This window comes from Clostridium aquiflavi (assembly GCF_031344075.1).
Taxonomy (GTDB): Bacteria; Bacillota; Clostridia; order Clostridiales; family Clostridiaceae; genus Clostridium; species Clostridium aquiflavi.
Map to the genome: position 1 here is coordinate 1 of NZ_JAVJAN010000020.1, position 57,671 is coordinate 57,671.

At 26.8% G+C, this 57,671-nt stretch carries 46 protein-coding genes, 2 tRNA genes, 1 other RNA gene, 2 pseudogenes and 1 riboswitch; of the genes and pseudogenes, 42 read left to right on the forward strand and 9 right to left on the reverse strand.

Features of this window, described 5'->3' with window-relative positions; translation table 11 throughout:
• The first annotated feature begins 232 nt into the window (after positions 1-232).
• Both RGC78_RS08530 and RGC78_RS08535 read left to right on the forward strand, forming a co-directional pair.
• Entirely contained in the window at positions 233-913 is a 681-nt protein-coding gene (locus RGC78_RS08530) for a TIGR01906 family membrane protein (RefSeq protein WP_309556465.1), read from the forward strand.
• An 81-nt stretch (positions 914-994) separates the two neighbouring features.
• The gene (locus RGC78_RS08535; protein WP_252216201.1) at positions 995-1,744 is read left to right on the forward strand and encodes a sulfite exporter TauE/SafE family protein; all 750 of its coding nucleotides are present in this window, start codon (positions 995-997) and stop codon (positions 1,742-1,744) included.
• A 136-nt stretch (positions 1,745-1,880) separates the two neighbouring features.
• Here the strand turns inward: RGC78_RS08535 and RGC78_RS08540 are convergent, their stop codons facing one another.
• Entirely contained in the window at positions 1,881-2,684 is an 804-nt protein-coding gene (locus tag RGC78_RS08540; protein ID WP_252216196.1) for an MBL fold metallo-hydrolase, read from the reverse strand.
• 381 nt (positions 2,685-3,065) lie between these two features.
• A riboswitch (Lysine riboswitch) is annotated at positions 3,066-3,233 on the forward strand.
• A 130-nt stretch (positions 3,234-3,363) separates the two neighbouring features.
• Here RGC78_RS08540 and dapA point away from each other — a divergent pair.
• A complete protein-coding gene (gene dapA / locus RGC78_RS08545) occupies positions 3,364-4,236 on the forward strand; it encodes a 4-hydroxy-tetrahydrodipicolinate synthase (protein WP_252216190.1) in 873 nt (290 codons plus the stop codon).
• A 315-nt stretch (positions 4,237-4,551) separates the two neighbouring features.
• Positions 4,552-6,213: a SulP family inorganic anion transporter gene (locus RGC78_RS08550; RefSeq protein ID WP_252216187.1), complete on the forward strand. Its 1,662-nt coding sequence runs from the start codon at positions 4,552-4,554 to the stop codon at positions 6,211-6,213.
• A gap of 517 nt (positions 6,214-6,730) precedes the next feature.
• Here RGC78_RS08550 and RGC78_RS08555 read toward each other — a convergent pair.
• Positions 6,731-7,468 carry a helix-turn-helix transcriptional regulator gene (locus tag RGC78_RS08555; RefSeq protein ID WP_309556467.1) on the reverse strand — a complete coding sequence of 246 codons (738 nt, stop codon included), beginning with the start codon at positions 7,466-7,468 and terminating at the stop codon, positions 6,731-6,733.
• Positions 7,469-7,677: 209 nt separating this feature from the next.
• Between RGC78_RS08555 and RGC78_RS08560 the strand changes: the two genes are divergently transcribed.
• The 4 genes from RGC78_RS08560 (at position 7,678) to RGC78_RS08575 (ending at position 11,572) form a co-directional block, all read left to right on the forward strand.
• Positions 7,678-8,631 carry an ABC transporter permease gene (locus tag RGC78_RS08560; protein ID WP_252216179.1) on the forward strand — a complete coding sequence of 318 codons (954 nt, stop codon included), beginning with the start codon at positions 7,678-7,680 and terminating at the stop codon, positions 8,629-8,631.
• Positions 8,621-9,571: an iron chelate uptake ABC transporter family permease subunit gene (locus RGC78_RS08565; RefSeq protein WP_252216177.1), complete on the forward strand. Its 951-nt coding sequence runs from the start codon at positions 8,621-8,623 to the stop codon at positions 9,569-9,571. Before RGC78_RS08560 ends, RGC78_RS08565 begins: the two co-directional genes overlap by 11 nt.
• Complete coding sequence (locus tag RGC78_RS08570; RefSeq protein WP_252216175.1) at positions 9,568-10,323, forward strand: iron ABC transporter ATP-binding protein; 756 nt, start codon at positions 9,568-9,570, stop codon at positions 10,321-10,323. Before RGC78_RS08565 ends, RGC78_RS08570 begins: the two co-directional genes overlap by 4 nt.
• A gap of 301 nt (positions 10,324-10,624) precedes the next feature.
• Complete coding sequence (locus RGC78_RS08575) at positions 10,625-11,572, forward strand: siderophore ABC transporter substrate-binding protein (protein ID WP_252216172.1); 948 nt, start codon at positions 10,625-10,627, stop codon at positions 11,570-11,572.
• 273 nt (positions 11,573-11,845) lie between these two features.
• Here the strand turns inward: RGC78_RS08575 and RGC78_RS08580 are convergent, their stop codons facing one another.
• Positions 11,846-12,934, reverse strand: a complete 1,089-nt coding sequence (locus RGC78_RS08580) for a PRK06851 family protein (protein WP_309556469.1) — start codon at positions 12,932-12,934, stop codon at positions 11,846-11,848.
• A 212-nt stretch (positions 12,935-13,146) separates the two neighbouring features.
• Between RGC78_RS08580 and RGC78_RS08585 the strand changes: the two genes are divergently transcribed.
• The 4 genes from RGC78_RS08585 to RGC78_RS08600 all read left to right on the forward strand — a co-directional run bounded on the left by RGC78_RS08585 (position 13,147) and on the right by RGC78_RS08600 (position 15,861).
• Complete coding sequence (locus RGC78_RS08585; RefSeq protein WP_252216166.1) at positions 13,147-13,305, forward strand: DUF1540 domain-containing protein; 159 nt, start codon at positions 13,147-13,149, stop codon at positions 13,303-13,305.
• 195 nt (positions 13,306-13,500) lie between these two features.
• Positions 13,501-14,448 carry a phosphotransferase family protein gene (locus RGC78_RS08590; protein ID WP_252226183.1) on the forward strand — a complete coding sequence of 316 codons (948 nt, stop codon included), beginning with the start codon at positions 13,501-13,503 and terminating at the stop codon, positions 14,446-14,448.
• A gap of 217 nt (positions 14,449-14,665) precedes the next feature.
• Positions 14,666-15,286 carry an HDIG domain-containing metalloprotein gene (locus RGC78_RS08595; protein WP_252216161.1) on the forward strand — a complete coding sequence of 207 codons (621 nt, stop codon included), beginning with the start codon at positions 14,666-14,668 and terminating at the stop codon, positions 15,284-15,286.
• Positions 15,287-15,348: 62 nt separating this feature from the next.
• The gene (locus RGC78_RS08600; protein ID WP_309556472.1) at positions 15,349-15,861 is read left to right on the forward strand and encodes an Hsp20/alpha crystallin family protein; all 513 of its coding nucleotides are present in this window, start codon (positions 15,349-15,351) and stop codon (positions 15,859-15,861) included.
• Positions 15,862-15,908: 47 nt separating this feature from the next.
• Here the strand turns inward: RGC78_RS08600 and RGC78_RS08605 are convergent, their stop codons facing one another.
• On the reverse strand, positions 15,909-17,489 hold the full coding sequence (locus tag RGC78_RS08605) for a DEAD/DEAH box helicase (protein WP_252216154.1): 1,581 nt from the start codon (positions 17,487-17,489) through the stop codon (positions 15,909-15,911).
• A gap of 147 nt (positions 17,490-17,636) precedes the next feature.
• Positions 17,637-18,356 carry a lysophospholipid acyltransferase family protein gene (locus RGC78_RS08610; RefSeq protein WP_309556474.1) on the reverse strand — a complete coding sequence of 240 codons (720 nt, stop codon included), beginning with the start codon at positions 18,354-18,356 and terminating at the stop codon, positions 17,637-17,639.
• 288 nt (positions 18,357-18,644) lie between these two features.
• Between RGC78_RS08610 and RGC78_RS08615 the strand changes: the two genes are divergently transcribed.
• From RGC78_RS08615 to RGC78_RS08625, 3 genes are all read left to right on the forward strand, one after another.
• Positions 18,645-21,017, forward strand: a complete 2,373-nt coding sequence (locus RGC78_RS08615; protein WP_252216148.1) for an HAD-IC family P-type ATPase — start codon at positions 18,645-18,647, stop codon at positions 21,015-21,017.
• 21 nt (positions 21,018-21,038) lie between these two features.
• Positions 21,039-21,695 carry a DUF6483 family protein gene (locus RGC78_RS08620; RefSeq protein ID WP_252226180.1) on the forward strand — a complete coding sequence of 219 codons (657 nt, stop codon included), beginning with the start codon at positions 21,039-21,041 and terminating at the stop codon, positions 21,693-21,695.
• Between the two features lie 866 nt (positions 21,696-22,561).
• Positions 22,562-22,636, forward strand: a tRNA-Arg gene (locus tag RGC78_RS08625).
• Between the two features lie 100 nt (positions 22,637-22,736).
• On the opposite strand, the pseudogene RGC78_RS08630 reads toward RGC78_RS08625, so the two are convergent.
• A pseudogene (locus RGC78_RS08630) lies at positions 22,737-22,907 on the reverse strand (site-specific integrase); the annotation flags it as partial.
• Positions 22,908-23,178: 271 nt separating this feature from the next.
• Here RGC78_RS08630 and RGC78_RS08635 point away from each other — a divergent pair.
• The 9 genes from RGC78_RS08635 to ffs all read left to right on the forward strand — a co-directional run bounded on the left by RGC78_RS08635 (position 23,179) and on the right by ffs (position 30,704).
• Complete coding sequence (locus RGC78_RS08635; RefSeq protein WP_252226178.1) at positions 23,179-24,408, forward strand: right-handed parallel beta-helix repeat-containing protein; 1,230 nt, start codon at positions 23,179-23,181, stop codon at positions 24,406-24,408.
• 35 nt (positions 24,409-24,443) lie between these two features.
• The gene (locus RGC78_RS08640) at positions 24,444-25,142 is read left to right on the forward strand and encodes a leucine-rich repeat domain-containing protein (protein WP_252226176.1); all 699 of its coding nucleotides are present in this window, start codon (positions 24,444-24,446) and stop codon (positions 25,140-25,142) included.
• A gap of 575 nt (positions 25,143-25,717) precedes the next feature.
• Complete coding sequence (locus RGC78_RS08645) at positions 25,718-26,185, forward strand: DUF6106 family protein (protein ID WP_252216117.1); 468 nt, start codon at positions 25,718-25,720, stop codon at positions 26,183-26,185.
• 204 nt (positions 26,186-26,389) lie between these two features.
• Positions 26,390-27,643 (forward strand): HlyC/CorC family transporter, encoded by a 1,254-nt coding sequence (locus tag RGC78_RS08650; protein WP_252216114.1) that lies wholly within the window; start codon positions 26,390-26,392, stop codon positions 27,641-27,643.
• 144 nt (positions 27,644-27,787) lie between these two features.
• Positions 27,788-28,246, forward strand: a complete 459-nt coding sequence (locus RGC78_RS08655) for a nucleoside deaminase (protein WP_252216111.1) — start codon at positions 27,788-27,790, stop codon at positions 28,244-28,246.
• Positions 28,247-28,321: 75 nt separating this feature from the next.
• On the forward strand, positions 28,322-28,861 hold the full coding sequence (locus RGC78_RS08660; RefSeq protein ID WP_309556476.1) for a phosphatase PAP2 family protein: 540 nt from the start codon (positions 28,322-28,324) through the stop codon (positions 28,859-28,861).
• Positions 28,862-29,006: 145 nt separating this feature from the next.
• Positions 29,007-29,795 carry a prolipoprotein diacylglyceryl transferase gene (gene lgt, locus RGC78_RS08665; RefSeq protein ID WP_252216105.1) on the forward strand — a complete coding sequence of 263 codons (789 nt, stop codon included), beginning with the start codon at positions 29,007-29,009 and terminating at the stop codon, positions 29,793-29,795.
• Between the two features lie 39 nt (positions 29,796-29,834).
• Positions 29,835-29,926: transfer RNA gene (locus RGC78_RS08670), tRNA-Ser, on the forward strand.
• Positions 29,927-30,438: 512 nt separating this feature from the next.
• Positions 30,439-30,704: signal recognition particle sRNA large type (gene ffs / locus RGC78_RS08675), an RNA gene on the forward strand.
• Between the two features lie 180 nt (positions 30,705-30,884).
• On the opposite strand, the gene RGC78_RS08680 is transcribed toward ffs, so the two are convergent.
• Together RGC78_RS08680 and RGC78_RS08685 are read right to left on the reverse strand one after the other, a co-directional pair.
• Positions 30,885-31,379: a dihydrofolate reductase gene (locus tag RGC78_RS08680; protein WP_252216103.1), complete on the reverse strand. Its 495-nt coding sequence runs from the start codon at positions 31,377-31,379 to the stop codon at positions 30,885-30,887.
• A gap of 111 nt (positions 31,380-31,490) precedes the next feature.
• Positions 31,491-32,282 (reverse strand): thymidylate synthase, encoded by a 792-nt coding sequence (locus tag RGC78_RS08685; protein ID WP_309556477.1) that lies wholly within the window; start codon positions 32,280-32,282, stop codon positions 31,491-31,493.
• A gap of 904 nt (positions 32,283-33,186) precedes the next feature.
• On the opposite strand from RGC78_RS08685, the pseudogene RGC78_RS08690 reads away from it, so the two are divergent.
• The 17 genes and pseudogenes from RGC78_RS08690 to RGC78_RS08770 all read left to right on the forward strand — a co-directional run.
• Positions 33,187-33,270 (forward strand): annotated as a pseudogene (locus tag RGC78_RS08690) (IS607 family transposase); the annotation flags it as partial.
• 5 nt (positions 33,271-33,275) lie between these two features.
• Positions 33,276-34,436, forward strand: a complete 1,161-nt coding sequence (locus tag RGC78_RS08695) for an RNA-guided endonuclease InsQ/TnpB family protein (RefSeq protein ID WP_309556478.1) — start codon at positions 33,276-33,278, stop codon at positions 34,434-34,436.
• A 203-nt stretch (positions 34,437-34,639) separates the two neighbouring features.
• Positions 34,640-36,280, forward strand: a complete 1,641-nt coding sequence (dnaX, locus tag RGC78_RS08700; protein WP_309556493.1) for a DNA polymerase III subunit gamma/tau — start codon at positions 34,640-34,642, stop codon at positions 36,278-36,280.
• 78 nt (positions 36,281-36,358) lie between these two features.
• Complete coding sequence (locus tag RGC78_RS08705) at positions 36,359-36,700, forward strand: YbaB/EbfC family nucleoid-associated protein (protein WP_004443240.1); 342 nt, start codon at positions 36,359-36,361, stop codon at positions 36,698-36,700.
• Positions 36,701-36,891: 191 nt separating this feature from the next.
• The gene (gene recR, locus RGC78_RS08710) at positions 36,892-37,488 is read left to right on the forward strand and encodes a recombination mediator RecR (protein ID WP_252216095.1); all 597 of its coding nucleotides are present in this window, start codon (positions 36,892-36,894) and stop codon (positions 37,486-37,488) included.
• Between the two features lie 461 nt (positions 37,489-37,949).
• Positions 37,950-38,225 carry a YaaL family protein gene (locus tag RGC78_RS08715; protein WP_309556484.1) on the forward strand — a complete coding sequence of 92 codons (276 nt, stop codon included), beginning with the start codon at positions 37,950-37,952 and terminating at the stop codon, positions 38,223-38,225.
• A gap of 17 nt (positions 38,226-38,242) precedes the next feature.
• Complete coding sequence (locus RGC78_RS08720; RefSeq protein ID WP_252216089.1) at positions 38,243-38,491, forward strand: pro-sigmaK processing inhibitor BofA family protein; 249 nt, start codon at positions 38,243-38,245, stop codon at positions 38,489-38,491.
• Positions 38,492-38,910: 419 nt separating this feature from the next.
• Complete coding sequence (locus tag RGC78_RS08725; protein WP_252216086.1) at positions 38,911-39,825, forward strand: ABC transporter ATP-binding protein; 915 nt, start codon at positions 38,911-38,913, stop codon at positions 39,823-39,825.
• A complete protein-coding gene (locus RGC78_RS08730; protein WP_309556485.1) occupies positions 39,826-41,040 on the forward strand; it encodes a DUF2705 family protein in 1,215 nt (404 codons plus the stop codon).
• 248 nt (positions 41,041-41,288) lie between these two features.
• Complete coding sequence (locus RGC78_RS08735) at positions 41,289-41,474, forward strand: hypothetical protein (RefSeq protein WP_252216207.1); 186 nt, start codon at positions 41,289-41,291, stop codon at positions 41,472-41,474.
• A gap of 720 nt (positions 41,475-42,194) precedes the next feature.
• The gene (locus RGC78_RS08740; RefSeq protein ID WP_309556486.1) at positions 42,195-43,268 is read left to right on the forward strand and encodes a pyridoxal-phosphate-dependent aminotransferase family protein; all 1,074 of its coding nucleotides are present in this window, start codon (positions 42,195-42,197) and stop codon (positions 43,266-43,268) included.
• 464 nt (positions 43,269-43,732) lie between these two features.
• Positions 43,733-44,641, forward strand: a complete 909-nt coding sequence (locus RGC78_RS08745; protein ID WP_309556487.1) for a D-2-hydroxyacid dehydrogenase — start codon at positions 43,733-43,735, stop codon at positions 44,639-44,641.
• 299 nt (positions 44,642-44,940) lie between these two features.
• Positions 44,941-46,197: a DUF1015 domain-containing protein gene (locus RGC78_RS08750; RefSeq protein ID WP_309556488.1), complete on the forward strand. Its 1,257-nt coding sequence runs from the start codon at positions 44,941-44,943 to the stop codon at positions 46,195-46,197.
• Positions 46,198-46,633: 436 nt separating this feature from the next.
• Complete coding sequence (locus RGC78_RS08755; protein WP_252231208.1) at positions 46,634-47,953, forward strand: hemolysin family protein; 1,320 nt, start codon at positions 46,634-46,636, stop codon at positions 47,951-47,953.
• Between the two features lie 393 nt (positions 47,954-48,346).
• On the forward strand, positions 48,347-52,756 hold the full coding sequence (locus RGC78_RS08760; RefSeq protein ID WP_309556489.1) for a CehA/McbA family metallohydrolase: 4,410 nt from the start codon (positions 48,347-48,349) through the stop codon (positions 52,754-52,756).
• A gap of 198 nt (positions 52,757-52,954) precedes the next feature.
• The gene (locus RGC78_RS08765; RefSeq protein WP_252216071.1) at positions 52,955-54,106 is read left to right on the forward strand and encodes a YibE/F family protein; all 1,152 of its coding nucleotides are present in this window, start codon (positions 52,955-52,957) and stop codon (positions 54,104-54,106) included.
• A gap of 176 nt (positions 54,107-54,282) precedes the next feature.
• Positions 54,283-55,635 carry a cell wall-binding repeat-containing protein gene (locus RGC78_RS08770; protein ID WP_309556490.1) on the forward strand — a complete coding sequence of 451 codons (1,353 nt, stop codon included), beginning with the start codon at positions 54,283-54,285 and terminating at the stop codon, positions 55,633-55,635.
• Positions 55,636-55,696: 61 nt separating this feature from the next.
• Here RGC78_RS08770 and RGC78_RS08775 read toward each other — a convergent pair whose 3' ends face one another.
• On the reverse strand, positions 55,697-56,389 hold the full coding sequence (locus RGC78_RS08775; protein WP_252216067.1) for a 5'-methylthioadenosine/adenosylhomocysteine nucleosidase: 693 nt from the start codon (positions 56,387-56,389) through the stop codon (positions 55,697-55,699).
• 290 nt (positions 56,390-56,679) lie between these two features.
• Between RGC78_RS08775 and RGC78_RS08780 the strand changes: the two genes are divergently transcribed.
• Complete coding sequence (locus tag RGC78_RS08780) at positions 56,680-57,441, forward strand: tRNA threonylcarbamoyladenosine dehydratase (protein ID WP_252216063.1); 762 nt, start codon at positions 56,680-56,682, stop codon at positions 57,439-57,441.
• The last annotated feature ends 230 nt before the right edge of the window (positions 57,442-57,671 follow it).

Consider the following 57,671-nt stretch of genomic DNA (forward strand, 5'->3'; position numbering starts at 1 on the left):
ACTGCACGGGAGACTGTGTGGGAGATTAGGACGTTGCCAGGTAAGTTTAAAGAGATAGTTATAACAACTATCTCTTTTTTAGTTTCTTTTTTCAGTTTATCCACAAGTTTATAAACATTATCTTATGTACTTATTTAAAAGTTTAAATCAGATTACATAACTTGTATTATTTTACATTTAATTAGAGTATAATTATAATGTATAACATAAATAAAGATTATGGGGGTAATTTATGAGTAATAATTTACAGACATCATATAAAGGTTATAAAACTAAACAATTTATAAATTCTGTATTAGGTATATTTAATGCTTTATTTACAATTTCAATTTCTGTAATTATTACATTAAATTTAACTTTTATATACAAGTTAACTATATATAAATACAATTTATCAAAAGTCAGTGGATTAACTGTGGAAGAATTAATGATTAACTATAAAAAAATAATAGTTTATTTACAAAATCCATTTATTGAAAAGTTATATTTTCCTAATTTTTCTATGAGTATTCAGGGAGAAATTCATTTTCAAGATGTAAAAAGAATATTTATCTATATTGATATATATATTTTTTTAGTCATGATATTAATGGGAGTATACTTTCTTATAAGAGATAAAATAAGGTATGATAATTATATAGAGCTGAAATATATATTAAATAGTAGTGCTAATTATATACTTGTATTTGTTACATTTTTAATGTTATGTATTTTAATTAATTTTTCAGAAATATTTATCACATTTCATAAAATATTTTTTAGAAATAATTATTGGGCGTTTGACTCTAATTTAGATCCAATAATTGATGTATTACCTGAAGAATTCTTTATGATAATGAGTGTGATTATACTGATATTTATATTAGTATATGCCTTAATTTCAAAAATATATTATTATAAAAACTGTAAATAGTTAAATATCAAGTATTAATAGTTTGACACTTATTTGTATACCCCTTAAAATTATAAGATAGTAAATAATTAGGGGGATTATATGGAAGTATTATTAATAATATGTCCACTTGTATTTTTAGCGGGAATTATTGATGCTGTAGCAGGTGGTGGAGGTATAATATCTTTGCCTGCATATATTTTTGCTGGAATACCAATTCATATTGCATATGGAACTAATAAATTTGCAAGTTGTATTGGTACTTCTGTTTCATCAATAAAATTTTTTAGAAGTGGAAACATAAAAATAAAGCCAGCATTATTATCTGCAGCAGGAGCATTAATAGGATCGTGGTTTGGGGCACAAATAGTATTATTGCTAAATGAAAAATATTTAAATTATTGTTTAATAATAATTTTACCTATTGTTTCATTATTTTTATTGTTTAATAGAAATTTTGGGATTAAGAATAAAAAAGAAATATCTAATAAAAAATTGTACATGTTATCTTTTATTATTGGGTTGTTTTTAGGTGCATATGATGGATTTTTTGGGCCAGGAACAGGAACTTTTTTAGTTATATGTTTTACAGGAATATTGGGATTTAATCTTATAACTGCATCTGGAAATGCTAAAATTGTAAATTTAGCCTCTAACTTTTCGGCATTAATAGCATATATATTAGGTGGGAAAGTTATGTTCTCTATTGGAGTACCAGCAGCTGTATGTGCAATAGTTGGTAATTATTTAGGTGCCCATTTAGCTATTAAAAATGGCGACAAAATAATAAAGCCAATAATATTTGTAGCTATTGGTTTATTATTTATAAAAGTTATACTTGATTTAATATAAAAGTTATTATGTTTTTAAACAGTGTTAAGTTTTAATATAAGAATATTAAAAATAGAATTACATAATAGAAATGTTAAACGATATTAATTATAAGTTATATTGAAAATAGAGCTTATAATTAATATCGTTTATATTTTTACAAATATATTATTTCTAAGTCATCTGGAACATATATATATCCATTAAACTCTTCTTTACCTTCATTAAGATATGATTCTTTTCTATGTGATAAATCTTTATCTTCAGTATGATACAGTATAACATTTTTTACAGCTAAGATTTTAGCATTATTACAAGCATCTTTTACAGTTGCATGATGTTTTTCATATGGTTTAAAGATTTCTTTTTGAGAATATAAACAAAATGCTTCATGAAATAAATAATCTACATTTTCACAAAAATCTCTCACCACTTCTCTATATGGTTCATCTCCTAGAAAAGTTAAAGTTTTACCATTTGATAAAAAAGTTTTGAATCCAAACTGCAATTCTTTAGTGCTATGTATATCAAAAAATATTGTTCTTCGTCCTAATATATTAACTTCAGTATTATTTTCAATTTCATTAAATATTATTTTATCATCAAATAGTTTTAAAAATTTATTTTGAAGTACATAAGAACAAATCGTTTTAATAGCCTCAATAGATTTTTTAGTACAATAAATATTAAAAATCCCATCATATTTATCATTTAACATTCCATTTGCTACTGAACGAATTACCCACACACTTCCTAGCACATGATCATTGTGATTATGAGATATAAACATATTATGTATTTGATTTATATTTATGTTTGCTTTTTCAAGATTTGACAATATGGTATTTCCACCACCTGCATCTATAAGAAAATGCTCATTATCTTTTGATAAAGTGAAACAAGTATTATAGCATTTGGTTACCATAGCAGATCCAGTACCAAGCATAGTTATAGATTCCATAAGATTTCATCCCCTTATAATTCATTATTTAAGACAATATAATTATAAAGTTTATATGTATTTATAACAATAAGGCACATGAAAATAAATAATAAGTCTAAAGTTGCAATGGATATTTGTCATCAGGCAAGAAGGTGAATTGTTCATTAAATATATTAATAAAAGAAAAAAATGTATTCCTGAAATAGTTCAAGCTACGAGGGATAAAGATAGTGTGTCCTTCCATTTAATAATAAGGGGAACTTAAATATAAAACCTCTAAGAAAGCACTGCTAGTTCACAAAACAAAAACAATAAATGTAATTATTATATTAAATATATCTTGTAAGTACTTTACAGTAATGTTTAAAAATGATATAATGGTCAAAATGAATACGGAAAACCTAAGGTAGAGGAGCTGTTTATAAATAGTACTTATTTAGAAGTTGGCAAACGTTGACTAATAAGGAAAGGTATAATGGCCGAAGAAATAAATCAAGCAAAAATTTATTTCTGGGTATGTATATAATATATGCATAACTGTCACGCAAGTGGAGAGCTACAAGGATTTACTAAGATGTTATTGTTAAATTTTAATTTAAAGAAATAATATCTTTATAAGCTTTAGCAATGAAACTCTACCCGTTATAGTATTACTATAACGGGTTTTCTTATAGCAATATTTTTAGGGGGAATAATTATGAAAATTAAAGGAATAATAATACCACTTGTAACACCATTTAAAGATAATTGTGTTGATTTTGTTTGCTATAAAAAATTGGTAGATTATTATATAGAACAAGGTGTAGATGGAATAATACCATTGGGAACTACTGGGGAAAGCTCGACAATATCATCTTTTGAGTATAATGAAATACTATCAAAAACAATGGAATATAATAATGGTAGAACAAAAGTTTATGTAGGACTTGGAGGAAATAACACATCTGAAGTAATAAAAAGATTAAAAATAGCTAAAGATAATAATGTTGATGGAATATTATCAGTAGCACCGTATTATTCTAGACCAAATCAAAGAGGAATTTATGAACATTTTAAGAGTATATCTGAATCTACAGATAGAAATATACTAATATATAATATTCCTTATAGAACTGGAGTTAATATAGAAAATGAAACTATATATAAGTTGGCAGAGCTAGAAAATATAGTTGGAATAAAAGATTGCTCGGGAAATATAAGCCAAACTTCAGAGTTATTATTAAACAGACCAAGTGATGATTTTTCAATATTAACAGGAGAAGATGCTCTTTTTTATACTACATTGGCGCTTGGCGGTGATGGTGGAATTTTAGCATCTGCAAGCTTAAACACAAAAAGTTTTATAAAAGTATATAATGATATGAAATCAAATGATTATAAAGAAGCATTAAAAACATGGAGAGAGATTTCCAAGGTTATACCATTATTATTTAATGAACCTAATCCAACTCCATTAAAATATTGTTTAAAAAACATGGGATTAATTGATTCTGATGAAGTTAGATTACCATTAATTAATATAACAGATGAACTTAAGAATAAATTAGATAATATGTTATTTTCTAAATAACTATTTATATAAGGGGCTAGGACAATTAGCAATAAGTAATAAGTAATAAGTAAAAAATATGGGGATATTTTTTAAATAAATAAAATTAAGGAGATAAAATCTCTTTAGTTTTATTTTTTTTGTTAAGTGGCATTTAATTAGAAGCTTCTTCTTTATATTCTCAAATATTTTTGACTATTCAAATATTTAGGAGTAATATAAAAGGGTTGCGTTCAATTTTAAAATAAGTTGAGTTTTTTTATTGATACGTACAATTTAATTAAAAATACTACTAAAATGTAGTTTCAAATAATATGATAGGGGGAGATATAAATAATGTTACCTAAACTACTTACAATGATAAAACAAAAGGATATTACTAAGAATCAGATAGCAAAAGATATTATATCAGGAATTATTGTTGCTATAATAGCCTTACCTTTATCAATAGCGTTAGCGATATCATCAGGAGTATCACCTGAAAAGGGACTTATTACTGCAATTTTTGCAGGCTTTGTAATTTCACTTTTGGGTGGAAGTAAAGTTCAAATCGGAGGACCAACTGGAGCTTTCGTAATTATAATTTATTCTATTATTCAACAGTACGGATTAGATGGATTAATTACAGCTACAATAATGGCAGGAATCATTCTAGTTATAATGGGATTATTAAAATTTGGAACAGTAATTAAATACATACCTCAAACAATAACTGTAGGTTTTACTAGTGGTATAGCAGTAACCTTATTATCCACTCAAATAAAAGACTTTTTTGGATTAACAATAGATAATGTTCCAGCAGAATTTATTCCAAAATGGCAAAGTTATTTTTCACATATGAATACATTAAGTACTTCAACATTATTAATAGGTATATTATGCGTACTTATTATTGCTTTATGGCCAAAAGTTAATAAAACAATACCAGGTTCATTGGTGGCGTTAATTGTATCTACTGTACTAGTAATGGCTTTTAAATTACCAGTAGAAACTATAGGTGATAGATTTAGTACATTATCATCTTCAATACCGATGCCAATGTTACCTAAATTAAGTATAAGCACAATAAATCAATTATTTGCACCAGCGATGACAATTGCTATATTAGCTGGATTAGAATCGTTATTATCAGCAGTAGTAGCTGATGGCATGATAGGAGATACTCATGATTCTAATATGGAGCTTGTTGCACAAGGTATAGGTAATATTGTATCAGGATTATTTGGTGGAATACCAGCAACAGGAGCTATAGCAAGAACAGCAGCAAATGTTAAAAATGGAGGAAGAAGTCCAATTTCAGGTATTGTACATGCTGTAACATTACTAGCTATTATGCTAATTTTAATGCCAATTGCTAAATTAATACCTATGACATCTCTTGCAGCAATATTAGCTGTTGTATCTTATAATATGAGTGAATGGAGAACATTTAAGTCATTATTAAAAGCACCTAAGAGTGATGTTATTGTATTAGTTATAACGTTCTTCTTCACTATAGTGTTTGACTTAGTAGTAGCTATTGGATTTGGAATGCTTATGGCTATGTTCTTATTTATGAAGAGAGTATCTGAAACAACTGCTATTAGAGATTTAGTAGATGAAGAGGTATTTGATGAAGAAGTTTTAGATATGTTAAAAGAAGCTGATGGAAAGATACTTGTTTATCAAGTTGATGGACCATTGTTCTTTGGAATTGTACAAGATTTCTTAATTAAAGTTAATGCTGTTAAATCAACGGCAGAAGTTCTTATATTAGATATGAGACATAGTTATGCAATAGATGCTTCAGCAATAGAGGCATTAGGTAAACTACTTAAACATTGCAGAAAAAATAAAATAAAACTTTTAATAACACATGTTCAAGAACAACCAAGAAATGTTTTAGGAAATATGGGAATTTCAGATGCAATTGGTGAAGAAAATATATACAACACTAAAAGAGAAGCTATAACTGTAGCAAGTGGATATATAAAAAATATATCTAGTTTTGTAAGTTAAATTTTTAAAATAGATCTATATTATACATAATTAGATTAAATGAGATTTAAAAAGTAAAGTATAACATAATGATATACTAAAATAGCAATCTTTAATTTCAACAAATATATTAGATTATAGTATATAAAAACCGTCATAGAAAATAATTATAAAATTATTATCTATGACGGTTTTTAATTTAAATGATTATTTTGTATATATTGAAATATATTTTGATATACATAGTAATCAAAATATAAAAGACATTAGTTCATTTAAAGTCAATTGTAAGTATCTAGTATTGTTATTACTTCATTCAAATGTAAAAGGCATTAGCTTACTTAGAACAGACTATCCATTGCAATCAAATGAAGTAATCTAAAAATATAAAAGACATTAGCTAATTTACAGATAATTAATGAAATGTATTGATATATTAAACAAGATAATATTGGAATTAAATTTTTAGAATTACTAAGTTCAAATACTTAACCCACTTACTTACGAATATAAGAATAACTTTATAAAAGATAGATTATTAGCTAAAATATTTATTCTTAAATTGAAGAGGAGAAATGCGATGTTCTTTTTTAAATAAATTATTATAGTAGTTTTGATTATTAAAACCTACAGTTAGAGATATATCTAGTAATGACATTTCTGTATTAAGCAATAACTCTTCACTTTCTTTTATTCTTAAAGAATTTATATATTGTGTACAAGTTTTACCGATTTCTTTTTTAAATAAACTACAAAAATAGCTTTTATTTATATTTACATGAGAGACTATGTCATCTAAAGTAATATTTTTTTTATAGTTTTCATGTATATATTCTAAGGCTCTTTTTATATGAAAACTATATATTTTATTTATTATATACTCATGTTTATAGATATGCTTATTATTATCAAAATTATATAGTAACTGTATGAGATGAGGTATACAGTGTAATGGTCTATAGATAAACTTTGAATTCTCAATTTTTTCTTTATTAAAAGGTCCTAAAATAAAAAAGAAATTATCATCATTAAATAAATATGGACAAATAGCAAAATTCAAATCAATATATTCTACTATCTGAAAATTGTTTTTTAGATTTTGTTTTTCATATATTAAATTTATTATATGTTTACATATAAAATCTTCATTAGAATCTTCAACATTACCTTTTGATAAAATGATTTTTCCAATAGAATCTACAACTTTTATTGGCATCGATGTACATAAATAAAAGTTTTCAATGATAAACAATAAGTTTTTTTCTTTAGTTTCCAAATGATCCTCCTTTATTATACAAATATAGTTTAAAAAAAATATATATACTTTAAGACATGAACTAAATAAAAATGTATACTAATTGAGAATGATTATTAATTTTAAAAAGATAACCATATTTAAAATTAAAACATTAAAAATATAAATTATACAAAAGAAAACATTAAATTATAAAAATATAATTTAATTATATTACATATGGAGGAAAAATGAAAAAAATATACTTGTTAATATTGTTGGTAATACTGTCAATAGCTTCATTATTTATTGGAGTAAGTGACATATCATTATCAGATATTATTAGTTTAGATAGTGAAAAAATAAACCTTATGTTAATTGGTAGATTACCAAGGCTTATAAGTATAATCTTTGCTGGAATTGGAATGAGTATAAGTGGACTTATAATGCAGCAGATAAGTAGGAATAAATTTGTTTCACCTACAACTGCTGGAACAATAGATTTTGCTAAATTAGGAATATTAGTATGTATGCTTATATTTCCACAGGCAACTATGATGAATAAAATGCTTTTATCATTTACATTTTCAATACTTGGAACACTTTTATTTATGCAAATACAAAAGAAAATAAAGATTAAAAATATAGTTTTTATACCTCTTATAGGTATGATGCTTGGAAAAATAGTTGGTTCAATAACTATGTTTTTCTCTTATAGGTATGATCTTGTTCAAAATATAAATTCATGGATGGAAGGCGATTTCTCATTAATCATGAAAGGGAAATATGAACTATTATATATAAGTATACCTCTTGTAATAATAGCAGCTATATATGCTAATAAGTTTACTATCGCTGGAATGGGAGAGGACTTTTGTACAAATTTAGGAATAAAGTATAATCGTGTTGTTAATTTAGGACTGGTAATAGTGGCCTTAATCTCATCAGTGGTAGTTATAACAATAGGAGCAATACCATTCTTAGGTATTATAGTGCCTAATATAGTGACTATGTATTATGGAGATAATTTAAAAAATGTATTAGGATTTACAGCCTTAATAGGACCTATCTTTTTATTAATATGTGATATTTTAGGAAGACTGATTATCTATCCATATGAAATATCAATAAGCTTAACAGTAGGGGTAATAGGTAGTATAGCATTCCTTTACTTAATATTTAGGAGGTCTGGTTATGAGGCATAATAAGAAATTATTAATACTTAGTTTTTCAGCAATAATACTTTGTGTATTGTTTGTAGTAATAGGATTAAATTCAAATAATCTTTCATATGCACTGTCAAGAAGGATTCCTAAAGTTATAGCAATAGTTTTAACAGGAGCATCTATAGCATTTTCTTCTGTGATATTTCAAACTATAAGTCAGAATCATATATTAACACCTAGTGTTATTGGACTTGATTCATTATATATGTTAATTCAAACAATAATAGTGTTTTTATTTGGATCTAGCAATTTATTTTTGACTGATAAAAAATTGAACTTCTTCTTATCACTTATAACAATGCTCTGTTTTACAGGAATTTTGTATAAGTTCTTATTTAAGAAGGGAAGTAAAAATATATTCTTTTTACTTCTTGTAGGGCTTGTATTTGGAACATTATTTGAGAGTTTAACATCTTTTATGCAGGTAGTTATTGATCCTAATGAGTTTCAAACTTTACAAAATAAAATGTTTGCAAGTTTTAATAATGTAAATACAAATGTACTTTTTATATCTCTTATAATAGTAATTCTTGTATTTGCATATGTTTATGAACATTTAGATACTTTAGATGTAATGCTATTAGGAAGAGAACATTCTATTAATTTAGGTGTAGATTACGATAATATTGTAAAAAAGATGCTTATTTGTGTAGCAATACTTGTATCAGTAGCTACAGCATTAGTTGGGCCAATAACATTTTTAGGACTTTTAGTAGTAAATATAGCGAGGCAGATGTTACCTACTTATAAGCATAAACACTTATTTAGTGCATCAATTCTTATAAGTATAGTTGCTTTAATTGGAGGACAATTAATAGTTGAGAGATATATGAATTTTGGAACAACAGTAAGTGTAATTATAAATTTTGTTGGAGGAATTTATTTCATATACCTTTTACTAAAGGAGAGAAGTGTATGATAACAGTAAAAAATATAACTAAAAAATATGGTGAAAAAAAAGTAGTAGATAATGTCTCTTTAGATTTACATGAAAATCAGATAATATCATTTATTGGGCCTAATGGAGCAGGTAAGAGTACATTACTATCAATGATAAGTAGACTTGCTAAAAAAGACAGTGGCGATGTCGTAATTGATGCTAAAGAATTATCTACATGGCAAGATAAAGATTTATCAAAAACAATATCTATATTGAAACAAAACAATAATATAAACATAAGAATTACAGTTAGAGAGCTAGTTACATTTGGAAGATTTCCTTATTGTGGTGGAAATTTAACGAGTGAAGATAAAGCTTTTGTTGATGAAGCTATTAATTATATGGAACTTACTGATTTGCAAGATAGATATTTAGATGAATTAAGTGGAGGACAAAGGCAAAGAGCTTATATAGCTATGGTTATAGCTCAAGATACTAAATATATACTTTTAGATGAACCACTTAATAATTTAGATATGAAACATTCAGTTGAGATTATGAAAATTTTAAAGAGATTAGTCAATGAAAAGAGTAAAACTGTCATAATAGTTATTCATGATATAAACTTTGCATCATGTTACTCTGACTATATAGTGGCTTTAAAAGATGGAAAAGTAGTTAATCAAGGAAAAACAAGTGAAATAATAAATAAGGAGATTTTAGAAAGCATATATGAAATGAATTTTAATGTTACAAATATAGATAATAGACCAATATGTGTGTATTTTTAATCTACGTTTTAAGGCACTAGACAGGCTATTAAAGTGATCCATATTAATTAACGTATATTCTTTGATAATAATAGATTAAAGATCATTGCAGAGCTGTCTGAAGAGTATAAAGTGTATATCTAATTGAATAGAATCTATTTTTTAGTCACTAAGTAGACTATTAGACGCAAACTAGTATTAATTACTATTAGATTATCATTAAAGAATAGAATATTAATTATGGAGTCGTATAGCTTAGATATTAAATTTAGGAGGAAAAATAAGTAAAAACAATAATAAATGAAAAATATAGGAGGAAAAAATGAAAAATATAAGTAAAAAAACAATAATAATAGTGGTAGCAATAATAGTAGGACTTTTTGGAATAGTAGAAGCTACTAAGTTTGCAGGAAAAGGTAGTAATGATAATAATGAGAAAATAACAATTACACATAAATTAGGTGAAACTGAAGTAACTAAAAATCCAAAAAGAGTAGTAGTATTTGATTATGGTGTACTAGATTCTTTAGATGCATTAGGAATTAATGTGGTAGGAGTACCTAAAGATGGAATACCTTCTTATTTAGACAAATATAGTTCTGATCAGTATATAAGTGTTGGTGGAATAAAAGAGCCAAATTTTGAAAAAGTACATGAAGCAAAGCCTGATTTAATTATAATATCAGGTAGACAAGAAGAAAGTTATGATGAATTTAGTAAGATAGCTCCAACAATATACTTAGGAATAGAAAATGAAAGTTATATGGAGTCATTTACTAACAATATGAATACTTTAGGTCAAATATTTGATAAAGAAGGTGAAATTAATAAAAAACTTCAAGGAATAAATTCTAAAATTGCAGAATTAAATAAAAAGACAAGTGAAAGTCAAAAGAATGGATTAATAATATTAGCTAATGATGGAAGCTTTAGTGTATATGGTAAAGAATCAAGGTTTGGAATAATTCATCAAAACTTTGGTGTTGCGCCAGTAGATAGTGATATTGAATCATCTACTCATGGACAAAAGGCTTCATTTGAATATCTTGTTGAAAAGAATCCAGATTATCTTTTCGTAGTAGATAGAAGTGCAGTAACTGGAGGACAAATATCTGCTAAAGCCCTTTTAGATAATGAATTAGTAAAAAGTACGAATGCATACAAAAATAATAATATAGTATATTTAGATGCTAATGTATGGTATATAGCAACTGGTGGAATAAATACAACATTAACAATGATAGAAGAAATTGAACAAGCATTTAAGTAAATATTTATAGAATTTTCAATGTAAATTAAAAATCATGTGTAGAATAATGTCTACATATGATTTTTTTCTTTTAATAAGATAATAGAATAGGCATAGTTATAAAGAACTTTTTTGTTATCAAAAAATGTAGAGAATAATTTAAATCATAATTTTAGTATTCCACAAGGAAATTTTAAATATAACTGGAAAGTTAAATTCCAGTTATATTTAAAATCAAATACTTAATTTACATAAATTATTTGATATTTTTAATTGATTTGATAGATTTTGTGTTTATTCAAAAGTTTTTATTAAATCAACTAAACTTTGCTTTATATCATCAATTTTATTAAAATCAATTGTATTAATATATATCTTTTCTAAATCATCATGATAAGATTTAGCTTTTGCAAGATATAGGGTAGCTTTTGAAATTTCTTCTTTATATTTTGATTGAATAACAGATAAGTTATTAGCATATTTTTCATCAGTACCTGGAGTTATTAGTTCTGTATACATATCTATTACAAAATCATTTTCTTTAGTTGGAAAATATTCATGTGGAGCAGTTGAATCAAAGATGCATACGTCTAATTCTCTCATTATAACCATATCTAGGCTATCTGGATCAAATCCACAATGATATACTTCAGCATCAATTCCTCTTAACTTACATTCTTTTACTAATTTTTTTAATAGTGTAGATTTTCCAGACCCAGGTCTTCCTTTTACAAAATATCTATTAGAAACGTTCTCAGTTAAGTTTTCAACAAAATTAACGGGGCCTTTAGGTGTAGATCCACCTAAAAATCTATCTTTTATTACAGCAGTTTTGTTGAATTTAGTATTTCCTATAAGTTTTTTTATAACATCTGCTGTTAGTTCATTTGCTTTTTTAAAATCCATATTTTCAATGTATATTTTTTCCCAATCATCATGTATTACAAGGGCTTTTTCAAATAGTTTATAAGCATTATTATAACAAGATGAAATATGCTTTTTAATTTTTAGTATATCTTTTGTATGTTCTTTTAATTTATTAGTATCCCAAGCAACGCCTAAGTTAACATACTCTTCAATAGCACCAGGAGCAGTAGGTTCTATAACATGAGGAGCAGTTCCATCAACTATTGCTACTTTAATTTTTGGTATTATTACTCCATCAAGAGAATCATTATCAGAAGAACAGTGAATGAATTCTATATCATAACCTTTATTGCACCATTCATCTCCAATAGATTTTATAAGTGTAGATTTTCCACAGCCAGGTCCACCTTTTAGAATATATATTTTATCTAAGTTATCTAAATTAGATGAAAATAAGTTACAAAACCCTTTTGAAGTATTAGCAGAAGCAAAATAATTTAAAATTTTTCCAGCCAAGTTCATCAACTCCTAAATAAAAATAATTTTAACACTAAATATTATATGACTAGAATTTTTATATGTGTAAATTTGATAAAATATACATTAATTAAGTATTAAGATTTTTGTATGTCATTTAAAACAGAATCAAATTTTTGAATTTAATAAAAGTATAAAAAAACATATAAAGCACATAATATTCTTGTAACAAATTATAGGGAGTGAAGAATATGAATAAAAATCCAAGTATAAAATGTTCAGTTGCATCATGCAAATATCATAATGAGTCACAAAATTATTGTACGTTAGATCAAATTAATGTAGGTACACATGAATCACATCCAAAACAAGTAGAATGTACAGATTGTGAATCTTTTCAACTAAGATAATTTAGTTTATAATTAACCCAAGTAGTGAAAGAGATTTAAAGAAAATTTTTCTTTAAATCTCTTTTTCTATTATAATTAAATTTAGTACGGTGATTTTAAAATTTAATTTAAATAAAGGCTGTGTTTTAGCTGAGTATTAAAGGGATAAGTAAAGCTGGACTGAACAATTGAACTTAAGAATATGGAGGAAACTTTATGGAATATAATTGGGAGAGGTCGTTACCTTTTTTTTATATAGATTTAGATATAGCTAATAAGCTTTTTAAGAAAACTTTATTAAATGAAGAGGTAGAGAGTATAGATCCTATTAACGAAGGGTGTAGAAGCAGTAATTATGTATTAGAAACTAATAATAGAAATAAATATATACTTAAAATATTCCCTGAGTGTGATTGCTATTATGAAAGGGAAAATAATTTATTAAATCTACTTAAAAATGATATTTTAGTACAAAGAGTTTATTTAATATCTAGTAGTAATATTATAAAAAATAAGATTTTTGGTATTTATGAATATATAGAGGGGGTTAATTTAGGTAAGGCAATTAGAGGTGGATCTAAAATTGATAAAAATTTAATAGAAGAATTAGCTATGACATTAGCAAAGATACATAAATTTAAATATAAAGAATGTGGAAAACTAGATAAAAACTTAAATATAATCCACAAGTTATCCCCGCTATATACATGGTATGAAGAAAATATGGGGATAAATTTTAAAAATAGATTAGGTGATAATATAGTTAAGAAAATAAATTATATAGTAAATTATAATAAAGAAATGTTATTAGAATTAGATAAAAATATATCTTTAATTCATGGCGATTTTCAAGGAACTAATATACTTGTAAAAGATAATAAAATATCTGCAATAATAGATTGGGAATTTTCTATGGCAGGAAATCCATTGATAGATATAGGTGAATTATTTAGATATGAGGAGTATTTTGATAATGATTTAATTAAAATATTTGAAAAACAGTATAATAAATATTCAGATGATAAATTAATTGATGAATGGTATAAAATATCTAAGCTAGTTGATTTAATTAGTTTAATTAAATTAATTAATACTAAAGATGATATGCCTAATAAACATAAAGAAATAAAGAAACTTATAATAAATACATTAGAACTGTTTTAATAGAGTGTTGATATTATAGTATAAAGCTTGTGGACGAAATGTAAAAAGGAAACTCGACTTCTGATAGTCGCTGAGTAAGTTCGAGGAGCGAAATATAAAATTCCGACTCTCACTTAAGAATACTAAAAATAAAAAATCATAATAAAGATGTTTTTTAGGAATACTAACTTTATTAAAGATTCTTAGTAGAACCATACGTATAGGAGAGAATAATAAAATGGAAGAGAAAAAGATATTTTTAGAGATAGAGAATCATTTACTTAATGATGAAAAACCATCTTTATTTTTAAATGAAGCATTGCATAAAGGTAGTTTTGATAAATATCCACTATCAATGATTAAAGATTTAAAAGAAGTACCTCAAAATCCAAAGTATCATCCAGAAGGGAATGTATTTATACATACAATGATGGTAGTTGATGAAGGTGCTAAAAGACGTGAAATAAGTAATGATAACAGAATATTTATGTGGGCTTTATTATTACATGATATAGGAAAAAAGCCTACTACTAAAATGAGAAAAGGAAGATTGACTTCATATGATCATGATAAAGTTGGAGCAGAAATGGCAGAAGAATTTTTAAATTATTTTAATGAGAGTCAGGAATTTATAACATATGTTAGAAAATTAATAAGATGGCATATGCAGAGTTTATTTGTTATTAAAAATACCAAATTTCAAGATGTTGAAGGCATTCTAAAAGATGTCAGTGTAGATGATATAGCATTAGTATCATTATGCGATAGATTAGGTAGAGGTGGATTAGATAATTCATTAAGAGAACAAACCTTAAATGATATAGAATTTTTTAAGAAGACATTGAATAGCAAGAAATAAAATTTAACATTTAAAATTATTTTTAATAATATGAATTAGAGTAATTATTAAGGAGTATATAGATGTTTAGAATGTTTCCATTTAAATTTGGGGGAACTATAAATATAGGAAATTTGGGAAATATGATAGGATCTTTTTTTGATGATATAGACTTATCAGGTTTAATAAATGAATTAGATCAAGAATATGAAGAAGAATATTCTCAAGAATCAGAAGATTTACAAAATGAAGATGTAGCTGAATTTATAAAATTAGAAGAATATAATGATATGTATATATTGACTATTGAGTTGAATGGAGTAGATTTAAGACAAACCAGTATACAATATAATCCTGGAAAGTTATCAATAAATTTAAATAAGATGGAAAAAGTATCACAACATATAGGGATGCTTTCATCAAATTATATGGTAAAGAAAAATTATAAAAAAGAATTTGATAAGATAGAATCTATAGACGAAAGTAAAATTATAAAAATATTAGAAAATGGAGTACTTAAAATATCTATGCCTAAAAAATATGCATTAAATGAAGACTCTAAAATAATAGATGTTAAAAGCTATATAGAAAATTAAAATTAGGGAAGATTAAATCTTCCCTAATTTTATAAAAGTTCTAAATATTATTTTCTTTTATTAGCTACTTCAACATTAACTTTTTTTCTATTTATTTTACCGCCGATACATTTCTCTAATACTTTAGAAGAAACATCTTCATCTATAGTCACAAATGAGAAATTATCCATAAGATCTATTTTACCAATAGCAGCAGGTCTTACTCTACTTTGATCTTTTATGTAGTTTATTAAGATTTTTGGAGTTAAGCCATCTTTCTTTCCAACAGAGAAGAATAAACGTACATCATTTTTTGAAGCACTAGGTGCATCTAATGTATCAGTATTATATTCAAAACTGCTTTCATTTTCGAATTTTATTTTCATTAAAGATGCTATTATAGAAATTGGATCATAAGCTTCATTTAATTCTATAGCACTTGGAACAAATGTGCTAAAATCACCACTATCAATAGTTTCTTTAATTTCATTAACTATATTAGTGAATTTTCTACTATGTATTTCATTAGCTGTTGGAACTGATTTTTCTGTTATTGTACTTTTAGTTACTCTTTGAATTTGTTTAAGCATACCTAATTCTTTTGGAGTTACTAAAGAATATGCAGTACCAGTTCTATTTGCTCTACCAGTTCTTCCTATTCTATGAACATATGATTCTACATCTTGTGGTAAATCATAATTTATTACATGTGTAATACCGTCAACGTCAATACCTCTAGCAGCTACATCAGTTGCGATTAATAAGTTTAATGAACCATCTTTAAATTTCTTTAAAGTAGTTAATCTATGAACTTGAGACATATCTCCATGCATACCCTCAACTACATATCCTTTACCTTGAAGTTCTTCAACTAATTCGTCAACACCTCTCTTAGTTCGACAGAATATTATAGCAGAAGAAGGATTATCTAAATCTAATAATCTACAAAGTGCTTCAAGTCTATGTTTATTGTTAATCATAAAATAGTTTTGTTCTATTTTAGATACTGTAAGTGAACTTCTCTTTATTGCTACGTGCTTAGCATCTGCTTTCATGTAATTCTTAGCTAATTTTGCTATTGGAGCAGGCATAGTAGCAGAGAATAATAAAGTTTGTCTTTCAGCAGGAGTATTACTTATTATAGTTTCAATATCTTCGATGAATCCCATATTAAGCATTTCGTCAGCTTCATCTAATACTAGGAAATCTACTGTATTTAATTTAAGTATTTTTCTGTTTATAAGGTCTAACACTCTTCCAGGAGTTCCAACAACAATATCAATGTTATCTCTTCTTAAGGCTTTGATTTGTCTATCGATAGACTCTCCACCATAAACAGGTAATACATTTGCTTTTTCATATTTTGAAAGCTTTTTAAGTTCATCATTTACTTGTACAGCAAGCTCTCTTGTAGGAGCTAAAATAAGTGCTTTAATTCCGTTCGTGTCATTTAATCTGCTAAGTATAGGACAACCATACGCAGCAGTTTTTCCTGTACCAGTTTGTGCTTGACCAATTAAGTCAAAACCTTCTAGTGTTACAGGTATACTTTCTTCTTGTATTTGAGAAGGGGTATTAAATCCTAAATCCTCTATTGCTTTTACAATTGTGTCTTTAAGACCTAAAGAATAAAATTTGTTATCGTTCATTAAATATCCTCGTTTCTTTTATCTAAAATTGGTTACTTTATATTACTTAATTTACATAAGTCAAATAAAATAAGTTTAACAGAGTAGTTTATATAATGTCAAATCTAAAAAATTTACAAATTTTGAAATTTATAAATCTTGAAATTGCTAATTATCTTTATATTTACTACATACTATTGATCTAACTTTATTTGGAAGTTCATCTTGTTCTTCCTTTGTTAAATCTTTTGTATAAATTGGTGCATGTACTACAAGCTCTACATTTGCAGGCTTTATTCTATTAGTTTGCTCTAATAATTTGTAAGTTCCATTAATAGTAAGAGGAACTATAACGCATTTTGATTTTAAAGCTAATTTAAAACTACCAGCTTTAAAGTCACTAATTTCTTTTCCTTTACTTCTAGTACCTTCTGGAAATATAACCATAGAATAGCCAGTTTTAAGTATGCTAATTCCTTGAACTATTGCTTCAGCAGACTTCCTTAAGTTTTTTCTATCCATGAAAACGCAATTTATGTATTTCATCCATGTACTAATAAATGGAACAGTTTCTAATTCTTTTTTTGCGATAAAGCCTTTTGGGACATCAATAGAACTCAGTAATAATGGAATATCAAAATTACTTTGATGATTAGATACAAATAATATAGTCTCATCTTTAGGTATATTTTCTAATCCTACCACATTAATTCTTGCACCACAAGCTTTCATTACAAATCTTGCCCACTTAGAAGTAACTTTATGAATAAATTCTTTTTTTTCTTCTAAATTCCCCTTATTTTCTAAGGATTTAATTTTAAATTTATTCATAGATACAAATAATAAACTAAAAATTATGGCTATAGAAAATGTTATTGTTCTTATCATGTTTACACATCCTTAATTTTAATTACTACATAAATATAGTATATTATAAAAATGCATTATTTAAAAGATAGCAGCAAATACTTAAAGGATAAGCACACAAATTTAATTCTAGCCCTAAAATAATAATTTTAAAACCAATAATAAGATATATTTAAAATTATTTTAATATAAAATTAAAGGAAAATAATATAAAAAAGGATATAATTATTATAGTAGATAAAATATTGTTAATTATTTAAAAAAATTACGATAAATAAAATGAAGATAAATAAAGCAGAGGAGGATCAAATGGATACAGATGCACTAGAGAAAAACAATGATCTTATAGGCCTTAGTGATAAAGAAGTAACTGAAAGAATTGCTGAAGGAAAAGTTAATTATATTCCGAAAGCTCCATCAAGAACATTATGGCAAATAATTAGAGCTAATTTATTCACTAGTTTTAATACTATAAATTTAATATTAGCAATAGTAGTTATAATAGCTGGATCACCTAAAAATTCAATATTTGCAGGAGTTATATTAGTTAATACTTTAATTGGTATAGCACAAGAACTTAGAGCTAAAAAAACATTAGAAAAATTATCTGTTATAAATGAAGCTTATGCTAATGTTCTAAGAAATGGAGAGGTAAAAAAAATACCTTTAGAAAAAATTGTTTTAGATGATATATTGTATTTGGATACAGGAGCGCAAATACTAGCAGATTGTGAAGTTATTTCATCAGTAGAACTAGAGGTTGACGAATCTATGTTAACTGGAGAATCTGATTCTATTATAAAATATAGTGATGATAAATTATTTTCTGGAAGTTTTGTTGTAGCTGGAGAAGCGTATGCTAAAGTAACTAATGTTGGAAAAGAAACATATGCATCTAGACTTGCAGAAGAGGCTAAGAAATTTAAATTAATAAATTCAGAATTACAAAATGCTATAAATAAAATATTTAGAGTAATAATATGGATAATAATTCCGTTATCAATTTTACTTACAGTAACTCAACTTATGATAAACAATGTAACATGGCAACAAGCATCAATTGGAACTGTAGCTGGAATTATAGGTATGATTCCAGAAGGATTGGTTCTTTTAACAAGTGCTACATTCATAGTTGCAATAGTTAAACTAGCCAAATATGATACACTAGTTCAAGAATTATGTTCAACAGAAGTTTTAGCAAGAGTTGATGTATTATGTTTAGATAAAACAGGAACATTAACAGAAGGAAATTTAAAATTAGTTGACATAAAAAATATTAGTGATATTAAATCAGGAGAAATAGATACAGTATTAGCAGCACTTACATACAATTTACCTAGTAATAATGCAACTCAAAAAGCCATCTTAGAAATATATAAAGATTTTAATAATGATTTAAAATGCACAAATAAGATAGTATTTTCCTCTAAAAGAAAGTGGGGCGGTGCTACCTTTGAAAATTTAGGTACGTGGGTAATAGGAGCACCAGAAATTATATTAAATAAAGAATATAGTAGCATTAAATCATTAGTAGATGAAGAAGCAGCAAAAGGAAGAAGAGTATTACTTTTAGCTAAGGTTAAAAACAATAAACTTAATTATAAATTAAGTGGAGAGATTGAAGCTGTAGCTTTAATATTAATAGAAGACATAATCAGAGAACAAGCACCGGCTGTATTAGATTATTTTAATAAACAAGATGTAGAAGTAAAAATAATATCAGGTGATAATCCACTGACAGTTTCAACTGTTGCTAAAAAAGCAGGAGTAAATGGATGGGAAAATTCAATAGATGCTAGAAATCTTCCGGAAAATGAAGAAAAATTTAATGAAATGATTAAAAATAACACTGTTTTTGGAAGAGTAACGCCTCATCAAAAGAAGAGAATAGTTAAATCACTTCAAAATTCAGGTCATACAGTTGCTATGACTGGTGATGGAGTAAATGATGTACTTGCGTTAAAAGAATCAGATTGTGGAATAGCTATGGCAAATGGATCAGATGCAACTAAAGCAGTGGCACAGTTAGTATTGTTAAAATCAGATTTTTCAGCGTTACCTAAGGTTGTTGAAGAAGGAAGAAAACAAATAAATAATTTAGAAAGAGTTGCTGAACTATTTTTATCAAAAACAGTATACTCTATAATATTAGCTTTAGTTTTTTCATTGTTATTTTTACCATTTCCAGTTTTACCAATACAAATGTCATTAGTGGGAAGTTGTGCAATTGGTATTCCAGCATTTTTCTTGGCGTTACTTCCTAACGAAGGTGGAGTAAAGAAAGGGTTTTTACATAGAATTTTAACTGTGAGTATTCCCAATGGTATATTCTTAGCATTGTTTACAACATTAACATTTATAAGTTCATTTTATATAGGAGCTTCCATAGAGTACAGTAGAACTTTAGCATTACTTATGTTTTCAGGTGTTAGTATGATTATTTTACTTAAAGTATCAAGACCTTTAACAACATTTAAATTTTGTTTAGTAGTTTTGATGTTTGGAATAGTTATACTTGCGTTTATTACTCCAATAGGAAGAATTATTTTCACATTAGAAAAATTAAAATTAAGACATTGGATAATATCTTTAGTAGTAATAATATTATCAGCTCCATTAATTACTAAAATAGTAGACTTAGTAAGGAAGAAAGTTAATAAGGTATTTAAATTCGAATATTAGTTATTGGGAAGTGAGAGATTAATGTTTAAAAATGATTATATGAAAGAGATGGAAAATAGCTTAGATTTAATAAAAGAAGAAGTAAATAAAAATTTAATAAATGAGGAAATAACAAAGGCTAAAATTGCAGTAAATAATCAGCTTAGAAATTTAGTAGGATTAGATATTAATGCTATTGATACCTTATCATTTAATAGTGTTAGGGAAATAATTAGTAAAGATGCTTCTTATAATTTAGGAAAATATATTGCACTGGGAGAATTATTACAATTACAAGGAAAGATTTGCTTAAAAGACAACGATGAATCAATGATGTTAAATTATTATTTAAAATCACTACAAGCTTTTTATGAAATATATGATGAAGAAGAGATTAATAGTGATAAGTATATTAAAGATATAGAATGTTTAATAAATGATTTAAGAGAATATGATGTTCCATTAGAAAGTGATATGCAAATCTTTAAGTTTTACGAATTAATGAATAAGTTAGATAAAGCAGAAGATATGTTGTTTTATATTATAGATAAAAGTAATAATGATAAAAATAATATAGAAATGGGATTAGAATTCTATAATAAATTAAAACAAAAGCCAGAAGAAGAATTAATTAAAGGAAACTTACCATTAGAAGAAGTAGAAGATAGCTATTTAGAACTTAGTAAAAAACTTAAATAATATGTTGAATATTTTAATATAAAGCTCACTGAGCTAAGGAATTTACTTTAAGAATACTAGAATAAAGCTTAGTCTAATTAATGCGTGTTCCCAATGAAACATTGTACTGTGTGAAAGTTCATGTTACCAAATATAAAATTTGGACATTTACTTTTGACAAGCAATTAATTCAAATTTTAAAAGGAAACTCGACTTCGCTGAGTAAGTTCGAAAATCCAAATGTAAAATTTGGTTTCTCACTTAAGGATTCTAAAAAGTAAATTCCAATGTCAGATTCGCCTTTATATTAAAATACCAACATTAATATAAAGTAATGTTTTTAGTAATTTAACTTGGTTGGAATGCGAAAATGAGTATAGTCCCATTTTAGCTTGCTCCCAATATAAAATTGAGACAAGCAGTAAATGTGAGAATATTAAAAGGAAACTCGACTTCGCTGAGTAAGTTCGAAAAGCTAAATATAAAATGCACTGTGTGAAAGTTCGTGTAGCCAAATGTAAAATTTGGACACTTACTTTTAGATTCTCACTTAAGTATTCTCAAAGTCCAATTACAATGCCAACTTTACATATTGCATATCTCAACATATATTAACAATAGCTTGATTAATGTGTTTTTTAAATTAAATTTTGTAATAGGTGAAAGTTTGTTTAGCTAAATATAAAATTTGGGTACTTATTTTTGGTTTCTCATTTAAGGATTCTAAAAAGTAAATTCCAATGTCAGATTCGCCTTTATATTAAAATACCAACATTAATAAAAGATGATATTTTAAATGAACTTTGTGGAGATGGATTGTATAAATAGCATTACTTGACAATGGATAATAACTATAATAAAATTTAATATATAATTTCATAATTCAAGTCCTCATAGTTAAATGGATAGAACAGTCCCCTCCTAAGGGACAGATGTAGGTTCGATTCCTACTGGGGATACCATGATTATATAGAAAATGCCTTAACCACAATGGTTGAGGCATTTGTTATATTCAATATTGTACTATAAATTGTACTAAATTTTTTATTCAGCTTTTTGGTACTATATTGTACTAGGACTATATTTAAAAATATTATCTAATAAGCTAGCAGTATTATTTTTCATATCTTCCATTATGTGAGTATATGTATTCAATGTAGTCGCTATATCTTTATGACCAAGTCTGTCAGATACAACCTGTATATTTTCACCATTAAATATTAATATAGTACTAAATAGATATGTATTAAGAAAATTAATTGCATATTAAAAATATTATTGAGTGTTTAATAAATTTTTAATATAAGTAAACAACATTATTAATTTAGAAGTATTAAGCAATATTATATACTGGAATTTTAATATATAGATGCCTATGAATAAGAAATTAAGTCGAATATGAATAGTGAAATTAATATTTTATATTGAGTTATATTACATATTTAATAAATTGTGGAAATGGTATACAATTATGTTATTAGGTAAATTAGGGGGATTAATAGTAATGAAAAAGTTAAAATTAATAAAAGTAATATCCAGTTTATTAATAGCAGCGTCAGTATTGGCATTTGCTCCAATAGGAGCAAGTGCAGCATGGAAACAAGATTCTAATGGATGGTGGTATACAGAGGATAATTCATATGCTAAGGGATGGGATGTAATAGATGGAAAGTGGTATTATTTCGAATCATCTGGTTATATGGCTCATGACACAACAATTGATGGATATAAATTAGGTTCTGATGGTGCATTGTCAGCCAATAGGATACCAGTATCAACAATTACTCAGTGGACAACATCAACGAATGCAGAGTCAACATCATCAATAAATACATCAAAAGATGAAATGGTTGAGGTTACTGTTGAAAATGCTAAGGAACTTGTTAATGCCATAGGTTCCAACAAGAGGATTATATTAAAACCAGGAGTATATAATTTATCAAATATTAAACAAGTTAATAATATTGATAATTCAGTAATATGGAAAAATGTATATGATGGAAAAGAATTAAACATTCAAAATATTCATGATTTGACAATTGAGGGAATGGGACCAGGACAGGTAGAAATAAACATAGATTCTCGTTATGCTGAAATAATGAACTTTAATAATGTTAGTAATGTTACTATAAAAAACATTATTGCAGGACACACACCAGAACCATATCATTGTAATGCAGGGGTACTTAGCTTCCACAATAGTACTGATATTTCAATAATGAATTCAGAACTATATGGATGTGGCAGTGTAGGATTAAGTTTAGGCAATGTAAAAGGGCTAAACGCATCAAAATGTATAATAGATCATTGTTCTTTTGAAGCACTAAGGATTAATGGTTGTGAAGATATCAAATTTACAGAAAATAAAATAATTGATCATGAAGCTTACGGCAATATAATAGATATATCAGGATCAAAGGATATTATATTTGAAAAATGTGAATTATCAGGTAATAATAACTTTGAATATGGTTTCATTGGAGTATCAGGTGCAGACTTACCATATCATGAAGGCTCAAATGTCTTACTAGATAAATGTATAATAAAAAATAATTCAAGATCATCAGATACAGATTTTAATGTTGGTAAGACATGCTTCTTTAGTTGTGGAAAGAGCAGCAAAATAACAGTAAAGGATTCAGAGGTAAGCGGTAATAAGTGTGATTATTTAAAAGATAGCAGTGAAAGTGTGAAATTTGAAAATTGCACTTTTAATAATAATGTTTGGCGATAGTATGATTATAGGAAATATGAAGGAGAAATAATAAGATGAAGAGGTTAATGTTAAGAAAAGTAATAATAAGTTTATTATTAGTGGTATCAGTATTGGCGTTAAATCCAATTAGTGCTGATGCAGCTTGGAAGCAAGATAGTAAAGGTTGGAAGTATGGTATAGGTGTATATGAAGAAAGTGGTTGGCAGTTAATAGATTGTGATTGGTATTATTTTTATACAGGATATGATAAATATTCTAATGAAAGTATGCGTGGGTATATGGCTCATGATACAATTATAGACGGTTATCGTATGGGACATGACGGTAAATGGGTTGATAATCCTATATTTGGTGTAAAAGATTTAAATTTTAGAGAGATACTTAAAGCAAAAGTAGGTAGAGAATATGGCGATTTCTTAAAAGAAGAATTCAAAGGTGTAACTAATTTAACATTTGTAAATGCAAATGTTAGTACGTTAAAAGGAATAGAAAATCTTAAAGATCTTAATGTAATTGTAATAAGAGATGACGAATTATATGACATAGAGGATATAAGTAAGCTGACTAATCTTAGAGTGTGTTCTATACAATCTGCTAAGCTTACAGATATGAATAAGCTTATAGATATTTTAAAGAAGCTTCCTAATTTAAAAACAGTTTCTTTAAAGGGAAATAATTTTACTGCAAAAGAGAAACAATCTTTGGTTAAAGTATTGCCAAAAAATTGTTATAATATAAATTTCTATTATTAACAATAAGGCTAAGCAATTAGTATAATAAAAAATAGATATAAAAGGTTTTAAATTTTATTTTAAAACAAATGAAAAGAATGCCCCATCTAATCCTAAAAGATAAGCATTCTTTTCCTTAACCGTTAAAAATCTAATAGCCCTAAAACTAAAAAACGTTCTAGGAGAGTGCCATGTTACCAGCATGGCACTTTTTTATATATTTATTATATCACAATTCAAATAAACATAAAATATGACTAAAAAGCTTCATGTAAAGTACTTATCTTAATGTATTATTAGACTATACTCATTTTGCCATTGCTAAGTCAAATTACTCGGCTTACTTCAACTTATGTACATACAAATACTATATTAAAGCATATAAACACATGTTATTGAAATCTTTTTGTTCATTATAGGGGGAATTATGTATTAAATTTTGTGCAGTTTAACGAAATCAAGGAAATATTAAATTTTATAATGCATTTTTTAGTAAATTCAATTAAAATATATATATGTAAACTAAATTCATGTTATACAAATTAAGTAATTAGTAAAAACACACAAGTCACAACAAAAGAAAGGAAGTATATTGCATGGAGATTTTTGCTGAACAATTTATTCCTTCAGACAAATCACATAAAAGTAGCCAAGTCATGAAAAAGATTTCAATAGTATTATTTATACTATCTTTATTTATATTTTTTTTATCATTAATGATAGCGGTATCATTGATAGTATTATCTGTATTCTTATTTTTAAGTAGTATGTGTATATATGTTGATTATGAGTATGAATTTTTTGATGGAACTTTAACTATAACTAAAATATTTAATATGAGTAAAAGAAAAATTGTTTTAAAAATGGACAAGAGTTCTATAAAGAATTTATATGCTTTAGAATCTAAGAAAGATAATAATTCAAAAATAAAAAAGTTCTATACTACTAATATTGAAGGTCTTAAAAAATATAATTTTGAATTAAATAATGGTGAAATAGTTCAACTAGCTTTAAATACCGAGATAGAAAAGTTGGTTAATATTTTTCTTAAAAATAATATGTAAGATCATCTGTAAAAAAAGTTACATCATTTTTAATGGTGTGACTTTTTTATTCTTTATAAAATTACATCGCCTTAAAAATTAATGAATATGTTGATTTTTTAAGCATGTGTTTTTTATATTAATCCAATATATTACTTTTAATAATATTATGATATAATGTTGAGTAAAATATAATTATTAAATCAATTAGGAGAGTGATTTTTTTTGGACCCTAGTTATACGTGGGAGATAGTAACTTTAATAATATTACTTATGCTGTCAGCATTTTTTTCAATGTCAGAAACAGCATTAATGTCTATAAATAAGATTAGACTAAGACATATGGTGGAAGAAGGCGTACCAGGAGCAAAATTAGTAGAAAAACTTACAGAAGATCCAAATAAATTATTAGGAGCTATATTAATAGGTAATAACATAGCTAATATTGCAGCATCAGGACTTGCTACTGTGCTTGCAACTAATATATTTGGTTCAGGTGGAGTAGGAATAGCTACAGGAATTATGACTGTATTAGTATTAATTTTTGGTGAAATAACGCCTAAATCTATTGCAAAGCAAAGATCAGATTCTGTTGCTTTAAAAGTTGGTAAACCTATAAAGTTAATAGTTACTATATTTAAACCTTTTGTATATATATTTACAGCTATATCATCATTTTTTATAAAAATTTTAGGTGCAGATCCTAAAGCTACTGAACCATTTATTACTGAAGAAGAATTAAAAACAATGGTAGGTGTAAGTGAAGAAGAAGGCGTATTAGAAAATGTTGAAAAAGAAATGATATTTAATGTATTTGATTTCGCTGATCTTCAAGTAAAGGATGTAATGGTTCAAAGAGTTGATGTTACTGCTTTAGATTCAGAATCAACTTATGATGATGTATTAAAGATTATAAAAGAAGAACAATTTTCTAGAATACCGATTTATAATCAAACTATAGATGATGTTATTGGTATATTAAATGTGAAGGATTTATTAATGCTTGAAAATCCTAGAGAAAACTTTAAAATGACGAAATATATAAGAGAACCTTTCTATACGTTTGAATTTAAAAAGATTGTAGAATTATTTAAGGAAATGAAAAAAGAAAGAAATCATATTGCTGTTGTGTTAGATGAATATGGTGGTACTGTTGGAATAATTACTATAGAAGATTTGGTAGAAGAAATTGTTGGTGATATAGAAGATGAATATGATGAAGCTAATACAAGTATTGAAGTCATTAAAGAAAATGAATATATAGTAGATGGTAGTGTGAGACTTCATGATATTGGTGATTTAATAGGTACTGATATGGAATCAGATGAATTTGATTCTATTGGAGGTCTTATAATTGGAGAGCTTGGAAGAATGCCTGAAGAAAAAGAAGAAATTGAGTGCGATAATATGAAATTTATCGTAGAAAATATAGATAAAAATAGAATTAAAAAAGTTAGAATATTTACAGATAACGAATAATCATAAAAGACTGCTGGCAAAAATAATCAGCAGTCTTTTTTTAAAGTAGATTATGTTTTAACAGAGTATTGCATATATCAATACATATTTAAAACAGAGATATAATCAAAAATTAATATATTGATTTTTATGGAGGGAAAATATATGAATTTTTTAGATATTGCTAAAGAAGAAGCAAAGATAGCAATGTCCAAAGGTGAAATTCCAATAGGTGCAGTTATAGTAAAGGATAACATAGTTATATCAAAGGCTCATAATTTAAAAGAAACATTAAATGATGTAACAGCTCATGCAGAGATATTAGCAATAAGAAAGGCATCAAAAATTTTAAATGACTGGAGATTAAAAGGAACGGAAATGTATGTTACTTTAGAACCATGCTCTATGTGTGCTAGTGCTATAATTCAAAGCAGAATATCAAAATTACATATAGGGACATTTAATAAGGACATGGGAGCTTGTGGTTCTGTAATAAACCTTATAGATAGTAGAAAGTTAGATTCGTTTGTTAATGTTAATTGGTTATATGATGAAGAATGTTCAAAATTACTTATGGAATTCTTTCAGTTAAAAAGGAAACTTAATAAAAATAAATTATTATAGTATATGTTATAATAAAAATTACTCACAATATACATTAAAAATAGTAGTAAAAAATTTATGGTTTGGAGGATATTAATGCAATTTATTCAAATGTTTGATAACAAAATTTTGGAGTTTATACGTATTAACTTACATAGTCCGATGATGGATAAGATTGTTCCTATAATAACTTCTTTAGGAAATATGGGATTAGTATGGATAATTATAGGATTAGCATTTATATCTAATAATAAGTATAGAAAATATGGTTTTATAATGTTATGTACATTATGTATTGGTGTATTAATTGGTGATGGAATCATAAAACCACTAGTTGGAAGAATAAGACCTTTTAATTTTGTTGAAAATATAGAATTACTTATAAAGGCACCTAATAGTTTTTCATTCCCATCTGGACATACTATGTCTTCATTTGCAGCAGCAACTATTATTTATAAAGCTAATAAAAGAATGGGAATTGGTGCATTTTTATTAGCAGCACTTATAGGATTTTCGAGAATGTATTTATATGTTCACTATCCATCAGATGTGCTAGTTGGGTGTGTATTAGGAATAATTTTAAGTACTTGTATTTATAAAATAATAAGTCCTAAGTACGATAAAAAATTTAATTAAATGGCTATGTTTTAGCAGAGTGTTGATATATGCAATAGGCAAAGTTCAATTACTCAGTCCACTTTGCTTATGCATATATCAACATATATTTAAAACATAGCCAATTAAATAAAATAAGATACAAATGAAGAGGAGTGTGGTATTTATGAATCCAATAGCTTTTAAAGTAGGAAATTTTGATATTAGATGGTATGCCATTATAATTTTAACTGGAGTTCTATTTGGGTTAATATTGGCTTATTATAATTGCAATAAGAAGAATTTAAGCTTTGATATTTTAAGTGATGGATTTCTTGTATCTTTTCCAGTAGCTATTATTGGAGCAAGATTATATTATGTTTTATTTGAATTTGAAAATTATAAAGAAAATGTACTTGATATATTTAATATAAGACAAGGTGGTTTAGCTATACATGGTGGATTAATAGCTGGATTAATAGCTGCATTTGTTTATGCAAGAGTAAGAAAAATAAATTTTTTAGATTATTTAGATGTGGTAGCTCCATCGATAATATTGGCTCAATCTATTGGTAGATGGGGAAATTTTATGAACAGTGAAGCACATGGAGGAGAAGTAACTTATGAATTTATAAGTAAGTTTCCACAGTTTATACAAAAAGGAATGTATATTAATGGAACATATTATCATCCTACATTTTTATATGAATCTATTTGGAATTTAGTAGTATGTATTATTCTAATTAGTATACTTTATAAAAAGAAAAAAAATAATAAGGGAATAGTTATATCTAGTTATATTGTTTTATATTCTGTAGGTAGATTTTTTATTGAGGGACTTAGAACTGATAGTTTAATGTTGGGTGGAGTAAGAGTTGCTCAATTAATAAGTATAATAGGAATAATTTTCGGGCTTTCTTTAATTATTTATATTAGAAAAATTAAAAATAAGATACAAAATATTCAGTTGAATTAGGCATTTTTATATGATATTATAAAAAAGCATTATGCCTTTGGAGAAATGTCCGAGTGGTTGAAGGAGCACGCCTGGAAAGCGTGTATAGGGTTCACGCTCTATCATGGGTTCAAATCCCATTTTCTCCGCCAAGAATTTATTGGTTTTTCTATTTATGACATGTAGATAGATTATAGAGTTTAACAAAATATATACTTAAGAAACACATTTTTTAATGAATTTAGATTATGTGTTTCTTATTTTTTGTTTAAAAATATATAAGTTAAATATGGTGAAATATAAAGAAAAATATTCATGGAAACTTTGGATTTGTTATTTATTTTCATGTGCCTAAATAATATTTAAACAAAAGGTTGAATCAAAAAAATATATATGATATTATGAATTGGCAATAGAAAAATATTAATGTTTTTAATTTAAATAAATATTAATATTAAGGAAAAATTTAAGATAAATTCATAATAATATATATATTTACAAAAGTATATTAATAGTATTATCTTGTATTTATAGATGGTATGTGTTATGATGTAAAAGTATAAAAAATGTATAGTACTTAATATGGTTTGATGCCTAATGGAGGCAGATACTTTTCATTAAGAAAAAGAATTATTGAGGTTCGAATCCTCTTCATACCACCATTCCGTGCTAGATGGGGAGTTAGCGGTGCCCTGTAACCTGCAATCCGCTATAGCAGGATTGAATTCCTCGTAGAGGTATTAATTTTTTATAGTCTGACCTTTGTAAGTGGTGTTGATGACTGGGTCCCACGCAATGAAAGCGTATGAACCTCGTCAGGTCCGGAAGGAAGCAGCGATAAGTGCACACTGCATGTGCCGTGGATCAATCTGGTCTGAGCTAACTGCAAAGGTAACGTATAGGGAATTTTTATCGAAGCGAGGTGCACGGTTTATATACATAAACCTTCACAGAGAATGAAGGATTTTTTTTCGAATTAAATTAGGTTATTCTTCAATAGGATTAACAATATAGGACAAAACAATAGGATAAGAAAATGAGGGAATTTAAATTTTAAATTCCCTCATTTTCTTGTTCTTTTTTAATATATAAGAGAGTGTAAGATTTCAACTAAGAAAGTCTACTTAAATTTATAAAGTTATATTCTAATCCGCTTTTTTCATCAGTTATAACATCTGATTCATAATCTATTTTAAAATCATCATAATTTATTTGCGGAAAATAAGTATCCCCATTAAAATCTTTATTGATTTTTGTTAAGTACAGTTTATTAGAATAAGGTAATAGCTGTTTATAAATTTCTCCACCACCAATTATAAAAACTTCATCGTCAGAGTTATTATATTTATTTAATAATTCCTCGAAATCATAAATTATTTCTACACATTCAGAGTTAACTTTAAAATTTTTATCTCTAGTTAAAATCACATGTTTTCTATTAGGTAATACTCCAGGAAGAGATTCAAAAGTTTTTCTTCCCATTACAATAGTTTTTCTGCTTGTAATTTCTTTAAATCTTTTTAAGTCCTCAGAAATATGCCAAATTAATTTATTATCACTTCCAATAACATTATTTTTAGCAATAGCTACTATTATTGATAACATTTATAAGCCCCCTTTTAATATCTCATTTAAATCATATAATCATTTTAGTATTCTTAAGTTCAATTACTCTGCCTAGTTTTATTTATGCATATATTAGCACTCAACTAAATTTTAAACTGAAACAGGCATTTTTATTGATTCATGATGCTTGTAATCTTCAAGTTTAATATCATCAGGAGTAAAATCATAAAAATCTTTAATTTCAGGATTTATCCAAAGCTTTGGAGCATCATAAGCTTGAGCTTTTCTTTCTAATTGGGTTTTCATTCCATCAATTTGGTTTTCGTAAATATGTGCATTATTTATTACATGAGTAAATAGTCCAGGTTTAAGACCTGTTACTTGAGCAATTAAATGAACTAATACAGCATATTGGCTGGTATTAAAAGGAATTCCAAGTGGCCAATCTCCACTTCTTTGTACAAGCATACAATTAAGTCTACCATCAGTTACATCCCACATAGTTAGGAAGCAACAAGGACAAAGAGCTCCACCATCTAAATAAGGTATTTGCCATAAATTAAGCATCATTCTTCTATCTTGAGGATTATTTTTTAAAGAATCTATAAGTTTATCTATTTGGTCAAATTTTTTAACAACCCAACCATAAGATGTTCCGATAGTTCCATCTTCCATTTCCCATTCATCCCAAATATGTACGTTTTGTTCTTGAAGTTTTTTTACGTCATTAGATTGATCCTTAAAAATCCATAAAAGTTCTTTAACAGCTGTTTTAAAAGCAACAAATTTAGTAGTTAATATAGGAAATTCTTTTTCTAAATTAAATTGCATTACTTGATGGGGTATTTTATAAGTAGGCATTCCAGTTCTATTATTATCATAATATCCATTATCTAAAATATTTTTAGCTATTTCTAAATATTTATCATCATATAAACTCATTTTAATTACCTCCAAAATTTGTATTAAGTTATGTTTAAGTATTTAGATAATTATAATTTGTGTAACTTATTAATATATAAAAATCAGTTTAAACATAATCTTTCATTAAAATACTAATATTCATTTTAACACATGGGCATATTTAATAACAACGTTCATATTTTTTATATTAAATCAATTTAAATAATACATTAAATTTATAAGAGCATGATAATTATAATAAATATAGTCTATATAATTTATCATTTGATATTTATTAGTGTATAATAAATATATATTTAAAGGAAAAAGAAAGGTGGAGTAAACCTTTGGGTAACTAAACTGTTGCAACAAATTTAAACAAAACTATACAAATATGTATAGAAGTATAGATTTAAAAAACAGAAAGCCCTCTGTATCTAGCGATAGGTGCAGACTCGGAGTTAATTGCTTTTAACCCCTAAAGCCTTACTACCAAAGCAAAGCTAGAAATAGCAAGTGTAACGGTGCGAAAGCAGAAAAAAGCGTAAGGATAACCTATGTTGAAATAAAATCTAATTAGGTCTTATAAATGGATAATCATGACATATAAGATACGTTAGGCACTAAGGGTTTTTACAATGGGTGTTTAGCAGGGAATGTCCTAAGTCATATATGATATGGATAACCTTCAACGACTATCTCCTTGAGGGAGAGTAAAACCACAAGCTAAGGGTGGAAGAAAAATACCGTATCTCTTATTTAGAGATAAAGATATAGTCTACGCTTATGTGAAAGCATAAGAGGTCTACCAGTAATGGAAAGACTACTATAATGTTGCGAATTATAGTGAATGAGAAAAATATATATAAGTCTAATAAATGTTTACAAATCCTCTTTTGGTTATAATAATAAATATATAGTAATAAAAGAGGAGATGGTACGTATGGAATTGATGTCCATTGGAAAATTTGCTAAAAAAGTAGGTATTAATGTTGTTACACTAAGAAGAATGAAGCAAAAAGGTGAAAAACGGTGATAATAGCAACTAAAATAAAATTAAAACCCACAAAAGAACAAGAAGTTTTATTTTGGAAATCTGCTGGAGTAGCTAGATGGGCTTATAATCATTTTTTATCTGAAAGCGAAAAATATTACAATGAAAACTCAAAGAGCATTAAAGAAAGTGATGTTAGAAAGAATATAAATAATGTTTTAAAAAAGACAACACATACTTGGCTTAAAGAAGTTGGAAGTAATGTTATGAAACAAGGTGTCAAAGATGCAAGTTTAGCTAGGGATAGATGGTTTAAAGGTCTTTCTGGAAAACCAAAATATAGAAGCAGACGAAAAAGTAAAATAAGTTTTTATGTAAATTATGAAAGTTTAAAAAAGGTTAAGGGTGGCTTTAGAGGTGAAAAGATTGGCTTCATTAAAACGTGTAAAACTTTACCAACATTAAAGAAAAATGAAAAATATTCTAATCCTAGAATATCATTTGATGGTAGAAGTTGGTTTTTATCAGTTGGATATAACGTAGACTTTAAATCTGTTGAATTGACAGGAGAAATTTTAGGTATAGATGTTGGTATAAAAGAGCTGGCTGTTTGTTCAGATGGTGAAGTTAAAAAGAATATTAACAAAACTAAAAGAGTTAAACATCTTAAACGTAAATTAAAACGTGAACAACGTAAAGTGAGTAGAAAACTCGAGGCTAACACTATAGGCTATACTAAAAATAGAAAGCCTATCTATAAAACACCTTTAAAAGATATGAAAAATATCCAAAAACAAAATAAAATAATTCGTAATTTATACAAAAAACTTACTGATATAAGAACAAACCATTTACATCAAAGTACAACTGCTATTGTGAAAACCAAACCTAGTAGAATTGTGATGGAAACTCTTAATATCAAAAATATGATGAAGAATAAACACCTCTCAAAAGCTATTGCAGAGCAATCATTATATGAATTTAAAAGACAAATTCAATATAAATGTAAAAAGAATGGAATAGAGTTTGTAGAAGCTGATAAGTGGTATCCTTCATCTAAAAAATGTTCTTGTTGTGGAAAAATCAAAAAAGATTTAAAACTTAAAGATAGAATATATAAATGTTCTTGTGGTTTTAAACTGGATAGAGATTTAAATGCATCAATTAATTTAGCAAATTATTCACTTCAGAGTGCCTAACTTAAAATAGGTTCTGAATATGTACCCAACGATACTGGGGAATTTAAGCCTGCTAAGAATTATATGAAATGAAAGTAGTATGTGATTTATCACTACAAAATCAGATTCGTTGAAGCAGGAAGATACAATATGAAAGTCTTAGGATATAAGTTGTATCACAGTATAAATGTCTACATTTAGATAGAAATGTATATGTTTTTCGTATCGGATATACAGCTTTATATAGAGAGTGGAGACCAAGGACATTTAATGATGTAGTAGGTCAGGAACATATAACAACAACATTAAAAAATGAAATTCTAAATGATAGAATTGCACATGCATATCTTTTCTGTGGAACAAGAGGAACAGGTAAAACATCAACAGCTAAAGTTATGGCTAAGGCATTAAATTGTTTTAATCTTCAAAATGGAGAGCCTTGCAATGAATGTGAGATGTGTAAAAAGATAAATGAAGGTTTATCAATGGATGTTACGGAATTAGATGCAGCATCTAACAATGGAATAGATAGAATAAGAGATATAATTGATGATACAAAATATCCTCCACAAGAGGGTAAGTATAAGATTTATATATTAGATGAAGTTCATATGTTATCAGGGGGAGCGGTAAATGCATTTTTAAAGACATTAGAAGAACCGCCAAGTAATGTTATATTTATATTAGCAACTACTGATCCTCAAAAATTACCTATAACTATTTTATCTAGATGTCAAAGGTTTGATTTTAAAAGAATAAATCAAAAAGATATTTCAGATAGATTAAGAAAAATAACTGAATCACAAAATGTTAGTGTTGATGAAAAGAGCTTAGATTTAATTGCTAGAGTGGCTGACGGTGCTATGAGAGACTCTTTAAGTATATTAGATCAAGCAATAGCTATGGGTGATAACAATATAAAATATGATGACTTAATAAGCATATTAGGGTTGGTTACAAACGAATATTTATTTGACATAACTAATTCAATAGTAGAAAGAAATATAGAAAAAGCTATGGTAATAATTGATAAATTAGTTTTTTCAGGTAAGGATATTCATTTATTTATAAAAGATTTAATAGGACATTTTAGAAATTTACTTATGGTTAAAGTTTCTAATACTCCAGAAGAGATTTTAGATATGTCTCTTGAAAATATTGAACTTATAAAAGAGCAAGGTAAAAAAATACGTATTGAAGAAATAATGAGAGGGATTAGAATTCTTCAAGAAGGGGAAGCTAATTCTAAAGTAAGTAAACAAAGCAGATTATATTTAGAGCTTAGTATAATAAAGATGTGTAAAATAGAATATGATACATCAAGTGAAGTCATGCTTGCTAGGATAAATAAGTTAGAAGAAAGCATAAAAAGTGGTAAGATACAAGTAGTATCAAATTCACAAATAAGTGAAAAAGCACATTCAACTGACGTAGTATCAAATAATCAAGTTAAATCTCAAGAAAAACAAGTTAAAAGAGAGCAACCTACTGTATCAGAAGAACATAATGTTAATGTTGAATCTTCTTTAACAATAGATAATATAAAAAGAGCTTGGTCAGAAATATTAGAGGCATTTAAAGCAAAAAGAGCAATGGTTATATATGCATCTATAGTAACTGCAAGACCATATAAATTTGAAAATGGTGTAGCCACATTATTATATGAAGCATCATATGCCTTTAATAAAAATAGATTAGAAAAATTAGAATATAAAAAAATTGTTAATGAAGTATTTTCTGAAGTATTAAAAGATAAAATAATAGTAAGGTATGAAGTTGAAAATAATAAAGATGGTGAATTAAGCAAAGAAGAATTGCTAAAGCAAAAGTTAGATGGAATGCCTTTTGAAATATTAGACGAGTAGAATCAATATTTTAATGTAGTAAACAATAAGAAAATGTTCTATAATAGAGAGTAGAAATTTATTAAGAGGAGGATTTGTATGGCAAAAGGAGGATTCCCTGGAGGTTTCGGGGGAGGAAATATGAATAACCTTATGAAACAAGCGCAAAAGCTTCAAAAGCAAATGGAAGATATGCAAAAGGATCTTGAAACAAAGGAATTTGAAACATCAGTAGGTGGCGGTGCTGTTTCTGTAACAGTAACTGGTAAAAAAGAAGTTAAATCTATTAATATAAAGCCAGAAGTAGTAGATCCAGATGATGTAGAAATGCTTGAGGATTTAGTACTTACAGCAGTTAATGAAGCCTTAAGAAAAGCAGAAGAAGAAACTGCTAGCAAAATGGGAAAATTAACTGGTGGAATGCCAGGAGGATTATTTTAAATAATAAAATAAAATATTATCTAATAAAATCCTAAGTAAAAATAAAGCATACAGAATAGAGGAAATTCCTTAAAGCTGTATGCTTTTAACTATCTAAATTCGAATCTTTAGCTCAATGATTTAGCCAAGCGTTGCTTATGCAGGTATCAACACTCTGCTAAAATATGAGATATATAAAGGAGAAGTGTAATATGGAATTTTATCCAGTAGCCATAGAAAAATTAATTGAAGAGTTTGCAAAATTGCCAAGCATAGGGAAAAAAACAGCACAAAGATTAACTTTACATATATTAAATCTTCCTGATGACGAGGTAAGAGAGTTTGCAACCGCATTAGTTAAAGCGAAGGGAACAATAAAATATTGTTCAACATGTGGAAACTTTACAGATAAAGATCCTTGTGCATTATGCTCAAATCCTAATAGAGATAAGAGTACAATATGTGTTGTAGAACAACCAAAAGATATAATGACAATGGAAAAAGTAAAAGAATTTAATGGAGTGTATCATGTATTGCATGGAAATATATCACCTATGCAAGGAAGAGGCCCACAAGATATAAAGATAAGAGAACTTGTTGCAAGAATGAATGAAGAAGTAAAAGAAGTTATATTAGCAACTAATCCTAATATAGAAGGCGAAGCAACAGCTATGTATATAGCAAAGGTATTAAAGCCATTAGATGTTAAAGTAACTAGAATTGCAGCAGGAATACCAGTTGGTGGAGATCTAGAATATGCAGATGAAGTAACCCTATCTAAAGCACTAGAAGGTAGAAAAGAAATATAGATAGTTTTAAAAAAGCATGGTGATCTTATAGTATAATGCTCATGGACAGAGGAATTTACTTTAACAATACTAAAACAAAGCTTAGTCTAATTAATGCATGCTCCCAATGAGACATTGTGACAAGCAATTAATTCAACAAATCTTTATTAAGTATTGTAGAAAGAAAATTCCAACGCCACTGCGCTCTTATACTATAATATCACTGTCTAATTAAAAACAAATCTATAAAACAAATCATAGAACTAAAAATGGAACCCAATAGATATTGGGTTCCAGAAAAAAAGGTGTTATATAGATGGGAGTTAGAACTTTTTATTTGATATGAGTGAAAAGTTTTTATAGTAATATATTATGAATTCTTTAAAAAAAGTGTTACTATAATTAAAAAAATATATAAAAATTAAGTATATACATTCAAACCTATGGATAAGATTTTAATAGTAGTGTTTGGAGGTATTTATATGAATAAAAACAGAATAATTGAATATTTAATTAATAGAACAAAAGATATAGATGTAAATAAGGAATTAATAGAGCAATTAGAAGATACTAAGTCTGAAATTGATGCAGCACGAAGTATGTTCGATAATGTGAATGATTCTAAATTAATTGAAGTAGCAATATATGCAGAAGAAATGGCTAAAAAAAGATATGATTATCTATTACTTATAGCTAAATCAAAAGGAATTAAAGTGACTGATGATTATGTTTTACAAAGAAACATTTCTTCAAAATAATAAAAAGGAGTTTGTTTATGAATGAGCAATATATAATATATGGTTTGATTGGATTAGTTTTATTATTTTTAATGATAAAACTTTTAAAATGGCCATTAAAAATTCTTATAAATGGAGTGCTTGGAGTTGTAATATTATATGTAGTAAATTTAGTTGGTGCTAATTTTAATTTTGGCTTAGCAATAAATCCAATTACTGCATTAATTGCAGGCTTTTTAGGTATACCAGGAGTAATACTTTTAGCTATACTACAAGTATTTTTATAAGTATTTAAAGTTAAGATATTTAAAATTTGAAAAACTAAAAGATAAATAGAGCTTGTTGTTTGTTATTTATTTAAATTAAATAATACAAGCTCTATTTTTATTTTTCACAGAAGTTTATTTGAAAATTGCAATGTGAAGTTGGAGAACTCATAGAAAAAATTCAACTAGAATTTTTACAATATATTGTTTTAGAAATCTTGGAACTTTTAATATAAGATAATTTGTAAACATTTTATTACTATTAAGTATTAATTTTAAAAAAATTCAAATATTAAGAGAATAATAAATTTTAAGGTTATATAGACTTTCATATTGAGAGTTTCAAAATATATTTAATAAATATTAAGAAATTATATATATATTTATTAATTTGTTGTACTTATAATTCTAAGTATAGCTCACGTTAAGGAGGAAAATTGATGAATGTTTTAGAAATAGAAAATCTTTATAAAACATTAGGAAAAACTGAGATAATTAAAGGAATAAATCTTTCTATAAAACAAGGAGAAATATTTGGATTTTTAGGTCCTAATGGTGCAGGAAAAACTACAACTATAAGAATGTTAGTAGGCTTAATACAACCTAGTAATGGTGAAATAAGAATATGTGGTTATGATTTAAATAAAAATAAAGAAAAGGCACTTAAAAACGTAGGAGCTGTAGTTGAAAATCCTGAATTATATAAATATCTTTCTGGAAGAGAAAATTTAATGCAAATAGCAAGAATTAGAAGTGTATCTAAAAAAGAAGTAGAAGAATTAGTAAAGCTTGTAGGTCTTGAAAAACGAATAGATGATAAAGTTTCAAAATATTCTCTTGGAATGAAACAAAGATTAGGACTCGCAGTAGCTTTAATGGGAAATCCTAAACTGCTTATATTAGATGAACCTACTAACGGACTAGATCCAACAGGAATATTAGAATTTAGGGAACTTATTAAAAAAGCATCTAAAGAAAAAGAAATCTCAGTATTTATTTCCTCTCATATATTAAGTGAAATTCAAAATTTATGTGATAAAGTAGCATTCATAAATGAAGGCGTAATTCAGTCTATAGAGAAGATGGGTAACAAAGGAATATATCAAGGAAAAGATGATATAATTTTAAGGACAAAGACTGCTATTGAAAAAGTATTAGATATAGTTAAGACACTACCATATGTTATTAGGAGTAAAACAAATGGAGATGAAATAATATTGCTTATAGAAAAAGACATGACTCCTAAGTTAATAAAAAAATTAGTAAACGAAAATATAGAAATTTGTGAAGTCTATAAAAACAAACAAGAATTAGAAGAAAGATATATGGAACTTATGAATGGAGGATCTATATAAATGATATTTTTGTTAATAAAAAATGAACTTATAAAGATACTAAAAAGGCCTAAAACATGGATTGTATTTGGATTATTTATAATATTCATGCTAGTCGGTATGTATGGCTTACATCATGAAGATAAAAATATGAAAAAATATAATTCTCCACAATATAAATTAGAACAAGTTGAAAAAAGTATTAATTATACAGAAGAAGAAATGAGCAAAATAGAAAATAGTAAAGATAAAGAATATTTAAATACGTTAAAAGAAGATTTGAAACATTATGAAGAAGAAAAAATAAAATATGAAAATCAAATAAACAATCATAGTGATGTTGATCAATGGAAGCTAGATGTGACAGAAGAAATAAAGAGTCATGAGGAAAATTTAAAAAATAAAGACATTGCAGAGGAAGACAAGACATGGATTTCGGAAAGAATAGATAAACTTAAATACTTAGAGCAAAATAATATAAAACCATTATACGGATATGAGTTTAATGCTTATAATTATATAGACAGTGTTATGGCTATATTAGGCATGGTTTTATTAGCAGTAGGGATATCTGTATTTATGAGTGATATAGTTTCAGGGGAATGTACTCCACCAACGTTGAAATTCTTGCTAGTGCAACCTGTATCAAGGGGAAAGATTTTGTTATCTAAATTTATAGCTATAACAATTACTGTATTAACAATGATTATATCAACAGAAATTTTAACATTTTTGGGACTTGGAGCTGTAAAAGGATTTAATGCAGGAACATATCCTAAAACAATGGGAGTAAGGTATTTTTTAGATACTTCAAATATGCCAGCTCAAAGATATCCAGACTTAGTTAGAATCGCTAATACAGGTAGAATAGGAAACTTTAATGAGTTGATAATAAGGTCGTTATTATTACAAATATTTTTTATAATAACTTGTTGTTCAATAATATTTTTAATATCAACATTATTTAAAAGCAGTAATGTAACTACAGCTATATCAATTATAATAACAGCTTCAGGAACTATAGTATTTCAAATGTTTGAATTTTTATCAAAGTTTTCACATCTTGTATTTTTAAGTTATGGTTCTGTAACAGCTGTAATAACTGGTGATATAGCATATATGTATAAAAACGTGAATATAACTCCTATTAATGGAGTTATTGTAATGATTTTAACTACAATAATTAGTTATACAATTGCACATATTGTATTTAAAAAGAAAGAAATATTAATTTAAAGCTTTGAATTTACTTTATAAAAATGTATTATAATTTAGTAGTATAATAATTGTAATATTATAAGGCATATGAAAATAAATAACAAGTCAAAGATGCGACGGATATTTTGTGAAATACAATGACTTGGGTTCTGCTAATAGTTATGCTATTAGTAGATTCCAATGAAGAAGTAGTTCTCAAAATAAACTAGCATACTGACTAGTTATTTATTTGAATGTGCCTAATTTCAAAGAAAGGAATTGATGTTATGCCAGCAGGAAATGGAGTTAATTGTGAAGATTGTCCAGAATTAAAAAATGGAAAATGTAATTCGCATGATTTAACATGTTTATGTTATAGATGTCCAAGAAAATTAGCACAATGTATGTGTGTAAAGTATTGTAGAGAAACAGAATCAGTATTATTTTTTGATGAAGAATATGATAGATATTAATAGAAAAAGATCCCTAATAATTTTTTGATAAAATTATTAGGGATCTTTTTTATTTATTTTTATGAATTTAGATTATTATTATGTGAATTAATTAATTTTTGTTAAAAAAAGAGTCTGTGGATAACTCAAATTATAATTTTGTTTAAAGATTAAGAAATGTATCTTAAAGAATTTTTAAAGATTGAAAAATTCATAAACCTTAGGTTCTAGATAAATATTTAGTTGAAAGAGGGAGGGGATAAGAAATATATATATATATATAATTTAAAGTTAATTAATAATGTGAAAAACATTTTATTTGGTATCAATACATTGATAAAAATACCAAATAATGTTATTATGATGTAATAAATTAATATGTAAAATTTTGTTAATAATAAAACTAACTCTCCATTTTGTTTTATATGTATTTAATAATAAATTTCACAAATGATATAAAGGAAGCATAAATATATTAAAGAGAATATAAAATGCTTATGTTTGAAAAAAATGTACTTATAATTGTTATAATATAGCTAAAATCTATTGTTAATAAATTAACAATAAAAGTGAAGAAAAACACTAAAAATGGTTAAAAATTTAACAATAGCAAAGTAGTACAATTTAAAGCGATAAAGTATTGAGTTAAATGTAAATAAGTAGTAAAATATACAAATAAATCAATGTCAAATAAGCACTAATAAGCAATATAATTTATTAATAAAATGGGGTGGTTTTAAAATGCATAAAAAATTATTTATTCCAGGACCTGTTGAGGTTCGAGAGGATGTTCTAGAAAAAATGGCAACGCCAATGATAGGACATAGAAGTAAGGATGCTTCAATTTTACAAAGAAGAATAAGCGATAATTTAAGAAAGTTATTTTATACAAATAGTGAAATATTACTTTCTACAACTTCTGGTAGTGGACTTATGGAAGGTGCTATAAGATGTTGTACTGCTAAAAGAGCAGCTGTATTTTCCGTGGGGGCTTTCGGAAAAAGATGGTATGACATGGCAGTTAACAACAATGTTCCAGCTGATTTATTTTCAGTAGAAATGGGACAAGCAATAGATCTAGCAGAAGTAGAAAAAGCATTAAGTACAGGGAAATACGACTTAATTGCTGTTACTCATAATGAAACATCAACAGGAGTAATGAATCCAGTTGATAAAATAGGAGATATAGTTAAGAAATATCCTGATGTAGTTCTTATTGTTGATACAGTAAGTTCAGCAGCAGGAACGAAAATAGAAGTTGATAAATGGGGGATAGATGTTTGTATTACATCATCTCAAAAAGCTTTAGGTTTGCCTCCAGGATTATCAGTATGTACTTTTTCACAAAAAGCTAAAGAGAGAGCAGAAAAAGTTCCGAGCAGAGGGTATTACTTAGATTTATTAAAATTATATCAATATATTCAAAAGAAAGATTATCAATATCCTTCAACACCATCACTTTCTCACATGTTTGCTCTTGATTATCAATTAGATAATATACTTAATAAAGAAGGACTAGAAAATAGATTTGCAAGACATCTTGAGATGGCTAAAATAGTTAGAGCGTGGGCTAAAAAATATTTTGATATTTTCCCAGATAAAAATCATCTATCAAATACATTAACAACAATTAAAAATACTAGAGGAATAAATGTAGCTGATTTAAATAAAGAGCTTGGTAAAAGAGGATTCCAAATTTCTAATGGATATGGTGATTTAAAAGAAAAGACCTTTAGAATAGCTCATATGGCAGATTGTTCAGTAGAAGATGTAAAGGAATTGCTTAAAAATATAGAAGAAATTTTAGGGTTATAGATTTTAGACATGTTTTGAAAACTGTGTATATATTCATAAGCAAAGGTGGACTGAGTAATTGAACTTAGGAATGCTAAAATGAGTATAGTCCCATTTTAGCTTGCTCCTAATGTAAAATTAAGACAAGCAGTAAATATGACAATACTCATTAAGAATTCTCAAAGTCCAATTACAATGCCACTTTACCTATAGAATATATACACATATATTAAAATAATAATCTAAATCTTAGGAATTTACTTTGAGAACACTAACAATGAATATAGTCCTATTTTAGCTTGCTCCAAATGTAAAATTTAGACAAGCGGTAAATGTGACAATATTCATTATATAAAATTGTGACAAGCGGTATTTTATTGAAACATTGTACTGTGTGAAAGTTTAGAGTTGATGTGATGGGCTTAAAAAAACTCTAAACTTTTTAATTATCCACTTTCAACTTATAAAAAATTGGGGGAATTTTTATGATTAAGGTATTAATAAACGATGGTTTGCAACCTAAAGCTATAGAAGGTTTAAAAAGTTTGGGTATTGAAGTTATAAATGAACATTTTGATCAAGATATTTTAGGTGAAAAATTAAAAGACTTTGATGTATTGGTTATAAGATCAGCTACTAAAGTTACAGCTGATGTTATTGATAAAGAAATCGGCGGTAATTTAAAGTTAATTATTAGAGCAGGGGTAGGGATAGACAATATAGATATACCTTATGCTGTTAAAAATAATTTAAGTGTTACAAATACTCCATCAGCAAGCTCAGATTCAGTTGCAGAACTAGCTTTAGCTCATATGTTTGCAGTTTCAAGATTTCTTGGAATAGCTAATGTAACTATGAGAAATGGTGAATGGAATAAGAAGAAATATCAAGGATTTGAATTAGAAGGAAAGACACTTGGAATTATAGGAATGGGCAGGATAGGACAATCTTTAGCTAAAAAAGCAACAGCATTAGGCATGAACGTTATATACAATACAATAGAAGGAAAGCATGAAGAGTTAAGCTATCAATTTTTATCATTTGAAGAAGTGTTAAAAGAATCTGATTTTATATCATTACATGTTCCGTATGATAAAGAAAATGGATCATTAATAGGAAAAGATGAATTAAATTTGATGAAAAAAAATGCATATTTAATTAATTGCGCTAGAGGAAAGGTTGTTGATGAAGCTGCATTATTAGAAGCACTTAATAATGAAGTTATTGCAGGTGCAGGAATTGATGTATTTGAAGAAGAACCAACAAAAAATGAAGCTTTAATTAATCATCCTAAAGTTAGTGTAACTCCTCATATTGGAGCAGCGACTAAAGAAGCTCAAACTAGAATTGGTGATGAGGTAGTTTCAATTATAAAAGACTTTTTTAAATTGTAGGATTTAATTAGAAAAAGTTATGATTTACAATATATATTGATATATGCATAAGTAAAGCTGGATAGAGTAATTGAACTTAGTAATACTAAAATGAGTATAATTTAATTACAAGGCCACTTTATTTATTGCATAGATCAAGACATGTTTAAAATAGAGACTAAAAAATGAATAAAGTAGTTTATTAATTGAGTGAAATTGTTTACAATAGAAGTAAAAGAGGCCGTGTTTTAACAGAGTGTTGATATATTTGAAACAGAGCCTAAAATAAAAATACTTTAAATAATTAGGAGGAAGTTTAAATGGCTGTAGTTAGACCTTTTAAAAGTATTAGACCAATTAGAGAATTAGCATCAAAAATAGCAGCTCTGCCATATGATGTTATGAATAGTGAAGAGGCAAGAGATATGGTAAAGGGAAATCAATATTCGTTCCTTCATATTGATAGAGCAGAAATAGATTTAGATCCTTCAATAGATGTACATGATAAAAAGGTTTATGAAAAAGCCAGAGACAATTTAAATAAAATGATTGATGATGGTGAGTATATACAAGATATTAATCCTTGTCTGTACATATATAGACAAATAATGGATGGAAGATCTCAAACAGGAATAGTATTTTGCGCATCTATTGATGATTATCTTAATGGCGTTATAAAAAAACATGAATTTACTAGACAAGATAAAGAAGATGATAGAATAAATCATGTTGATTGTTGTGATGCAAATACAGGTCCTATATTTTTAACTTATAAAGAAGATCAAATTGCATCAGAAATTATTGAAGCATGGATTGAAAATGAAAGTAAAAGAAAACCGCTATATGATTTTGTGTCAGAAGACGGAATTACTCATGTTGTTTGGGCAATTGATAATGAAATAATAATAGATGAAATAGTAGACTTGTTTAAAGAAATAGATTATTTATATATAGCAGATGGACATCATAGATCAGCTTCGGCAGTTCAAGTTGGATTAAAGAGAAGACAAGAAAATCCTGATTACACTGGAGAAGAAGAATTTAATTATTTCTTAGCAGTAGCATTTCCAGATAATGATTTAATGGTAATGGATTATAATAGAGTAGTTAAAGATTTAAATGGATTAACTAAAAATGAGTTACTAGATAAATTAGGAGATAAATTTGATATATCAGATGCTTCAACTAATGAGCCATTTAAACCTTATAAAAAGCACATGTTTGGCATGTACTTAGAAAATAAGTGGTATGTATTAGAAGCAAAAGAAGGAACTTTTAATGAAAAGGATCCAATCTTAAGTCTTGATGTATCAATACTACAGAATAATTTATTAACTCCAATATTAGGTATTGAAGATGTAAGAACATCACCTAGAATAGATTTTATTGGAGGAATAAGAGGTTTAAAAGAATTAGAACGCAGAGCAAATACTGATATGAGAATAGCTTTTTCAATGTATCCAACAGAAGTTAGAGATATAATGAAAGTAGCAGATATTGGAGAAGTAATGCCTCCAAAATCTACTTGGTTTGAACCTAAATTAAGAAGCGGATTATTTGTTCATAAATTAAAATAAATGTCTCTGCAAAATAAGGCTTAAACAGAAATAAAAAAGACTGACTAAGAAGAGAAAAAGGGACAAAAAATACCGGAGGAAATCAAAGGTAATTAATAAAAAGGGCTATTATAGATAAAATAATGGGTTAGAAGGAATAAGGTAAGATATTAATTTTCAACGCTTGCAAGAGTATTGAAGAGAAATATTGAAAAGCCTTATTCCTTTTTATTTTCCTCATTTTTATCAACTTATTCTAGCAGCCATTTAAGTGCAGTTGCTCATTAGAAAATTATATCGGCTGTAAATTATTGTATAAGATAATTTTAACTAAACTATTGAAACTAATTATGAATAATTAAAATATATAATTAGGAACAATATAAATATATATAAATATTTTATATATGGCATTATCATGATTTTTATATTATATAAATTGGGGAGGAATATAATAATGCAACCAGAAGTTGGGTCTGTGAATATAACTTCACAAATAATTTTAATAGTCATTTTAACGTTAGTTAATGCATTTTTTGCGTCAGCAGAAATGGCTATAGTGTCATTAAATAAAAATAAAATAAAACTTCTTGCAGAAGATGGAGATAAGAAAGCAATAATTTTATTAAAACTTATGGATGAGCCCACTAAATTTTTATCTACTATACAAGTGGGCATAACTCTTGCAGGATTTTTTAGTAGTGCTTCTGCTGCTACTGGAATATCACAAGATTTAGCACGTTATTTAAGTAAATTTAATATACCTTATAGCAATAAAATAGCATTAATAATAGTAACTGTTATTATATCTTATATAACATTGGTATTTGGTGAATTATTTCCAAAGAGAATCGCACTTAAGGAGTCTGAGTCTATTGCAATGTTTTCTGTAAGACCTATATTATATGTATCTAAAATAACTGCTCCATTTATAAAACTTCTTTCTGCATCAACTAATATATTAGTTAGATTATCAGGTCTAGATAAAGATGGACTAGATGAAAAAGTGTCTAAGGAAGAAATAAGGTCATTAGTAGAAGTAGGTCAAGAACATGGAGTAATAAATGAAACAGAAAAAGATATGATAAACAGTATATTTGAGTTCGATGATAAACTGGCAGATGAAGTAATGACACCAAGAACAGACGTATACTTAATTAATATAAATAAACCATTAGAAGAATATTTAGATGAATTAATAGAAGAAAAATATTCTAGAGTGCCTGTATATGAAGAGGATATAGATAATATTATAGGTATATTATATATGAAAGATTTTATGCTTGAAGCACGTAAATATGGCTTTGAAAATGTAGATATAAGAAAAATACTACATTCACCATATTTTGTACCTGAAACTAAAAATATTGATGATCTGTTTAATGAACTTAAAAGCTCTAAAAAGCATATGGCAATACTAATAGATGAGTATGGAGGATTTTCAGGTATAGTTACAATAGAAGATTTAATAGAAGAAGTTATGGGAAATATAGATGATGAATATGATGAAGAAGAATGTTATATACAAAAGATAGATGGCAACACATTTATAGTTAATGGATTAATGCCTATAAATGATTTAAATGATTATCTTAACATACAGTTAGTTTCAGAAGATTGCGATACTATAAGTGGATTTTTAATCAATTTTATAGGAAGAATACCTGAGGATATAGAAGAAAAAGTTATTGAATATGAAAATGTAATATTTAAAATAGAATCAGTAAAAGAAAAAAGAATAGAAAAAATAAAAATATGTATACAGAGAGATAAGTGAACATAATAATAAACCTCTCTCTAGAAAAAATAGAAGATATAATTTTATCAGAAAAAGACAAGTTATCCTCACACTTTAAAGATTTAAATTTTAAAAGATATCCACAAATTTATAAGAATAAGTCTTATTATTGTTGACAATAAATTTAAAATTGTGAATAAGTTATTTCTCTTAATAAATTATCAAAAATATTATCAAGATTATAATGTGATTATTAGTAAATTTTAAATGAAATGATAAAATTGTAAAAATATTATTATAAAAATAATGTTTTTACAATTTTTGGAAAGGTAATAATTCAATTATGTAAATATATTTTCAATTATTGAAATGTAAATATGTATAATATATACTATTAATTATAAATAATTACAATTAATGGGAGGGGAAGTAATGTTAAAGAAAAATAAAAAACTACTTGCATTATTAATTTCTATATCAGTTTTAACTACTTCTATTATTTTGCCAGTTGAAAAATCTTTTGCTCTTGATGAGATAATTGATTCAATTTCAAAAGCTAATTCAGAAACTAAAGTTGATGAAAACGCAGCCAAGGAAGAAAAGAATGAAGAAAAAGTTTTAGAAGATAAAGCTGAAGCAGATAAAGAGGAAACTTTAGAGGAAAATACTGATAAAGACAAAGGAGAAACTTCAGAGGGGGAAGTAGATAAGGATAAATCAGAAGAGAATTTAGAGAGTAATTCAAAAGATGAACTTAATTCCGTAGAAAATGTAACCGATAACATCGATCCGAAAAATGAGAGAACACAGAGTGAAGAAAAAGTAAATGAAGATAATGAAAAAGATAAAAATAAAGAAAATACTGATAGTGATAGTGAAGTAAAAGATACTATAAGTATTAAAGATGCTTCAAAATTAGAAAATAATAAAGAAGCAACAGTAGAAGGTGTAGTTTCTTTTGTTGAAGACAATAAAAAACTTCATATTCAAGATGAAACTGGTGCAATAGCTATATTTGATAATGCAAGTGAGCTTAATTTTAATCAATATAAAAGAGGCGATAAGGTAAAAGTTATAGGTAAGAAAAACATAAATAAAGTGCCTGTATTACAAAATGTTAAAATTAATTTAGTTGAAAGTGGTGTAGAATTAAATCCGAAAACTGTAACAATATTGGATTTATTAGCAGGAGAGCATATTTCTGAATTTGTAAGAATAGAAAATGCAATTGTAGATTTAACTGATGGAAATAAATTAAAAATAAAACAAGATGGTCGTACTATAGAGATCTTTCCAAAGTTATCTGAAGCTAAACTAAATAATGGTGATATCGTAAATGTAGAAGGTACTATAGGAAAGCATAAAAAGATTTATCAAATGTTTGGAAAATCCTGTACTTTTACTAAAATGGATATAAAAATAAAACATTCTAATATTAATAGTGCTGATATTAATAATGATTTAAAAATAGAAGCAGAAGTATTAGGTTCTGAGATTGATAGCGTAGACCTAAATTATAGAGTTACTGGAGCTGAAAAGTTTGAAAAATCAGAAATGACAAAAGGTGAAGATAATAAATATAGTGTTAATTTATCAAAAGAAAATTTGAATTTAAAGGGAATGGAATATTATATATCTGCTAGAGATAAAAAAGGTGAAATTAAAACAGATACTTATTCAGTAAAAGTTACTAATGGTAATCCACCTGAAATATATAATATGGAACCAGCAGAAAATTCTAAAATAAATATGGAAACGCTTCCTATAATAAAGGCTTCAATTAAATCTGATAAAGATATAAATACAGAATCTATTAAAGTGTATTTAGATAATAATGACATTACCTCAAATACTAAAATTACAGGAGAGTATATTGAGCATAAACCTAATGAAAAACTTAAATATGGATTACACACTGTAAAAATAGAAGTTAGTGATACATTGGGTAATGTAACTAACAAAGAGTGGGAGTTCAGAGTATTTAAGGACGGTAATTTAAAACATTTATTTGGACAACTTCATGCACATACTAATATTTCAGATGGAAGCGGTTCACTAGATGAAGCTTATAAATGGGTAAAGGAAAACGGAGCGGATTATTATGCAGTAACAGACCATTCAAACTGGTTTGATAATGATAAAGATGCAAATTTAGCAGATGGATCAGTTAGCCAAAAGTGGACACAAGCTCATAAAATAGCTGATGAATATAATAAACCTGGAGATTTTACAGCTATTTATGGATATGAAATGACATGGTCAGGTTCTACTGGCGGATGGGGTCATATAAATACATTCAATACACCAGGATTTGAGACAAGAAATAATAAAGCCATGGATTTACAAAATTACTACAAGACTATTCAAACTCAGCCTCAATCAATATCTCAATTAAACCACCCAGGCAAGACTTTTGGTGATTTTGCTGACTTTGGATTTTATAGTGAAGGTGCTGACAAATATGTAAACTTAATTGAAGTAGGTAATGGTGAAGGTTCAATAAGAGGATCAGGATATTTCCCAAGTTACGAGTATTATACAAGAGCTTTAGATAAAGGATGGCATGTTGCTCCAACTAACAGCCAAGATAACCATAAAGGAAATTGGTTTACATCTAATAATGCTAGAACAATAGTACTTGCAGATGATAATTCAAGAGAATCTATATATGATGCTCTTAGAGAAAAGAGAGTATATGCTTCAGAAGATACTGATATGACAATAGATTATACAGTAAATGATGAAGTGATGGGAAGTTCTTTAGGAGATGAGGATAAGCTTAAGTTTAAGATAAATGCAAATGATCCTACTGATAAGATAAAGAAAGTTTCAATAATTGCTAATGGTGGAGTTGAAGTTGAATCTAAAACTTTCAATTCTAATGATGCTAACTGGGAATTAACTTTAGATCCAGAATATAGTTACTATTATGTTAAGGTCGTGCAAGAAGACAAGGATATATCAGTAACTTCTCCTGTTTGGGTTGGGGATGCTTTAAATGTTGGGTTATCAAATGCATCTGTTGATACTGATATGACATTACCAGGTGAAAATGTAGAACTTAATGTTGGATTCTTCAATAATGGTGAAAATGAAGTTAAGGATGTTAAGTTTGAATTCTTTAAGGATAAGATAAATTCTGATAATAAAATAGGTGAAAAAGTAGTTGAAAAGGTAGGAAGTACTCAAACAGAGAATGTTAAGTTTAATTGGAAAGCAGATAAAGAAGGAGAATATACTTTATACGCAAAAGCAACTGTTAAATTAGATAAGGGAGAAAAAACATTTACTACTAGTGCTAAAGTAAAGATTGTAAATCCAGAGAATGTTAAAAAGATATTAGTTGATGGAGCTCACTATAATCAATATGTAACAGGTGATTATGCTGGAAAATATACTGCATTTAAGAGTTTATTAACAGAAAAAGATGGGCTAACAGTAATAAATAAAGAGAAGATAACTGATGAAACTTTAAAAGATGTTAAGATATTAGTTCTTACAAATCCACAAAGCACTGATAATGGAGATTTAAAAGCAAGTAAATTTCAGGATAGTGAAATACAAGCCATAAAGAGATATGTAGAAAATGGAGGAAATGTAATAGTATCAACTAGAGCAGACTATAAAGATGGAAAAGGTGAATATAGCAATGGAAGTCAAATGAATTCTGTTTTAGAAGCTATAGGAACTAAGTTAAGAGTAAATGATGATGAAGTAATTGATAATACTACTGGCGGAAAAGAAAAATATAGATTATATTTAAAAAATTATGATTCACCAAACTACAATTTACTTAATGGAGTTAAGAATGGTGAAGATGAATATAGTTTTTATAATGGTGCATCAGTAATTTTAGCAGATGGGGCAAATGATGAGGGCGTTGATTTCTTAGTTAAAGGATTTGAGACTACTGAAACAAAGGATGCTGATGGTGATAAAGATAATGTAGAAGTTCCTAAAGGAAGCGTAAATACAATGGGGGTTGAACAGTTAAGTAATGGTGCAAAAATAGTAGTTTCAGGAAATACTTTCTTCTCTGATTTTGAGATTGATGGTACTAATGGAGAAAAATATTCTAATATAAAAATTACAGATAATATTGTAAATTGGATGATGCCGTCTAAGGAAACTAAAACAATTAAGTTAGGTGACATCAGAAAAGATAGTAATAATGATGGAACACCAGATTTATATGGTAAAAAGGTTACTGTTGAAGGATATGTTACTTCACAATCTGAAGCTGTAGAACCTATGAATTCATTCTTTGAAGTTGTATATATTTCAGATGAAACTGGTGGAGCATGTATATTTGGAGTATCTAGTACTAAATTAAAAGTTGGTCAAAAAGTTAGAATTACAGGTGTAGTTGATGCTTATCAAGGTGAACTTGAAATTTCATTAGCAGATAGAAATGCTGGACCTGTATCAGGAAATATTGAATCTAAAAATGTTAAATTAATAGATGAAAATATAGTTGATGTAGAACCTATAGATCTTTCAACAGGTGATAGTATGTTACCTATTAATGGTGGAAAACTTGTTAAAGTACAAGGAAAAATTATAAGAAAGGACAAGCAAAACCTATATATTGATGATGGATCAGGTATATCAAGAGTATATGTTGAAGGATATATTTGGGACGGAATAAATAAAGAAGAATCTTTAGGTAAATGGGATAAGAACATTGAAGTTGGTGATAAGGTTTCAGCAATTGGGTTAGCATCATGGGATCCTGAAGGTGGTAGATTAAGAGTAAGAAATACTGGTGAAATTAAATTTCAAGAAAATGTTGTGAGCAAACATTGGGAAAACAAAAACTTAATAAGAAATAGAGTTAATTAATTTTTAAACTTAAGAAGTAAAAGATAATTAATATTAGAAGAAGTAAATCATTATTATAGAAGGCATTTAGTTTTGGACTATGTTTATATAAAGAAAGTTTTGTGAAAAATAAATTATATATTTAGTTAAAGAGATAGTTATATTAAACACTCATTAACAATGTCCTTCTGTATAGTGAAATAAGGGGAGCGTTTTTCTGTGGAGATAAAAAAATATAAAATAGATATTATATTCATAATAGTAACTTTGGTTTTAGGCTTAGCTATTATATATTCATCAAAATTTATATTTACTGGTGGATTTATAGACGATAAGGCAAACCGAGGTGTTGAATATTATAAAGCACAAGTAATTCAAGTTAACAAGGAAAATCTTAAAGAGGACAAGTATATCGATGATATAGAATTAGGTTATCAGGAAGTTAAATTAAAAATTCTAGATGGACCATATAAAGATAGTGAATATAATGTACTTAATAATATAAGTAGGCTTTATAACACTAAGGTAAAGACTGGTAGCAAAGTTATAGCTGCGTTGTATATTAAAGATGGAAATATAAATGATATTATGATTTCAAGCTTTACAAGAAGTCATGTATTAATAACTATGGGAATGTTATTTTTAGTTTCAATATTATTAATAGGTGGATTTAAGGGAATTAAGGCAATTGTATCGTTAATATTTACAATAGTTTGCGTTATATATTTGATGTTACCATTAATGCTTAAAGGGGTAAGTCCTATATTATCATCACTTATAGTTGCAGTTGTAAGTATAACTATAACTCTTATATTGATATCAGGAATAAATAGAAAGAGTACAGCAGCGATACTTGGAACTTTATCGGGGGTTATTATTGCAGGTATATTTGCTTATGTATTTGGACTATGGGCTAATCTTTCAGGAGTAAATTTGACTGATGCAGAAAGCATTATGTATATATCTGAAACTACAGGTCTTAAAATAAGAGGAATAATGTTTGCAGGAATATTAATATCTGCTTTAGGCGCTGTAATGGACGTAGCTATGTCAATATCTTCATCTATATTTGAAATTCATTCTATAAACAAAGATATGTCAATAAGTAATCTATTTAAAAGTGGGATGAATATAGGGAGAGATATAATAGGTACAATGGCTAATACTTTAATTTTAGCTTTTGCAGGAGGCTCTTTAAATCTACTTATTTTAATATATTCTTCTAATATGACTTTTAATAGATTAATGAATCTAGATGTAATAGGGACAGAAGTAATTCAAGGACTTGCAGGAAGTATTGGAATAATATTAACGGTTCCAATAACAGCAATAGTTACTTCATATTTATGTAGATACAAAAAACAAATATGATTTTTAATTTGTTAATGAATTGAATTCAAATAAGGTTTAAGTAAGTTTTTTTATTAAATAAATTATTAATCAGTTTTAAACTTAATGGTAGGTTAAGGACGTTATTTTTATTAAATCTAAAAGTTCAGTGGATTTAAAAATAATATCAGTTGAAATTATGGAAGGGGTAAAATTTTATGAAAAGTGCTAGATTAAAAAAGATTATAGCAGCGGTAATGGCACTATCAATTGTGGCTTCTGTATCTCCAGTTGGAGCATCAGCAGCATGGAAGCAAGATAGTAATGGATGGTGGAATGATAAGGGAAGCTCTTATTCTGTTAGCTGGGAAAATATAAATAACACATGGTATTACTTTGGACAAGATGGTTATATGAAAACAGGATGGGTAAATAATAATGGAGCATGGTATTATACAGATGCTTCAGGTGCAATGAAGACAGGCTGGGTTAATGATGGTAGAAATTGGTATTATACTTCTCAAAGTGGAGCAATGCAAATTGGTTGGATCAATGATAATGGAACATGGTATTATGCTGATAGTTCAGGCATAATGAAGACAGGTTGGGTAAGTGATAATGGAAAATGGTATTATACCTCATCAACTGGAGCAATGCAAACTGGTGTAGTTAAGGTTGATAATAAGGTTTATTCATTAAGTGAAACTGGAGCTATGCAAAAAGGTAATGTTGTTATTGAAGGAAAAACATATATCTTCTCTGAGAGTGGAGAATGTGTAAGTGGTGAAGTTCCTAAGATAGCTAAAGAATTTGCTCAAGGAAATATAGATGTAACGACAAACCAAAATGCAAATAACACTAATTATGGAACTGAACAAAAAAATGATACGGAAAAAGTTAATGATAATACAGAAAAAAAGTCAGGCGGTTCTAAAAAGCATCATAGTAGTTCAAATTCAAATTATTCAGATTTATCTAAGTTAAATATAGATAAACAAGACGTATCTTTTAATTATGAAATTAAAAATAACGCTGAATATGATGTGAAATGTGAAATGTATAATTCAAATAATAAGATTGTAGATACTATAAAATGGGATAAGCCGGATAAAATAAATGGTTCAAAAGCTACTATTTTTATAACAGATATATTAGGGGAAATGAATCAAAATGATTATATAGTATCAAAAATTACGCCTAAAAAGGATGATGGTACAAGCTTTAGATCAGAAAAAATGCAAGTTGTAAGTAAAGCTAAATTAAATAATGAAATAACTAATGTAAGTACTAAAAAAGAGGATAGTAAATTCAATTGTACAGTTCAAGGTAAGGGAAACTTTGAAGAAGGAACTTATGTATTATATGGATTTGAATCTGATAATAGTGCATATGTAAAAACTGTTTACTGTGATGGTAATACTAATACATTGAAATTTAAAAATGTAGGATATAACTGGATTAAAAGTGGAGCAGCTAAGATGAAGCTTGCAAGAATTTATGATACTCAAAAAATAAGTGATAACTTGGGAAACTGTAAGGTTCAAGTTTCTGATTATTTTACTATGAAGTAAGTTTACTCTCAACTAAAAAAGGTCCCAGCTGGTGACTGTCACCAGCTGGGACCTTTTGTTCTTATAGTTTTTCTAACATATTTTTAAGTATATTAGTTGAGTTTTTAACTGCAATTGGAGTGAATTTTTCGTAATCCATATGAGCTCCGTTATTTGCATTATCTGAAATTGATCTAATAACTACGAATGGAATTGAATTCAAGTAACAAACTTGAGCTATGCTAGCACCTTCCATTTCGCAAGAAATAGCGCCAAATTCTTTTTCAAGCCATTGAATTTTTTCTAAGTTAGCAACGAATTGATCTCCAGAAACTATCCTTCCTGTAAAGCTGTTTAGTTCAGATATTTCTTCACAAGATTTTTTTGCAGCAGAAACCATGTCTTTGTCACATTTAAAATCAAATGTATCAAGTCTTGGAATTTGCCCAATCTTATCTCCAAATGCTGAAGTATCCATATCGTGTTGTACTAAATTTTCAGCTACAACTATGTCACCTGGGTAAATATCTTTTCCAATACCACCAGCAACACCAACATTAATAACTTTATCAACATTGTATTCAGATATTAATATTTGAGTACATACAGCTGAATTTACTTTACCTATTCCGCAAACAACAGCAACAACATTTTTACCTTTTATAGTTCCTTTGTGAAAAATCATGTTTGCTTTTTCTTTCTTTTCTTCAAGATTTAAATCTTTTAATAATATTTCTAATTCTTCTGCCATAGCAGCTATTATTCCAATTGTCATAAAAATCCTCCTAAAAATAAATTACATTCTGTTAAGTTATAATTTATATTATAAACATTAAAAGAAAAACTTAATAGTAATTTTAATATTAATTAATGTTAAAATTATATCCAAGTTAGTTGAGTAGAATACTCTTATTTTATGATATAATATGAGCGAAAGATTTCATAGTATAATTTATCTTTTTATATAAGAAACTAAATTTATATAATGTAGAAATTTTATAATATGATTTATTTAATAGGGTATGTTTTAAACAATATAAATTAAAGTTATAAGGAGAGAAGAAAATGTTAGCACAACATTCTTTATCAAGAACAGAATTGTTAATAGGAAAAGATGGTTTAGATAAATTAAAAAATAGTAAGGTAATGGTCTTTGGAATCGGTGGCGTAGGAAGTTACACTGTTGAATCACTTGCAAGAGCCGGAGTTGGAGAGTTAATATTAGTTGATGATGACACTATTTGTTTAACAAACTTAAATAGACAAATACATGCTACATATAATACTATAAGTAAGTCTAAAGTTGAAGTTATGAAAGAAAGGATTCTTTCTATAAATAAGAGTTGTAATGTTATAACTCATCAAATGTTTGTCACTCAAGACAATATATCTGAGATAATTCCAGAAAATATTGATTATATAGTAGATGCAATAGATACAGTTTCAGCCAAACTTGGATTAGCAGAGTATTGTTATAAAAATGATATAAAAATAATGAGTTCTATGGGTACAGGAAATAAATTGGATCCTACTCAATTTAAAGTTACAGATGTTTTTAAAACAAGCGTTTGTCCATTAGCAAAAGTAATGAGACATGAATTAAGAAAAAGAGGAGTACAAAAGTTAAAGGTAGTATATTCGGAAGAAATTCCTTTAAAACCTAAAGTAGAAGATGTTGTTACTTGTAAAACAGGATGTGTTTGTACAGGGGGAACTAAAAAATGTGCCATTAGGAGACAAATACCTGGAAGTATATCTTTTGTGCCACCAGTTGCAGGAATGATAATTGCAGGAGAAGTTATAAAAGATATTTTAGGAATTAAGTAATTAAGTAAAAAATTTATTTTATCCACAATAAAAGTAGGATTAAATGTTTTATAAATTAAATAACTGAAATAAGTGTATAATATCTAATGATTCTACTTATGTTTAGTGAATAGTATACAAATATACACTAGTTTTTATTTTTAAATAATATAAAACGTCTATAAATGTAAAAATAAGAATAATGTATATTTTATTTTTCTGTTTTTTAAGTATGCTTTAAGAAAAGACTT

Bases quoted from the DNA above. Each gene is read 5' to 3' on its own strand.
- RGC78_RS08685 (WP_309556477.1), bottom strand. From the start codon at position 32,282: ATGAGTTTATATGATGATAAATATTTAGAAATAGCTAAAAATATTTTA.
- RGC78_RS08620 (WP_252226180.1), top strand. From the start codon at position 21,039: ATGTTTAAAAATGATTATATGAAAGAGATGGAAAATAGCTTAGATTTA.
- RGC78_RS08640 (WP_252226176.1), top strand. From the start codon at position 24,444: ATGAAGAGGTTAATGTTAAGAAAAGTAATAATAAGTTTATTATTAGTG.
- RGC78_RS08635 (WP_252226178.1), top strand. From the start codon at position 23,179: ATGAAAAAGTTAAAATTAATAAAAGTAATATCCAGTTTATTAATAGCA.
- RGC78_RS08565 (WP_252216177.1), top strand. From the start codon at position 8,621: ATGAGGCATAATAAGAAATTATTAATACTTAGTTTTTCAGCAATAATA.
- RGC78_RS08560 (WP_252216179.1), top strand. From the start codon at position 7,678: ATGAAAAAAATATACTTGTTAATATTGTTGGTAATACTGTCAATAGCT.
- RGC78_RS08755 (WP_252231208.1), top strand. From the start codon at position 46,634: ATGCAACCAGAAGTTGGGTCTGTGAATATAACTTCACAAATAATTTTA.
- RGC78_RS08530 (WP_309556465.1), top strand. From the start codon at position 233: ATGAGTAATAATTTACAGACATCATATAAAGGTTATAAAACTAAACAA.
- dapA (WP_252216190.1), top strand. From the start codon at position 3,364: ATGAAAATTAAAGGAATAATAATACCACTTGTAACACCATTTAAAGAT.
- RGC78_RS08535 (WP_252216201.1), top strand. From the start codon at position 995: ATGGAAGTATTATTAATAATATGTCCACTTGTATTTTTAGCGGGAATT.
- RGC78_RS08725 (WP_252216086.1), top strand. From the start codon at position 38,911: ATGAATGTTTTAGAAATAGAAAATCTTTATAAAACATTAGGAAAAACT.
- RGC78_RS08740 (WP_309556486.1), top strand. From the start codon at position 42,195: ATGCATAAAAAATTATTTATTCCAGGACCTGTTGAGGTTCGAGAGGAT.
- RGC78_RS08715 (WP_309556484.1), top strand. From the start codon at position 37,950: ATGAATAAAAACAGAATAATTGAATATTTAATTAATAGAACAAAAGAT.
- RGC78_RS08595 (WP_252216161.1), top strand. From the start codon at position 14,666: ATGGAAGAGAAAAAGATATTTTTAGAGATAGAGAATCATTTACTTAAT.
- RGC78_RS08730 (WP_309556485.1), top strand. From the start codon at position 39,826: ATGATATTTTTGTTAATAAAAAATGAACTTATAAAGATACTAAAAAGG.
- RGC78_RS08745 (WP_309556487.1), top strand. From the start codon at position 43,733: ATGATTAAGGTATTAATAAACGATGGTTTGCAACCTAAAGCTATAGAA.
- RGC78_RS08610 (WP_309556474.1), bottom strand. From the start codon at position 18,356: ATGATAAGAACAATAACATTTTCTATAGCCATAATTTTTAGTTTATTA.
- RGC78_RS08720 (WP_252216089.1), top strand. From the start codon at position 38,243: ATGAATGAGCAATATATAATATATGGTTTGATTGGATTAGTTTTATTA.
- RGC78_RS08750 (WP_309556488.1), top strand. From the start codon at position 44,941: ATGGCTGTAGTTAGACCTTTTAAAAGTATTAGACCAATTAGAGAATTA.
- RGC78_RS08780 (WP_252216063.1), top strand. From the start codon at position 56,680: ATGTTAGCACAACATTCTTTATCAAGAACAGAATTGTTAATAGGAAAA.
- lgt (WP_252216105.1), top strand. From the start codon at position 29,007: ATGAATCCAATAGCTTTTAAAGTAGGAAATTTTGATATTAGATGGTAT.
- RGC78_RS08645 (WP_252216117.1), top strand. From the start codon at position 25,718: ATGGAGATTTTTGCTGAACAATTTATTCCTTCAGACAAATCACATAAA.
- RGC78_RS08705 (WP_004443240.1), top strand. From the start codon at position 36,359: ATGGCAAAAGGAGGATTCCCTGGAGGTTTCGGGGGAGGAAATATGAAT.
- RGC78_RS08550 (WP_252216187.1), top strand. From the start codon at position 4,552: ATGTTACCTAAACTACTTACAATGATAAAACAAAAGGATATTACTAAG.
- RGC78_RS08655 (WP_252216111.1), top strand. From the start codon at position 27,788: ATGAATTTTTTAGATATTGCTAAAGAAGAAGCAAAGATAGCAATGTCC.
- RGC78_RS08615 (WP_252216148.1), top strand. From the start codon at position 18,645: ATGGATACAGATGCACTAGAGAAAAACAATGATCTTATAGGCCTTAGT.
- RGC78_RS08680 (WP_252216103.1), bottom strand. From the start codon at position 31,379: ATGTTATCAATAATAGTAGCTATTGCTAAAAATAATGTTATTGGAAGT.
- RGC78_RS08585 (WP_252216166.1), top strand. From the start codon at position 13,147: ATGAATAAAAATCCAAGTATAAAATGTTCAGTTGCATCATGCAAATAT.
- RGC78_RS08605 (WP_252216154.1), bottom strand. From the start codon at position 17,489: ATGAACGATAACAAATTTTATTCTTTAGGTCTTAAAGACACAATTGTA.
- RGC78_RS08735 (WP_252216207.1), top strand. From the start codon at position 41,289: ATGCCAGCAGGAAATGGAGTTAATTGTGAAGATTGTCCAGAATTAAAA.
- RGC78_RS08570 (WP_252216175.1), top strand. From the start codon at position 9,568: ATGATAACAGTAAAAAATATAACTAAAAAATATGGTGAAAAAAAAGTA.
- RGC78_RS08775 (WP_252216067.1), bottom strand. From the start codon at position 56,389: ATGACAATTGGAATAATAGCTGCTATGGCAGAAGAATTAGAAATATTA.
- RGC78_RS08660 (WP_309556476.1), top strand. From the start codon at position 28,322: ATGCAATTTATTCAAATGTTTGATAACAAAATTTTGGAGTTTATACGT.
- RGC78_RS08760 (WP_309556489.1), top strand. From the start codon at position 48,347: ATGTTAAAGAAAAATAAAAAACTACTTGCATTATTAATTTCTATATCA.
- RGC78_RS08770 (WP_309556490.1), top strand. From the start codon at position 54,283: ATGAAAAGTGCTAGATTAAAAAAGATTATAGCAGCGGTAATGGCACTA.
- RGC78_RS08600 (WP_309556472.1), top strand. From the start codon at position 15,349: ATGTTTAGAATGTTTCCATTTAAATTTGGGGGAACTATAAATATAGGA.
- recR (WP_252216095.1), top strand. From the start codon at position 36,892: ATGGAATTTTATCCAGTAGCCATAGAAAAATTAATTGAAGAGTTTGCA.
- RGC78_RS08540 (WP_252216196.1), bottom strand. From the start codon at position 2,684: ATGGAATCTATAACTATGCTTGGTACTGGATCTGCTATGGTAACCAAA.
- RGC78_RS08575 (WP_252216172.1), top strand. From the start codon at position 10,625: ATGAAAAATATAAGTAAAAAAACAATAATAATAGTGGTAGCAATAATA.
- RGC78_RS08590 (WP_252226183.1), top strand. From the start codon at position 13,501: ATGGAATATAATTGGGAGAGGTCGTTACCTTTTTTTTATATAGATTTA.